52 protein-coding genes and 2 tRNA genes (2 of these 54 cut by a window edge) are annotated in these 57,671 nt (G+C 63.0%); 25 read left to right on the top strand and 29 right to left on the bottom strand.

Annotated elements, in window-relative coordinates; translation table 11 throughout:
• From DLM46_RS03305 to hslU, 5 genes are all read left to right on the top strand, one after another.
• On the top strand, positions 1-625 hold the 3' portion of the coding sequence (locus tag DLM46_RS03305; protein WP_115099363.1) for a class I SAM-dependent rRNA methyltransferase. The gene continues 578 nt to the left of window position 1, outside the view; 625 of the gene's 1,203 nt are visible here — the last part of the coding sequence; the start codon falls outside the window, past its left edge; the stop codon is at positions 623-625.
• Positions 626-839: 214 nt separating this feature from the next.
• Complete coding sequence (locus DLM46_RS03300) at positions 840-1,928, top strand: CobW family GTP-binding protein (RefSeq protein WP_115099362.1); 1,089 nt, start codon at positions 840-842, stop codon at positions 1,926-1,928.
• Between the two features lie 652 nt (positions 1,929-2,580).
• Positions 2,581-3,000, top strand: a complete 420-nt coding sequence (gene dksA, locus DLM46_RS03295) for an RNA polymerase-binding protein DksA (protein ID WP_006050516.1) — start codon at positions 2,581-2,583, stop codon at positions 2,998-3,000.
• 395 nt (positions 3,001-3,395) lie between these two features.
• Complete coding sequence (gene hslV / locus DLM46_RS03290) at positions 3,396-3,932, top strand: ATP-dependent protease subunit HslV (RefSeq protein ID WP_006050517.1); 537 nt, start codon at positions 3,396-3,398, stop codon at positions 3,930-3,932.
• 9 nt (positions 3,933-3,941) lie between these two features.
• Entirely contained in the window at positions 3,942-5,288 is a 1,347-nt protein-coding gene (gene hslU, locus DLM46_RS03285; protein ID WP_115099361.1) for an ATP-dependent protease ATPase subunit HslU, read from the top strand.
• Positions 5,289-5,411: 123 nt separating this feature from the next.
• On the opposite strand, the gene DLM46_RS03280 is transcribed toward hslU, so the two are convergent.
• The 3 genes from DLM46_RS03280 to DLM46_RS03270 form a co-directional block, all read right to left on the bottom strand.
• On the bottom strand, positions 5,412-5,954 hold the full coding sequence (locus tag DLM46_RS03280; RefSeq protein ID WP_115099360.1) for a response regulator transcription factor: 543 nt from the start codon (positions 5,952-5,954) through the stop codon (positions 5,412-5,414).
• Positions 5,951-7,261 carry an ATP-binding protein gene (locus tag DLM46_RS03275; RefSeq protein WP_115099359.1) on the bottom strand — a complete coding sequence of 437 codons (1,311 nt, stop codon included), beginning with the start codon at positions 7,259-7,261 and terminating at the stop codon, positions 5,951-5,953. Before DLM46_RS03275 ends, DLM46_RS03280 begins: the two co-directional genes overlap by 4 nt.
• A 181-nt stretch (positions 7,262-7,442) precedes the next feature.
• Positions 7,443-7,667 (bottom strand): cysteine-rich CWC family protein, encoded by a 225-nt coding sequence (locus tag DLM46_RS03270; protein ID WP_115099358.1) that lies wholly within the window; start codon positions 7,665-7,667, stop codon positions 7,443-7,445.
• A 265-nt stretch (positions 7,668-7,932) separates the two neighbouring features.
• Between DLM46_RS03270 and argB the strand changes: the two genes are divergently transcribed.
• The 7 genes from argB to DLM46_RS03235 all read left to right on the top strand — a co-directional run bounded on the left by argB (position 7,933) and on the right by DLM46_RS03235 (position 15,236).
• Complete coding sequence (gene argB, locus DLM46_RS03265) at positions 7,933-8,832, top strand: acetylglutamate kinase (protein ID WP_007179687.1); 900 nt, start codon at positions 7,933-7,935, stop codon at positions 8,830-8,832.
• Between the two features lie 215 nt (positions 8,833-9,047).
• A complete protein-coding gene (locus DLM46_RS03260; protein WP_115099357.1) occupies positions 9,048-9,839 on the top strand; it encodes a pyrimidine 5'-nucleotidase in 792 nt (263 codons plus the stop codon).
• Positions 9,806-10,510, top strand: coding sequence for a nucleoid occlusion factor SlmA (gene slmA, locus DLM46_RS03255; RefSeq protein WP_115099356.1), 705 nt, complete (start codon positions 9,806-9,808; stop codon positions 10,508-10,510). Before DLM46_RS03260 ends, slmA begins: the two co-directional genes overlap by 34 nt.
• A gap of 295 nt (positions 10,511-10,805) precedes the next feature.
• Positions 10,806-11,951, top strand: coding sequence for a homoserine O-succinyltransferase MetX (metX, locus tag DLM46_RS03250; RefSeq protein ID WP_115099355.1), 1,146 nt, complete (start codon positions 10,806-10,808; stop codon positions 11,949-11,951).
• Positions 11,948-12,556, top strand: coding sequence for a methionine biosynthesis protein MetW (metW, locus tag DLM46_RS03245; protein ID WP_115099354.1), 609 nt, complete (start codon positions 11,948-11,950; stop codon positions 12,554-12,556). The genes metX and metW overlap by 4 nt, the downstream gene beginning before the upstream one ends.
• Before the next feature lie 14 nt (positions 12,557-12,570).
• Positions 12,571-13,965: an AmpG family muropeptide MFS transporter gene (locus tag DLM46_RS03240; RefSeq protein WP_115099353.1), complete on the top strand. Its 1,395-nt coding sequence runs from the start codon at positions 12,571-12,573 to the stop codon at positions 13,963-13,965.
• Complete coding sequence (locus DLM46_RS03235; RefSeq protein ID WP_244305807.1) at positions 13,947-15,236, top strand: M48 family metallopeptidase; 1,290 nt, start codon at positions 13,947-13,949, stop codon at positions 15,234-15,236. Before DLM46_RS03240 ends, DLM46_RS03235 begins: the two co-directional genes overlap by 19 nt.
• Before the next feature lie 104 nt (positions 15,237-15,340).
• On the opposite strand, the gene DLM46_RS03230 is transcribed toward DLM46_RS03235, so the two are convergent.
• From DLM46_RS03230 to gatC, 5 genes are all read right to left on the bottom strand, one after another.
• Complete coding sequence (locus DLM46_RS03230; RefSeq protein ID WP_115099352.1) at positions 15,341-16,120, bottom strand: exodeoxyribonuclease III; 780 nt, start codon at positions 16,118-16,120, stop codon at positions 15,341-15,343.
• Between the two features lie 62 nt (positions 16,121-16,182).
• Positions 16,183-17,022, bottom strand: a complete 840-nt coding sequence (locus DLM46_RS03225) for a PPK2 family polyphosphate kinase (RefSeq protein ID WP_115099351.1) — start codon at positions 17,020-17,022, stop codon at positions 16,183-16,185.
• 133 nt (positions 17,023-17,155) lie between these two features.
• On the bottom strand, positions 17,156-18,646 hold the full coding sequence (gene gatB / locus DLM46_RS03220) for an Asp-tRNA(Asn)/Glu-tRNA(Gln) amidotransferase subunit GatB (RefSeq protein WP_115099624.1): 1,491 nt from the start codon (positions 18,644-18,646) through the stop codon (positions 17,156-17,158).
• A 5-nt stretch (positions 18,647-18,651) separates the two neighbouring features.
• On the bottom strand, positions 18,652-20,139 hold the full coding sequence (gatA, locus tag DLM46_RS03215; protein WP_115099350.1) for an Asp-tRNA(Asn)/Glu-tRNA(Gln) amidotransferase subunit GatA: 1,488 nt from the start codon (positions 20,137-20,139) through the stop codon (positions 18,652-18,654).
• Positions 20,140-20,308: 169 nt separating this feature from the next.
• Positions 20,309-20,608, bottom strand: coding sequence for an Asp-tRNA(Asn)/Glu-tRNA(Gln) amidotransferase subunit GatC (gene gatC, locus DLM46_RS03210; protein WP_115099349.1), 300 nt, complete (start codon positions 20,606-20,608; stop codon positions 20,309-20,311).
• A gap of 378 nt (positions 20,609-20,986) precedes the next feature.
• Between gatC and DLM46_RS03205 the strand changes: the two genes are divergently transcribed.
• The 5 genes from DLM46_RS03205 (at position 20,987) to rodA (ending at position 27,448) form a co-directional block, all read left to right on the top strand.
• The gene (locus DLM46_RS03205) at positions 20,987-22,030 is read left to right on the top strand and encodes a rod shape-determining protein (protein WP_004189550.1); all 1,044 of its coding nucleotides are present in this window, start codon (positions 20,987-20,989) and stop codon (positions 22,028-22,030) included.
• 153 nt (positions 22,031-22,183) lie between these two features.
• A complete protein-coding gene (mreC, locus tag DLM46_RS03200) occupies positions 22,184-23,257 on the top strand; it encodes a rod shape-determining protein MreC (protein WP_115099348.1) in 1,074 nt (357 codons plus the stop codon).
• Positions 23,254-23,766 carry a rod shape-determining protein MreD gene (mreD, locus tag DLM46_RS03195; protein ID WP_115099347.1) on the top strand — a complete coding sequence of 171 codons (513 nt, stop codon included), beginning with the start codon at positions 23,254-23,256 and terminating at the stop codon, positions 23,764-23,766. Before mreC ends, mreD begins: the two co-directional genes overlap by 4 nt.
• Positions 23,767-23,907: 141 nt before the next feature.
• A complete protein-coding gene (gene mrdA / locus DLM46_RS03190) occupies positions 23,908-26,289 on the top strand; it encodes a penicillin-binding protein 2 (protein ID WP_115099346.1) in 2,382 nt (793 codons plus the stop codon).
• A 10-nt stretch (positions 26,290-26,299) separates the two neighbouring features.
• On the top strand, positions 26,300-27,448 hold the full coding sequence (gene rodA / locus DLM46_RS03185; RefSeq protein WP_115099345.1) for a rod shape-determining protein RodA: 1,149 nt from the start codon (positions 26,300-26,302) through the stop codon (positions 27,446-27,448).
• Between the two features lie 159 nt (positions 27,449-27,607).
• Here rodA and DLM46_RS03180 read toward each other — a convergent pair whose 3' ends face one another.
• From DLM46_RS03180 to def, 14 genes are all read right to left on the bottom strand, one after another.
• The gene (locus DLM46_RS03180) at positions 27,608-28,309 is read right to left on the bottom strand and encodes a tetratricopeptide repeat protein (protein WP_115099344.1); all 702 of its coding nucleotides are present in this window, start codon (positions 28,307-28,309) and stop codon (positions 27,608-27,610) included.
• The gene (locus tag DLM46_RS03175; protein ID WP_115099343.1) at positions 28,306-29,088 is read right to left on the bottom strand and encodes an HpcH/HpaI aldolase family protein; all 783 of its coding nucleotides are present in this window, start codon (positions 29,086-29,088) and stop codon (positions 28,306-28,308) included. The genes DLM46_RS03180 and DLM46_RS03175 overlap by 4 nt, the downstream gene beginning before the upstream one ends.
• 229 nt (positions 29,089-29,317) lie before the next feature.
• Complete coding sequence (gene queD / locus DLM46_RS03170) at positions 29,318-29,761, bottom strand: 6-carboxytetrahydropterin synthase QueD (protein WP_115099623.1); 444 nt, start codon at positions 29,759-29,761, stop codon at positions 29,318-29,320.
• Positions 29,762-29,770: 9 nt separating this feature from the next.
• Complete coding sequence (queE, locus tag DLM46_RS03165; RefSeq protein ID WP_115099342.1) at positions 29,771-30,403, bottom strand: 7-carboxy-7-deazaguanine synthase; 633 nt, start codon at positions 30,401-30,403, stop codon at positions 29,771-29,773.
• 67 nt (positions 30,404-30,470) lie between these two features.
• On the bottom strand, positions 30,471-31,202 hold the full coding sequence (queC, locus tag DLM46_RS03160; RefSeq protein WP_115099341.1) for a 7-cyano-7-deazaguanine synthase QueC: 732 nt from the start codon (positions 31,200-31,202) through the stop codon (positions 30,471-30,473).
• Positions 31,203-31,655: 453 nt separating this feature from the next.
• A tRNA-Phe gene (locus DLM46_RS03155) sits at positions 31,656-31,731 on the bottom strand.
• 96 nt (positions 31,732-31,827) lie between these two features.
• On the bottom strand, positions 31,828-32,517 hold the full coding sequence (gene esaR / locus DLM46_RS03150) for a response regulator transcription factor EsaR (RefSeq protein ID WP_115099340.1): 690 nt from the start codon (positions 32,515-32,517) through the stop codon (positions 31,828-31,830).
• Positions 32,518-34,932 (bottom strand): sensor histidine kinase, encoded by a 2,415-nt coding sequence (locus DLM46_RS03145; protein ID WP_115099339.1) that lies wholly within the window; start codon positions 34,930-34,932, stop codon positions 32,518-32,520.
• Positions 34,922-35,521 carry a DUF4390 domain-containing protein gene (locus DLM46_RS03140; RefSeq protein ID WP_115099622.1) on the bottom strand — a complete coding sequence of 200 codons (600 nt, stop codon included), beginning with the start codon at positions 35,519-35,521 and terminating at the stop codon, positions 34,922-34,924. The genes DLM46_RS03145 and DLM46_RS03140 overlap by 11 nt, the downstream gene beginning before the upstream one ends.
• Complete coding sequence (gene rsmB, locus DLM46_RS03135) at positions 35,518-36,957, bottom strand: 16S rRNA (cytosine(967)-C(5))-methyltransferase RsmB (protein ID WP_115099338.1); 1,440 nt, start codon at positions 36,955-36,957, stop codon at positions 35,518-35,520. The genes DLM46_RS03140 and rsmB overlap by 4 nt, the downstream gene beginning before the upstream one ends.
• Before the next feature lie 316 nt (positions 36,958-37,273).
• Positions 37,274-38,131: a zinc metalloprotease HtpX gene (gene htpX, locus DLM46_RS03130; RefSeq protein ID WP_115099337.1), complete on the bottom strand. Its 858-nt coding sequence runs from the start codon at positions 38,129-38,131 to the stop codon at positions 37,274-37,276.
• Between the two features lie 103 nt (positions 38,132-38,234).
• Entirely contained in the window at positions 38,235-38,876 is a 642-nt protein-coding gene (locus DLM46_RS03125) for a LysE family translocator (protein ID WP_115099336.1), read from the bottom strand.
• Positions 38,877-38,989: 113 nt separating this feature from the next.
• On the bottom strand, positions 38,990-39,979 hold the full coding sequence (fmt, locus tag DLM46_RS03120) for a methionyl-tRNA formyltransferase (RefSeq protein ID WP_115099335.1): 990 nt from the start codon (positions 39,977-39,979) through the stop codon (positions 38,990-38,992).
• Positions 39,980-40,010: 31 nt separating this feature from the next.
• Entirely contained in the window at positions 40,011-40,514 is a 504-nt protein-coding gene (gene def, locus DLM46_RS03115; protein WP_115099334.1) for a peptide deformylase, read from the bottom strand.
• Positions 40,515-40,756: 242 nt separating this feature from the next.
• Between def and dprA the strand changes: the two genes are divergently transcribed.
• The 3 genes from dprA to DLM46_RS03100 all read left to right on the top strand — a co-directional run bounded on the left by dprA (position 40,757) and on the right by DLM46_RS03100 (position 45,321).
• Complete coding sequence (gene dprA, locus DLM46_RS03110; RefSeq protein ID WP_115099333.1) at positions 40,757-41,938, top strand: DNA-processing protein DprA; 1,182 nt, start codon at positions 40,757-40,759, stop codon at positions 41,936-41,938.
• Between the two features lie 90 nt (positions 41,939-42,028).
• Positions 42,029-42,406 (top strand): thioredoxin family protein, encoded by a 378-nt coding sequence (locus DLM46_RS03105; RefSeq protein WP_115099332.1) that lies wholly within the window; start codon positions 42,029-42,031, stop codon positions 42,404-42,406.
• A gap of 251 nt (positions 42,407-42,657) precedes the next feature.
• Complete coding sequence (locus DLM46_RS03100) at positions 42,658-45,321, top strand: DNA topoisomerase III (RefSeq protein WP_115099331.1); 2,664 nt, start codon at positions 42,658-42,660, stop codon at positions 45,319-45,321.
• A gap of 174 nt (positions 45,322-45,495) precedes the next feature.
• On the opposite strand, the gene DLM46_RS03095 is transcribed toward DLM46_RS03100, so the two are convergent.
• Positions 45,496-46,596 (bottom strand): LysR family transcriptional regulator, encoded by a 1,101-nt coding sequence (locus DLM46_RS03095; RefSeq protein ID WP_115099330.1) that lies wholly within the window; start codon positions 46,594-46,596, stop codon positions 45,496-45,498.
• A gap of 341 nt (positions 46,597-46,937) precedes the next feature.
• Entirely contained in the window at positions 46,938-48,794 is a 1,857-nt protein-coding gene (locus DLM46_RS03090) for a phosphoenolpyruvate carboxykinase (GTP) (protein ID WP_115099329.1), read from the bottom strand.
• 378 nt (positions 48,795-49,172) lie between these two features.
• Between DLM46_RS03090 and DLM46_RS03085 the strand changes: the two genes are divergently transcribed.
• Positions 49,173-50,186: a D-2-hydroxyacid dehydrogenase family protein gene (locus tag DLM46_RS03085; RefSeq protein ID WP_115099621.1), complete on the top strand. Its 1,014-nt coding sequence runs from the start codon at positions 49,173-49,175 to the stop codon at positions 50,184-50,186.
• A gap of 79 nt (positions 50,187-50,265) precedes the next feature.
• Here DLM46_RS03085 and DLM46_RS03080 read toward each other — a convergent pair whose 3' ends face one another.
• Together DLM46_RS03080 and DLM46_RS03075 are read right to left on the bottom strand one after the other, a co-directional pair.
• Complete coding sequence (locus tag DLM46_RS03080) at positions 50,266-51,141, bottom strand: patatin-like phospholipase family protein (RefSeq protein WP_115099328.1); 876 nt, start codon at positions 51,139-51,141, stop codon at positions 50,266-50,268.
• A 68-nt stretch (positions 51,142-51,209) separates the two neighbouring features.
• Entirely contained in the window at positions 51,210-51,614 is a 405-nt protein-coding gene (locus DLM46_RS03075; protein WP_115099327.1) for a PaaI family thioesterase, read from the bottom strand.
• Between the two features lie 202 nt (positions 51,615-51,816).
• On the opposite strand from DLM46_RS03075, the gene DLM46_RS03070 reads away from it, so the two are divergent.
• The 4 genes from DLM46_RS03070 to DLM46_RS03055 all read left to right on the top strand — a co-directional run bounded on the left by DLM46_RS03070 (position 51,817) and on the right by DLM46_RS03055 (position 54,585).
• Positions 51,817-51,892, top strand: a tRNA-Lys gene (locus tag DLM46_RS03070).
• Between the two features lie 354 nt (positions 51,893-52,246).
• Positions 52,247-53,524 (top strand): type II toxin-antitoxin system HipA family toxin, encoded by a 1,278-nt coding sequence (locus DLM46_RS03065; protein WP_115099326.1) that lies wholly within the window; start codon positions 52,247-52,249, stop codon positions 53,522-53,524.
• 82 nt (positions 53,525-53,606) lie between these two features.
• Positions 53,607-53,825 carry a helix-turn-helix domain-containing protein gene (locus tag DLM46_RS03060; protein ID WP_244305805.1) on the top strand — a complete coding sequence of 73 codons (219 nt, stop codon included), beginning with the start codon at positions 53,607-53,609 and terminating at the stop codon, positions 53,823-53,825.
• Between the two features lie 172 nt (positions 53,826-53,997).
• Complete coding sequence (locus DLM46_RS03055; protein WP_115099324.1) at positions 53,998-54,585, top strand: LysE family translocator; 588 nt, start codon at positions 53,998-54,000, stop codon at positions 54,583-54,585.
• A gap of 45 nt (positions 54,586-54,630) precedes the next feature.
• On the opposite strand, the gene DLM46_RS03050 is transcribed toward DLM46_RS03055, so the two are convergent.
• The 3 genes from DLM46_RS03050 to DLM46_RS03040 form a co-directional block, all read right to left on the bottom strand.
• Positions 54,631-55,476 (bottom strand): AraC family transcriptional regulator, encoded by an 846-nt coding sequence (locus tag DLM46_RS03050; RefSeq protein ID WP_115099323.1) that lies wholly within the window; start codon positions 55,474-55,476, stop codon positions 54,631-54,633.
• A gap of 204 nt (positions 55,477-55,680) precedes the next feature.
• Complete coding sequence (locus DLM46_RS03045) at positions 55,681-56,475, bottom strand: ABC transporter substrate-binding protein (RefSeq protein WP_115099620.1); 795 nt, start codon at positions 56,473-56,475, stop codon at positions 55,681-55,683.
• 113 nt (positions 56,476-56,588) lie between these two features.
• Positions 56,589-57,671: the 3' portion of a pyridoxal phosphate-dependent aminotransferase gene (locus tag DLM46_RS03040; RefSeq protein ID WP_115099322.1), read on the bottom strand. The gene runs 72 nt beyond the window's last position; 1,083 of the gene's 1,155 nt are visible here — the last part of the coding sequence; its start codon lies off the right edge, out of view — the gene reads right to left on this strand; its stop codon occupies positions 56,589-56,591.

The following is a 57,671-nucleotide window of genomic DNA, read 5'->3' as shown; positions in this document are numbered from 1 at the left end:
CGTGCGTTATCACGTCGACGTGCGCAACGGCCACAAGACCGGCTTCTACGTCGATCAGCGCGACAATCGCCTGCTGGTGCAGCAGCTCGCGCAGGATCGCGACGTGCTGAACTGCTTCTGCTATACCGGCGGCTTCTCGCTGGCAGCGCTCAAGGGCGGCGCCAAACGCGTGGTGTCGATCGATTCGTCGGGCGAGGCCTTGGCGCTCGCGCAGCAGAACGTCGCGGCCAACGGTTTCGATGCCGAGCGCGCCACGTGGCTCGACGCCGACGCGTTCAAGACCCTGCGCCGCCTTTACGACGACGGCGAGCGCTTCGACCTGATCGTGCTCGACCCGCCGAAATTTGCGCCGTCGCGTGAACATGTGGACCGTGCGTCGCGCGCCTACAAGGACATTAACCTGACCGGCCTGAAGCTGCTGCGCCCGGGCGGCCTGTTGTTCACCTATTCGTGTTCCGGCGCGATCGACTCCGAACTTTTCCAGAAAATCGTCTCGAGCGCCGCGGCCGACGCGCGCGTGGATGCGCGGATTCTCAAGCGGCTCGGCGCGGGGGTCGACCATCCGTTGCTCACCGCATTCCCGGAAGGCGAATACCTGAAAGGCCTATTGTTGCAAATCGCCTGATCGCCCATAGTTTCAGGGTTATTTCCCGCGCTGGCGGCGTGGGCAAACGCAGGTTCGAACCTCACCGCCAGCGCCGGCTTGACAGATATGTTTCAATAGCCGGCTAGACCGGGCTGCGCGCCACGAGGCCGCCGCACCCGGTGTATGCACCCGGAGTAGGCGCCCGCTTAAACCCCCAATTACGCACAGATTCACGTACATACAGGCGACCCATATGATCCCCGTCACTATCCTGACCGGCTTTCTCGGCAGCGGCAAAACCACCCTGCTCAAGCGCATCCTGAACGAAAAGCACGGCATGAAGATCGCCGTGATCGAAAACGAGTTCGGCGAAGAAAACATCGACAACGAAATTCTCGTGCAGAACACGAGCGAGCAGATCATCCAGATGAGCAACGGCTGTATCTGCTGCACGATCCGCGGCGATCTCGCGCGCGTGCTGGGCGATCTGGCGGAGCAGAAACAGTCCGGCAAGCTGGATTTCGACCGCGTCGTGATCGAGACCACCGGTCTCGCGAATCCGGGTCCGGTCGCGCAAACGTTCTTCATGGATAACCAGATCGCCGACGAATTCCTGCTCGACGCGATCATCACGCTGGTCGATGCGAAGCACGCGAATCAGCAGTTGGACGAGCACGAAGTGGTGCAACGCCAGGTCGGTTTCGCCGATCGCCTGTTCATCACCAAGGGCGATCTGGTCGACGAACAGCACGTGGGCGATCTACGTCATCGCCTCCTGCACATGAATCCGAGGGCGGCGATCAAGCTCGTCAATTTCGGCGAGGCGGACATCAAGGAAATCTTCGACCTGCGCGGCTTCAACCTGAATTCGAAGCTCGAGATCGATCCGGACTTCCTCGCCGAAGACGAACACGCGCACAGCCATGCTCACGCGCATGACGAGCACGGCCATACCCACGACGATCACGCAAACTGCGATCACGACCACGGCCATTGCGATCACGAAGGCCACGATCACACGAATCATCACCACGCGCACCACGACGACAAGATCAAATCGTTCGTCTACCGCAGCGACCGCGCGTTCGACCCGAACAAGCTCGAAGACTTCCTCGGCGGCATTCTGCAGATCTATGGCGAGCGTCTGTTGCGCTACAAGGGCGTGCTGTACATGAAGGGCGTCGATCGCAAGGTCGTCTTCCAGGGGGTACATCAGATGATGGGCAGCGATCTGGCCGCGAAATGGCAGCCGATCGAGAAAAAGACCAACAAGATGGTGTTCATCGGCATCGAACTGCCGCAAGACCTGATCACCGACGGTCTGAACGCCTGTCTGGCGTAAGGTGCGGGCGGCGGCGGCACGTGCCGTGCCGCTCCATTCGGCCGCGGGGGCTTTCGACGACATGGGCGCCACGTCAATCGTCTGCCGAATGCGCCGGACACGGCCGAAAGGCTGCTGAAAAGTCGTGCGTATGAAAAGCGCGTGAAAACCCTGCTGTATTAAAGCGTGCACGACCATCGCTTTTTGGTCGTCCGCGCGTTATATTTTCGGGATATCAGCGCGCTGCAGCGGGATTTCCACCAGTTGCGGTGCAGGATTGTGATTCAGTTACAATACGTGCCCACTGGAGAATGACAACGAATTGCCCGGTCAGCGCGTATCCCGCGCCGGGCTCGAAATGGCGCCGGAAAATCTTGTCCGGAAACACGCCGACAATGCCGGCTGGCACAGCCTGAACGGGGGGTGCGCTGCCGGTGAGCACTGCCTCAGGAGCACTTGAGAATCGGTTTCCAGAGGAGTTCGGCCCCGCATTGGCGTAGCAGCGCCCAGCGCGTAGGCGCTCGGCGTATCGACGCCCGGCGCTTCGGCGTCACGACAGTCCATCGTCCGTGTTCGCCCTGCGCTCATTGAGCGTCTAGAAGCGCCTTTGCGGGCAACACGAAAGTGCGGGCACTATGTAAGAGTTTTGCCTCACATTGAAGAAGCAAGCCAGATGACGACGAAACGACTCTTGACCGAAGCCGAAATCCTGAAGATGAGCGACAAGGATTACATGAATGAGGATCAGCTCGCTTTCTTCAAGAACAAGCTCGAACAGCTGCAGGCGGAGATTCTCCGCAATGCCGGCCAGACGACCGAGAACCTGCGCGAAACGGTAATCGTGCCGGACCCGGCCGATCGCGCAACGATCGAGGAAGAGCATGCGCTGGAACTGCGCACGCGCGACCGCGAGCGCAAGCTGCTGAAGAAGGTGCAGCAATCGCTCGCGCGCATCGATTCGGGCGATTACGGCTGGTGCGAAGAAACCGGCGAACCAATCGGCATCCCGCGTCTGCTCGCACGGCCCACGGCCACCCTGTCGCTCGAAGCACAGGAACGCCGCGAACTGCGCCAGAAGCTGTTCGGCGATTGAACGCCTGCGGCGCGGCCTCGGCTCCGCGCCCTGTTACGCTGCTTCGTCGAGAGGCGCACGGTGAGCCGTGCGCCTTTTTCTTTGTGCGCGACACCTTTGTAGCGTTCGCTGGAAACACGGCGCCGATCCTCCGCCGGGCTGTGGGTCCACACCGCGCCGGACCTGCCCCCGTCTCTTCCCCCCTCCGCCGTGCACCCTCCTTGTCGCGTGTATTTTGTCTTATGCCATTTGCCGGCTCTTGATATGACCGCGCACGCCCTAAAATAAACCGGACATGCGTTGCACGAGCGCGCGCCGGCCGGTTGGGTTTTTCACGTCGCGCGCCGTCCGCTTCCCGGATTCATGCGGTAGCGCTGCGCTGCCGCGTCCTACCCGTTTTGCAAAGAGGAACGCATATGGAGCAATTTCACGGCACGACGATCGTCTCCGTGCGCCGCGGCGACAAGGTCGCGCTCGGCGGCGACGGCCAGGTGACGCTGGGCAACATCGTCATGAAGGGTGGCGCGAAGAAAGTCCGGCGCATTTATAACGGCAAGGTGCTGGTCGGCTTCGCCGGCGGTACGGCCGACGCCTTCTCGCTGCTCGACCGCTTCGAAGCGAAGCTGGAAAAACATCAGGGCAACCTGACGCGCGCGGCCGTCGAACTCGCGAAAGACTGGCGCACCGACCGCATGCTGCGCCGGCTCGAAGCCATGCTGATTGCCGCCGACGCCACCACCACCCTCGTCATCACCGGTAACGGCGACGTGCTCGACCCGGAAGGCGGCATCTGCGCAATCGGTTCAGGCGGCGCCTACGCGCAAGCCGCTGCGAAAGCGCTCGCAGACAACACCGAGTTGTCGCCACGCGAAATCGTGGAGAAGTCGCTGGAGATTGCCGGCGACATGTGCATCTATACGAACCACAACCGCGTCATCGAGACGATCGAGTAAGGACCCGCGATGAGTACCATGACCCCTGCCGAGATCGTCTCGGAACTCGACAAGCACATCATCGGCCAAGGCCGCGCGAAGAAAGCAGTGGCGGTGGCATTGCGCAACCGCTGGCGCCGTCAGCAGGTCGAGGAACCGCTGCGTCAGGAAATCACGCCGAAGAACATTCTGATGATCGGACCGACCGGCGTCGGCAAAACCGAAATCGCGCGGCGTCTGGCGAAACTGGCCGACGCGCCGTTCATCAAGATCGAGGCCACCAAGTTCACCGAAGTCGGCTATGTAGGCCGCGACGTCGACAGCATCGTGCGCGATCTGATGGAGATTTCGATCAAGCAGACGCGCGAAACGGAAATGCGCAAGGTGCGAAGCAAGGCCGAAGATCAGGCCGAGGACCGCATTCTCGACATCCTGCTACCCACCGCGCGCCCGGTCGGTTTCGGCGCGAGCTCGAGCGTCGCGGACACCGTGGATGAAAGCAGCCCCACGCGCCAGACCTTCCGCAAGCGCCTGCGCGAAGGCCTGCTCGACGACAAGGAAATCGAACTCGACGTCGAACAGCCGCAAATCGGCATGGACATCATGGGGCCGCCGGGCATGGAAGACATGACCGAGCAGATCCGCTCGATGTTCGCCAACATAGGCGGCGGCAAGAAAACGCGCCGCAAGATGAAGGTGAAGGAAGCGCTGAAAGTCCTCACCGACGAAGAAGCCGGCAAGATGCTCAACGACGAAGAGGTGAAAACCAGGGCGGTACAGAACGTCGAGCAGAACGGCATCGTGTTTCTGGATGAGATCGACAAGATCGCGTCGCGTAACGAAGCGGGCGGCGGCGAGGTGTCGCGCCAGGGCGTGCAGCGCGATCTGTTGCCGCTCGTCGAAGGCACCACGATCAGCACCAAGTACGGCATGGTGAAGACCGATCACATCCTGTTTATCGCGAGCGGCGCGTTTCATCTGGCGAAGCCGAGCGATCTGATTCCGGAGCTGCAAGGCCGTTTCCCGATTCGGGTCGAACTGGATTCGCTGTCGGTCGGCGATTTCGAAGCGATCCTGGTCGCCACCGATGCAAGCCTCGTCAAGCAATACCAGGCGCTGCTCGAAACCGAAGACGTGCACCTCGAATTCGCCGACGACAGCATCCGCCGTCTCGCGGAAATCGCATTTTCGGTGAACGAGAAAACCGAGAATATCGGCGCGCGCCGCTTGTACACGGTGATCGAAAAGCTGCTCGAAGAAGTCTCGTTCTCGGCCGGCAATCATTCGGGTACGACAGTCAAGATCGACGCGGCCTATGTCGATCGCGCGCTAAATGAAGTTGCCGAGGACGAAGACCTCTCGCGTTACGTGCTGTGATGTCGCTGATGTTGCATTAGAACCTGCGCCTCATCGCATCTTGTGTGAGGCGTAAAAAAAGCGGGCTGCCTTGCGAAAGGCAGCCCGCCTGGCGTTCTGGCTTGCTAACGAAAGACCCGGCGCTTACTGCTTGACCGGCCGCTTGGCCAACTTGCGCTGCAACGTTCGACGATGCATGTTCAGCGCACGCGCGGTCGCCGAAATATTGCCGCCGTGCTCAGCGAGCACGCGTTGAATATGCTCCCACTCGAGACGCGCGACCGACAGCGGCGTGGGATGCTCGATCGCCTCTTCAGCTTGCAATGCGCTCGCTTCGCTTTGCAGCGCCGACAAAATCGTTTCGACGTTGGCGGGTTTCGCCAGATAGTTATCCGCGCCGTCTTTCACCGCTTGCACCGCGGTGGCGATGCTCGCATAGCCGGTCAGCACCAGCATCCGCGCGTCCGGCTGCAAGTCGCGCAACGGCGCGACGAGCGTGAGGCCCGAATCGTTGCCCAGGTGCAGGTCAACCGTAATCTGGCCGAACTTCTGCAGGTTCGCGAGCTTGATCGCCTCGTCCGCGTTGTGCGCTTCGGCCACCGTGTAGCCGCGCCGAGTCAGACCGCGGGCGAGGATGCCGGAGAACACCTCGTCGTCGTCGATCACCAGAAAATTCATATCGCTCATGCCTGTTTCTCCGTGTTGGATGGCGCGGCGCCGCGACGGCCCGTGCCGGATATTTTGTGTGCCGCGAGCGGCAGCCGCAGCACCGCGCGCGTACCACGCGGCTTGATCTCACTGACGTCGGTCAGTTCGATCGAACCGCCCAGACGCGCTGCCGCAGAGAATGCCAGGTAAAGACCCACGCCGTGTCCGCCCTGTGTACTGTCGACCGGCATCGCGCCGAGCGAACCGCGCAGCGCCGGCGGAATGCCGGGGCCCGCGTCGCATACTTCGAATTCGATCTGGTCGCCCTGCATCGCGAGCCTGCATGCCAGCGTCACACGATCGCGGCTAGCACGCGCTGCGTTGTCCAGCAGAATCGTGAGAATCTGGCTGACGGCAACCGTGTCGTCAAGGCTGACCTCCGCAGGCGGCACGCCGAGCCGTTCGAATTTCACATGCGGATGGCGCAAGCGCCATTGTTCACCGAACGATTCGAGCCACTCGGCGACGCGTTGCCGATTGCTCGGCGTCGATGCGCGGCTGCGCAGCCGCGCGAGCGCCGAGGTACATAACGTCATTTGCTGTTCGAGCAGTTCGAGATCGGCGGCATAGGGCGCGAGGCCCTGATCCGTGCGCGCGGCGCCGCGCAATTCTTCCGACAGGATCGCAATGGTAGACAGCGGCGTGCCGATTTCGTGCGCGACGGTGGCAGCCTGCACGCCGAGCGCGACCGCGCGCTCGTCGTGCAGCAAGCGCTGCTGGGCCTCGCCGAGCGCTGCGTCATGTAGCCGCAGCGCTCGCGACATACGCGCCACGAACCATGCAATCAAGCCGACGCTGACCATGAAGTTCACCCACATGCCGGCGCGATAGTAATCGAACAGATTGGCGGGGTTATCGAGATTGAGCGGGACCGAATCGAAACCGAGCACTGCGTAGCAGGCCACCGCGAACGCCGCGAGCCACGCCATCAGATGCCAGGGCAACACGGCCGCGGCAATCGCGAGAGACGGCAGATACAGCGACACAAACGGATTGGTCGTGCCGCCGGACAGAAACAGCAGCGCCGACAACGCGCCCAGATCGACCCAGATCTGGCCGAACAATTCGAGGTTGGACTCGGGCCGTTGCTGCGAGACGCGCCACCAGGTGAGTCCGTTGAAGATCACTTCGAGTGAGATCACGAGCAACATCGCGGGCAACGGCAGGTGCACGCCGATGAAGGTCTGCACGAACGCGATCGTCACCAGTTGGCCGATGATGGCGAGGCTGCGCAGCCAGAACAGATGACCGAGATTGACCCGGCCGGTGTTGGTTATCCGATGCATGACGCCAGTTTACCTGTTCGGACGTGTCTGACTCACCTCGAGATGCCGCGCCGGTAGCATGGAATTTTTCCGCTAGCACCGTACAAGCGCAGGCCAACTGGCTCGAAGCCGCCGCACGCGCTCTGAGCGCGCTCGCGACCGACCGGTGTCCGCACGGCGTAATCGCCATAGCGCACCGGTTTCAAGCTCGGTCCGCGCCAGACCCGGCTTGCGCAACTCGTGCGATCTCTGCCGCCAGACATTCAGGACACAAGCAGCGGCCGCTCGGATCCAGCCTGTCGGCCGGCAATGCCGGCATGGCGCGGCACCAGCAGTCGAACGGCTGTCCGTGCATGGCGCAATCGAACGCGTTGCCGCAGCGCGGGCAACGCGCGCTGCTTGCGTGACGGGAGACAGACGGTTTCATGACGGGCCGGATGGTCTCGCTGAGGCATCGGTCAGGAAATGATGCCACGTCTGACGAGGCTCCGTCAGTCGTCCGTCCGGCCTATTCACGGGCGGGCTCGGATCGCTGTACGCTTCACCTTCGCCCGCCTGCCGGCACCGCCGATTGCGCAGTGCGCAAAGCACGCGCCGCCCGCCGCCAGCAGCGCTGTCGAAAACCCTGTTGCAGCGCGCCAGTCCTGTACAATTCGCCCTGTTTCAACTGTCCCGTGCCCGAGCCTGCCGCCATGTCCGAGCTTCCCGACCTTTCGCAGATTGCGCCCACCCTGAAGGCTGAAATCCTGGCCGAGGCGCTGCCCTACATTCGCCAGTATCACGGCAAGACCGTGGTCATCAAATACGGCGGCAACGCCATGACCGAAGAGCGCCTGAAGCAAGGCTTCGCGCGCGACGTGATTCTGCTGAAACTGGTCGGTATCAATCCGGTGATCGTGCACGGCGGCGGTCCGCAAATCGACCAGGCGCTGAAGAAAATCGGCAAACAGGGCACGTTCATCCAGGGCATGCGCGTCACCGACGAAGAGACGATGGAAGTCGTCGAATGGGTGCTCGGCGGCGAAGTGCAGCAGGATATCGTCACGCTGATCAATCATTTCGGCGGCCATGCGGTAGGCTTGACCGGCAAAGACGGCGGCCTGATCCACGCGCGCAAGATGCTGATGCCGGATCGCGACAATCCCGGCCAGTATGTCGATATCGGCCAGGTCGGCGAAGTCGAGGCGATCAATCCGGCGGTCGTGAAGGCGCTGCAGGACGACGCGTTCATTCCGGTGATCTCGCCGATCGGCTTCGGTGAAGACGGCCTGTCGTACAACATCAATGCGGATCTGGTCGCAGGCAAGCTGGCAGTCGTGCTGAACGCCGAAAAGCTCGTGATGATGACCAACATCCCAGGCGTGATGGACAAGGAAGGCAATCTGCTCACCGACCTGTCGGCGCGTGAAATCGACGGCCTGTTCGCCGACGGCACGATCTCCGGCGGCATGCTGCCGAAAATCTCGTCGGCACTGGATGCGGCGAAGAGCGGCGTGCGTTCGGTACACATCATCGACGGCCGGATCGAGCATTCCGTACTGCTGGAAATTCTCACCGAACAACCGTTCGGCACGATGATCCGTTCGCATTGATCCCCGCCTCAGGCATGGCATGCATGGCGCGCTCAACCTGCGCGCCATGCATGTCCCCTTGCCTGTGCCCATCCGTGCTCGCGACGTCGATCGGTACGCCACGCGCCGCCCAAGCGCGCGAAAATAAACATCCCTGTCCTGCCGCAGCCCGCAACGCGAACCGCTCGCGTTCGCCGCGCGGCGCGGCAGCACGCCGCTAGCCGGCTCCTCTTATCATGCGCACTCCCACTTTCCGGCGCCGTCGTCCGCACATCGCAGGCGGGCGTCCGGTCTGGCTGTTCGATCTCGACAACACGCTGCACCACGCGTCGCACGCAATCTTTCCGGCGATCAACCACGCGATGACGCAGTACATCATCGACGCGCTGCAAGTCGAGATCGACGAAGCCAACCGCCTGCGCAACGGCTACACGCAGCGCTACGGCGCGACCTTGCTTGGGCTCGCGCGGCACCATCCGCTCGATCCGAACGATTTCCTCAAGGTCGTGCACACGTTTGCCGATCTGGGTTCGATGATCCGCCATGAGCGCGGGATCGCGCGCCTCGTCGCGGCGCTGCCGGGCCGCAAGATCGTGCTGACCAACGCCCCGGAAGCCTATGCGCGCGCCGTGCTGGCCGAACTGGGCAGCGAGCGCCTGTTCGAGCAAGTGATCGCGATCGAGCACATGCGCGACCGGCGCGGCTGGCGCGCCAAACCCGACCACGCCATGCTGCGCAAGGCGATGCGCGACGCGCACGTGTCGCTCAAAGACGCGATCCTCGTCGAAGACACGCGTTCGCATCTGAAGAACTATCGGCGGCTCGGCATCCGCACCGTGTGGATCACTGGCCATCTGCCGCGCAAGCCGCATGCGGACGGCGTGCCGACGCGTCTGCCGGGCACCGGCCGGCCGCACTATGTCGACCAGTGCATTCGTTCGTTAAAATCGTTACGACTGGGCACCCGCTCGGTGCGACTGAAGGGACGACAGACATGCAGCCGATCGACAAGCCTGACGAAGCCGTAGCCGAACACGAGCCCGACCCCGCGGCAAACCCGCGCGCGCCGCGCCTGAAGCCGGGCGAGCGCCGCGTGCACATCCTCCAGACGCTCGCCGCGATGCTGGAGGCGCCGAAGAACGAAAAGATCACCACGGCGGCGCTCGCCGCCCGCCTGGGCGTCTCGGAAGCCGCGCTGTACCGGCATTTCGCCAGCAAGGCGCAAATGTTCGAAGGGCTGATCGAGTTCATCGAACAAACCATCTTCGGCCTGATCAACCAGATCGCCGACAAGGAAAGCAACGGCGTCCTGCAAGCGCGTTCGATCGCGCTGATGCTGCTCAATTTCCCCGCGAGGAATCCCGGCATGACGCGCGTGCTGACATGCGAGGCGCTGGTCGGCGAGCATGAGCGGCTCACCGAACGCGTCAATCAGATGCTGGAGCGGGTCGAAGCGTCGTTGAAGCAGTGTCTGCGGCTCGCTCAAATGGAGGCGGGTGCAACTGCCGATGCACCTGCCGGCGCGAGCGCCGGGAGCGTGAACCATGGTGTCCCGCTGCCCGCCAGCTACGATCCGGCGATCCGCGCGAGCCTGCTGCTGAGCTATATCATCGGCCGCTGGCACCGCTACGTGCGCAGCGGCTTTGCGCGCCCGCCCGCTGAACACGCCGACGCCCAGTTGCTGCTGATTCTTCAGTAGCCCGCGCGGGCATGCGCGGCTTCATGCGAGCGTCTACGATGCTGCCGCGTGAGAATTTCCGCTATACTTTGCGCCTGACTGCGGCCCCTCGATGCACTTGAGGCCGCAATGCAGAACACCTTGAACATCCGACGCGCCGATTTGCTGACTCGATTGCGGGCGCGCGAACTGCCGGGAACCATCCCGGGGTTCATTACAAATGCGGCTAAAGAGGTCGTCAGCCCCGCACACAGTCGCCTCCTCCGTGCTTTGCCGACGCCGTCTAGCCGCCCTGCTTTGTTAAATGGCGGAATGAATGGAATCGATCGGTATCGTCGCTCCCCAAAAAATGCATTTCAGCGAGCCGCTGCGCTTGCAGAACGGCAGTTCGCTCGCCGGTTACGACCTGATGGTCGAGACCTACGGCACGCTCAACGCCGCACGCAGCAATGCCGTGCTGGTGTGTCACGCGCTCAACGCTTCGCATCATGTGGCGGGCGTGTATGCCGACAATCCGAAGGACATCGGCTGGTGGGACAACATGGTCGGTCCGGGCAAGCCGCTCGACACCAACCAGTTCTTCGTGATCGGCGTGAACAACCTGGGCTCGTGCTTCGGCTCGACCGGCCCGATGAGCATCGATCCGGCCACCGGCAAGCCGTACGGCGCGACGTTTCCCGTCGTGACGGTCGAAGACTGGGTCAATGCCCAGGCGCGCGTCGCCGATGAATTCGGCATCACCCGCTTTGCCGCGGTGATGGGCGGAAGCCTCGGCGGCATGCAGGCGCTCGCGTGGAGCATGATGTATCCGGAGCGCGTCGGCCATTGCATCGTGGTCGCCTCCACGCCGAAGCTCTCCGCGCAGAACATCGCCTTCAACGAGGTGGCGCGCTCGGCGATCCTGTCCGACCCCGACTTCCACGGCGGCAACTACTACGCGCACAACGTGAAGCCGAAACGCGGCCTGCGCGTCGCGCGGATGATCGGCCACATCACCTATCTGTCGGACGACGACATGGCCGAGAAATTCGGCCGGGCGCTGCGCCGCGCGGAAGGCGCGGTGGACGAGTACAACTTCAACTTCGACGTCGAGTTCGAGGTGGAGTCGTATCTACGCTACCAGGGCGACAAATTCGCCGACTACTTCGACGCGAACACCTATCTGCTGATCACCCGCGCGCTCGATTATTTCGATCCGGCCAAAGCCTTCGACGGCGATCTGACCGCCGCCGTCGCGCACACCACCGCGAAATACCTGATCGCCAGCTTCTCGACCGACTGGCGGTTCGCGCCGGCCCGCTCGCGTGAACTGGTGAAGGCGCTGCTCGACCACAAGCGCACGGTGACCTACGCGGAGATCGACGCGCCGCACGGCCACGACGCCTTCCTGCTCGACGACGCGCGCTATCACAACCTGATGCGCGCCTATTACGAACGCATTGCGAACGAGGTGAACGCATGAACCAGCGCGCTCTCGATTATCTGGCGCTGCGCCCGGACTTCCGCGCGATCGCCCGCTGGGTCGAACCCCGTGCCACCGTGCTCGACCTGGGCTGCGGCGACGGCTCGCTGCTGTCGCTGCTGACCGAAGAACTGGACGTGCAGGGCTACGGTATCGAAATCAACGACGCCGGCGTGCTGGCGTCGACGCAAAACGGCGTCAATGTGATCCAGCAGAACCTGGAAGACGGCCTGCGTCTGTTCGAGGACGCCAGCTTCGACTTCGCGATCCTCTCGCAGACGCTGCAAACCATTCATCAGACGGCCGCGATCCTGCGCGAGACGGTGCGGGTAGGCAAGGAATGCATCGTCTCGTTTCCGAATTTCGGCTACTGGGCGCATCGGCTCTCGGTGTTGCAGGGCCGCATGCCGGTGTCGAAATCGCTACCTTATCAGTGGCACAACACGCCGAACGTGCGGGTGCTGACCATCAAGGATTTCGAGGCGCTGGCACCGGAGGTCGGCATCGAAATTCTCGACCGCGTGGTGCTGCACGACGGCCAGGCGGTGCGGTGGGGCGTGAACTGGCGTGGTAGTCTTGCGGTCTATCGCGTCAAGAAAAGCTAACGCAAGCTATCCACATGTCGAACCCGCCGCACGAGGCGCCTGCACTTACCGCTCACGAAGAACATCCCGGCTGGCGCGCGTTTCTGAATACGCGCATGCTGATTTGCGTCTTTCTCGGCTTTACGTCCGGACTGCCGCTGTTCACGCTCGTCTATCTGGTGCAGGCGTGGCTACGCTCGGAAGGCGTCAATCTGAAGGAAATCGGCCTGTTTGCGCTGATTCAGTTCCCGTACACCTGGAAATTCGTCTGGGCGCCGCTGATGGACCGCTACGTGCCGCGTCTTCCGGGCTGGCGGCCGGGCAGACGGCGCGGCTGGATGCTGGTCACGCAGATTCTGGTCGCCGGAGCGATCGCCACACTCGGCTTCGTCTCGCCCAAAGACGCGATCTGGAGCGTCGCGGCCTTGACGGCGCTGGTCGCGTTCTTCGGCGCGAGCCAGGACATTGCGATCGACGCCTACCGGCGCGAGCTGCTGAGCGACACGCAGCAGGGTCTCGGCAATGCGGTGCATGTGAACGCTTACAAAATCGCCGCGCTGGTGCCGGGTTCGCTGGCGCTGATTCTGTCCGATCACTTGCCGTGGACCACCGTTTTCATCGTCACCGGCGCGTTCATGCTGCCCGGCATGATCATGACGCTGGTGGTGCGCGAACCCGAGGTGCACGGCACGCCGCCCAAGAATCTGCGCGAAGCGATCGTGCAGCCGTTCAGCGAATTCATTCAACGCGACGGCTGGCGCGGCGCGCTGTTCGTGCTCGGTTTCATCTTCCTGTATAAGCTCGGCGATACGATGGCGACCACGCTGTCCACGTCGTTTTTCCTCGACATCGGCTTTTCGCGCACGCAGATCGGCGTGATCGCGAAGACCACCGCGTTTGGCGCGAGTCTCGCGGGCGGGATTGTCGGCGGGATCTGGCTGATGAAGATCGGCATCGGCCGCGGCCTGTGGATCTTCGGCATCCTGCAGATGGTGTCGACGCTCGGTTTTGCGTGGCTTGCGCATCTCGGGCCGGCCTCGCCCGGTCTGACGGCGATTTACGACATCGCCGTCTGGGTGAGCCAAGGCGCGACCAGGCTGCTGGCAGCAGTGGGCGTCGACTGGGCCGTGCAGCTCGAACCGCGCTCGGTCGCGCTCGCACTCGTGTACGGCTTCGAAACCTTCTCGACCGGCCTGACCATGGCGGCCTTCACCGCCTACATCGCCAGCACCACCGATCCGCGCTACACGGCCACCCAGTTCGCGCTGTTCACGAGCCTGGCTTCGGTGCCGCGCACGCTGGCTTCAGCGGCAAGCGGCTACGTGGTCGCGAAGATCGGCTGGTTCGACTACTTCATCGTGTGTACCGCGCTGGCACTGCCCGGCATGCTGCTTCTGCTGCGGATCTCCCCTTGGAGAAACCAGTCGTGACGGTGCGTGTGCCAAAGCGCGCGATGCGCACGGATGCCTCTTCGGCCGCCTTCAGCAAGGCCAGCCGCGCCGCGTTCCACGCTGCATTGGCGTTCGGCTATGCCGGCCTCATGCTCGCCACTCCGTCGAGCGCACACGCGACGGCAACGGCAACGCCGGCGGCCGCCACCAGTGCGTCGGCGCCGGCCACCGTGCCGCCGGCAAAATCGGCGCCGAGCACAGTCGCCCTCGAAAACCCGGCACCGGCGGCGCCCAGCGCGAATAGCGCCGCAACTGCCGGCAGCGCACCGGCCGCCGCCACACCGCAGGCTTCACCGCCGCCCGCGCCGCCCGCGTCTCCTCAGCCGGTAACGGCCAAGACACCCGCGCCTACCGCCATGCCGCTCACGGGCGCAAAAGCGCCCGCGGCCACGTCGGCGCCCGGCGCTTCAAACGCGCCGGTGTCCACGTCGTACGGCCCGAACTCGCAATTGCGCTACGGCGGATATGTGGTGTTCCGCAACCTGATTCCGTCGTCCATGCTCGAGGCGCAAGCCGCCGAAGAGTTCGACCAGATCGCGCGCGGCGCGGACCACGCGAACCGTCTGTACGGCGACACCGACGCGCACGTCACGCGCGTGCGTTCGATCGCCGACAAGCTGATCCCTTACTCGCTGAAATGGAACGAGCGGGCGAAGGGCTGGAAGTGGGATGTGGCGGTGGTGCGCTCGCCCGATATCCGCATGTACTGTCTGCCGGGCGGCAAGATCGTCGTGTATAGCGGACTGCTCGACCGCGTGCGGCTGAACGACAACGAACTCGGCGCGCTGATCGGCCACGAGATCGCGCACGCATTGCGCGAACATGCGCGCGAGCGGCTCGGCGAGCAACAGGCGGGACAACTGGGTTCATCGGGCGCGATTCCGCAGCTGTTCGGGCTCGCCGATCTCGGCGCAGCGCCGCTCGGCATCGGCTCGCAGTTGCTGGAAATGAAGTACGAGAGCACCGACGAAACCGAAGCCGACGTGATCGGCAGCGATATCGCGTCGCGCGCCGGCTTCGATCCGCGCGCGGCGGTCACGCTGTGGGACAAGCTGGCGACGGCAACGCGCAGCAATCGCGAGCAAGGTTTCATCTACGTGCATCCGTACACGCAGGCGCGCCGCCAGGACATCATCAAGCGCTTGCCGGACATGCTTCCGCTCTACGCGAAGGCCGCCGGCAAAACCGTGGACGCACTGCCGGACTACGCCGGCATGGGCCGCCCGCGCCGCAAGCTGGTCCGCGATTGAGTCTGGCGAACCGAGCGTTCGCGGCTCGCTCGCCGTGCTTGCGGCGCTAGTGGCGCTGGTGGCGCTAGCCGGCTCAAGCGGCTCAAGCGGCACTCACTCTGTGATTACTTCTTGAGCTTGTGGTCGTAGTCGACGGTCAGCGGCGCGTGGTCGCTGAACTTGATGTCGCGGAACACATCGGTGCGCTTCGCCTTGCCCGCGATGCCCGGTGTCGCGATCTGATAGTCGATCCGCCACCCGACGTTCTTCGCATACGCCTGCCCGCGATTGCTCCACCACGTGTACTGTTCCGGCCGCTGATCGAGCGTGCGGAACACGTCGACGTAACCGACTTCGTCGAACAGTTCGGTCAGCCACGCGCGCTCTTCCGGCAGGCAACCCGAGTTCTTCTGGTTGCCCTTCCAGTTCTTGATGTCGATCTCTTTGTGGACGATGTTGACGTCGCCGCACACGATCACTTCGCGCTCTTTGGACAGCTCCGCGAGATGCGGCATGAACTCGTCCATGAAGCGGTACTTGGCCTGCTGGCGCTCATCGCCGCTCGAACCCGACGGCACGTACACCGACACGATCGACAGTTTGCCGAAACGCAGTTCGACATAGCGCCCTTCGGTGTCGAATTCCTCGCTGCCGAAACCGATCACGACTTCGTCCGGCTCATGCCGCGTGTATACGCCAGCGCCGCTGTAGCCCTTCTTCACCGCATGCTGAAAATAGCCGGTGAAATCGTGCGGCGCCATGAATTCCGGCGTCATGTCGTCCTGCGAGCATTTGATTTCCTGCACGCACAGCACGTCGGCTTTCTGTTCGCCGAACCAGTCGAAAAAGCCCTTCTTCGCCGCTGAACGGATGCCGTTCAGGTTCGCGGTAATCACACGCAACATATCGTTCCTCTTAGGTTCAATTCGTTCAGTTCGTTCAATTCATTGCGAGACCAAAGGACAGGTCACTCGACCCTGACGCCCTTCAGCGACTCTTTGGGTGGCGGATATTCGAGTTTCAACCCTTCGAATGTGCGCAACAGCAACTCGGCGACCATCACGTTGCGATGCGTTTTCGAATCGGCCGGGATCACATACCACGGCGCGCAATCCATCGACGTGGCGGCCAATGCGTCGCAATACACCGCCTGATATTTGTCCCACTGCTTGCGCGCCTCGAGATCGGACACATCGAATTTCCAGTGCTTGCTCGGATCGTCGATCCGCGCTTGCAGACGCGCACGCTGCTCGTCTTTCGAAATGTGCAACATGCACTTGATGATGGTCGTACCGTTGTATGCCAGCATCTCTTCGAACTGACGAATGTGGCGGCAGCGTTGCTCGAATGCTTCAGCGTCCAGGTTGCCGAGCACGGTCGGCACCAGCAGATCTTCGTAGTGGCTGCGATTGAAGATCGTCAGCTCGCCGGCAGCCGGCGCTTGCGCATGGACGCGCCACAGGAAGTCGTGGGCCATTTCGACGGGCGTCGGCGCCTTGAACGGCACGATGTGCAAACCGAGCGGATCGACTTCATGAAACACTGCGCGGATCGTGCCATCCTTGCCGCTCGTATCCATGCCTTGCAGAACCAGCAACACGCGACGCTTCTGCTGGGCGTGCAAGCACTCCTGCAACGTATCGAGCTTCGCGCCAATCTCCGAGAGCCGCGCACGGTCGGCATCTTTTGAGCCGGTCGAAAAAGGCTTGGCGCTCGGGTCGAAATCGTCGAGTGAGAATTTGCTCTTCTTTTTGCCGTCGTCGAAATACGGCACGCGGTAATCGTCGAGTTCGGGTTGCTTCGCCATTCACACACTCCGTGATCTGCGTTTAAACGGGCCCGCAAAATGAAACGGGCCGTTGCCCCACTTTCGTTTCCGGCAACAGCCCGTGATGGCCGAAGCTCGCGCCTCAGCCTTGCTTCTTCAACCAAGCTTCAACTCAGGACAGCTTCTTCTTCAGCAGTTCGTTCACCTGCGCCGGATTGGCCTTACCCTTGGTCGCTTTCATCGCCTGGCCGATCAGCGCGTTGAACGCCTTTTCCTTGCCGGCGCGGAATTCCTCGACCGATTTCTGGTTCGCGGCGAGCACTTCGTCGAGAATCGCTTCCAGCGCGCCGGTGTCCGAAATCTGCTTCAAACCCTTCGCTTCGATGATGCGATCGGCCGCGGCTTCGTCGGTGGCCTTCTCTTCCCAGATCGCGAGGAAAATTTCCTTGGCGATCTTGTTCGAGATCGTGCCGTCGGCGATACGTTGCAGCAGCAAGGCGAGTTGCGCCGCCGAAACCGGGCTCCCGGCGATATCCAGGTCCTCGCGATTCAGCTGCGACGACACTTCGCCCATCAGCCAGTTGGCCGCGACCTTGGCCTGGGCCATATCGGCCTGCGCCGGGCTGACCTTCCGCACTACGGCTTCGTAGTACGCCGCCATCGCCTTGCTCGACGTCAGCACGTTGGCGTCGTACGGCGTCAGGCCGTATTGCGACACGAAGCGCTGCTGGATCGCCACCGGCAGTTCCGGCATCTCGCTCCTCACGCGCTCGACCCATGCCGAATCGATCACCAGCGGCATCAGATCGGGATCGGGGAAATAGCGGTAATCGTGCGCGTCTTCCTTGCTGCGCATCGAGCGCGTTTCGCGCTTGTCCGGATCGTACAGACGCGTTTCCTGCACCACCGTGCCGCCGTCTTCGATCAGCTCGATCTGGCGCCGCACTTCGTACTGAATGGCTTCTTCGAGGAAGCGGAACGAGTTCAGGTTCTTGATCTCGGCGCGCGTGCCGAATTCCGCCTGGCCAACCGGTCGCACCGACACATTCGCGTCGCAACGGAACGAGCCTTCCTGCATGTTGCCGTCGCAGATGCCGAGCCAGGTGACGAGCGTGTGCAGCGTCTTCGCATACGCCACCGCTTCAGCCGCGCTGCGCATTTCCGGCTCGGTGACGATCTCGAGCAACGGCGTGCCGGCGCGATTCAGATCGATGCCGGTCATGCCCGCGAAGTCTTCGTGCAGCGACTTGCCCGCGTCTTCTTCGAGGTGGGCGCGCGTCAGGTTGACGACTTTCTCGTAGGCTTCCTTGCCCGCCTTTTCGTTGGCCGGGACCTGAATCGTCACCTGGCCGCCCTGCACGACGGGAATTTCGTACTGGCTGATCTGATAGCCCTTCGGCAGATCGGGGTAGAAATAATTCTTGCGCGCGAAGATGCTGCGCGGCGCCACCGTCGCGCCGATCGCAAGGCCGAACTGGATCGCACGCTCCACCGCGCCGCGGTTCATCACCGGCAGCGTGCCCGGCAAAGCGAGATCGACGGGACACGCCTGCGTGTTGGGCGCGGCGCCGAATTGCGTGGCGGCGCCCGAGAAGATCTTCGATTCCGTCGACAGTTGCGCGTGGGTCTCCAGACCGATCACGACTTCCCATTGCTTGGTCATGGTGTTCACACTCCTGCCGGTGCTTTGCGGTGCCAGTCGGTCGCGCGCTGGAACGCGTCGGCCACTTGCAGCATCCGGGCTTCATTGAAATAGTTGCCGATGATCTGCAGACCCACCGGACGCTGCGCATTCGCGCCCGCGCCGAAACCGCACGGCACGCTCATGCCCGGCAAACCGGCGAGACTCACCGACAGCGTGTAGATGTCAGCGAGATACATCTGCACGGGATCGTCGCCCTTCGCGCCGATGTCCCACGCCACGGAAGGCGCCACCGGCCCCATGATCACGTCGCACTGCCTGAATGCTTCCTGGAAATCCTGCGCGATGATGCGGCGGATCTTCTGCGCCTGCAGGTAGTACGCGTCGTAATAGCCGTGCGAGAGCACATAGGCGCCGACCAGAATGCGGCGCTTCACTTCCGGGCCGAAACCTTCGGCACGCGACTTCTTGTACATGTCGAGCAGATCGCGATATTGCGCGGCGCGATGGCCGAAGCGCACGCCGTCGAAACGCGACAGGTTCGACGAAGCTTCGGCCGGCGCGATCACGTAGTACACCGGGATCGACAGTTCGGTTTTCGGCAGCGAGACTTCGACCAGCGTTGCGCCGAGCGCTTCGTATTGCTTCAGTGCGGCGTCGATCGAGGCACGCACGTCGTCGGCGAGACCCGCGCCGAAATACTCTTTCGGCAGGCCGATGCGCAAACCGGCGAGCGGCTTGTCCGCGCCATCCGCTTGCCACGTCTTGCCGAGGTAGCGCGTGAAGTCTTCGTCAGCGCGCGTGAGGCTCGTCGAATCGCGTTCGTCGAAACCGGCCATGGCATTGAGCAGCGTCGCGCAATCCGCGGCGGTTTGCGCCATCGGGCCGCCCTGGTCCAGCGACGACGCGAATGCGATCATCCCGTAACGCGACACGCGGCCGTAGGTCGGCTTGATACCGGTGATGCCGGAAAACGAGGCCGGCTGACGAATCGAGCCGCCGGTATCCGTGCCGGTTGCCGCGGGCGCGAGTCGCGCCGCCACGGCCGCCGCCGATCCACCGGACGAACCGCCCGGCACGGCCTGACGATCCCACGGATTCTGCACCGGGCCAAAGTAGGAATTCTCGTTGGACGAGCCCATCGCGAACTCGTCCATATTGGTCTTGCCCACACACACCATGCCGGCATTCTGCAAGCGCGCGACCACCGTCGCGTCGAACGGGCTTTCGTAGTTCGCGAGCATCTTCGAGCCGGCGGTGGAGCGCCAGCCCTTCGTCACGAACACATCTTTGTGGGCGACCGGCAGGCCGACCAGCGGGCCGGCGTGGCCGGTGTGGAGCAGCGCGTCGGCGGCTTTCGCCTGCGCGAGCGTCAGATCGGCGTCGACCTGAATAAACGCGTTCAGGCTGTTGGCCGCATCGATCCGCTTCAGATACAGCTGCGCCAGTTCGACTGCGGAGCATTCCTTGGCGGCGAGTGCGGCACGCAGTTCGGTCAAGCTTTTTTCATGCATTGCGTTTCATCCTGAAGAGCGCGGCAGCGTGGGCAACGCCGCCGTGGGGGCATTCGGCTGCCCGCCGGCAAGCCGAGCCGAGAAGGCCGGATTCAGTGGACGGTGCGCGCGCGAACCGGTTGGGCGGCAGTCCGCTGGGCGGCATTCCGCTCGCACACCGCGCCGGGCTTTATTCGATCACCTTCGGCACGAGGTACAGGCCATCCTGGACAGCCGGCGCCGGGCGCTGGAAAGCTTCGCGTTGAACGACTTCGGTTACGGCATCGTCACGCAGACGCAGCGCGACGTCTTCGATCTGTTCGATCGGATGGGCAAGCGGCGCGATGCCAGTGGTATCGACTGCCTGCATCTGCTCGACGAGGCCGAAGAAATCATTGAGCTGGGCGAGCGTGTGCTCAGCGTCGGCGTCGGCCAGTTCGAGCCGCGCAAGATGCGCGATACGTTTAACATCGGTCAGGGTCAGAGCCATGCAGTCACCGGAAAATGTGGTGGACCGCCGCAGCGCGGAAAAACAATGCTGCGACAGCGGGTTACGACACTGGAGGAACGCCTCGAAAAAGGGGCCAGCGGCAGCAAAAAGTGCCGTCCGTTTCCTTCAAAACAACCAAAATTATAAGGTATCATTACGCGTTCGACCCAAACCCGGACCGACTTACCAAAGCCTTTCTGGACAATTCCCACGGATAGTACGGATTCGCCAACTTGGCTTTGCTCCGGCCTCCGGTAGACTCCCCCGCAGCTTCAAGTTCCTGTGGCGCCGCTTCCGCCCGGTTGAAGCTGTTATTTTTTCCGCTGCCGCCCTGCGCATACGTTGCGAGGCCCGGCGCCAAGCGAGACAGGATTTTGAATGTTCGGTTTTTTGCGCAGCTACTTCTCCAACGATCTGGCGATTGACCTTGGCACTGCCAACACGCTCATCTACATGCGTGGCAAAGGTATCGTTCTCGATGAACCGTCGGTGGTCTCGATCCGCCAGGAAGGCGGCCCCAACGGTAAGAAAACCATTCAGGCAGTCGGCAAGGAAGCCAAGCAGATGCTCGGCAAGGTGCCGGGCAATATCGAGGCGATCCGCCCGATGAAAGACGGCGTGATCGCCGACTTCACCGTCACTGAGCAGATGATCAAGCAGTTCATCAAAACGGCTCACGAATCGCGCATGTTCTCGCCGTCGCCGCGCATCATCATCTGCGTGCCGTGCGGTTCGACCCAGGTCGAGCGTCGTGCGATTAAAGAAGCGGCGCACGGCGCCGGCGCATCGCAGGTCTATCTGATCGAAGAACCCATGGCCGCCGCCATCGGCGCCGGCCTGCCGGTCTCGGAAGCCACCGGCTCGATGGTCGTCGATATCGGCGGCGGCACGACCGAAGTGGGCGTGATCTCGCTCGGCGGCATCGTCTACAAGGGCTCGGTGCGCGTGGGCGGCGACAAGTTCGACGAAGCCATCGTCAACTACATCCGCCGCAACTACGGCATGCTGATCGGCGAACAAACCGCTGAAGCCATCAAGAAGGAAATCGGTTCCGCGTTCCCGGGTTCCGAAGTCAAGGAAATGGAAGTGAAGGGCCGCAATCTGTCGGAAGGCATCCCGCGCAGCTTCACGATCTCCAGCAATGAAATCCTCGAAGCCCTCACCGATCCGCTGAACCAGATCGTGTCGTCGGTGAAGATCGCGCTCGAACAGACCCCGCCGGAACTCGGCGCGGACATCGCCGAGCGCGGCATGATGCTCACGGGCGGTGGCGCATTGCTGCGCGATCTGGACCGCCTGCTCGCGGAAGAAACCGGCCTGCCGGTGCTCGTCGCCGAAGACCCGCTGACGTGCGTGGTGCGCGGCTCGGGCATGGCGCTCGAACGCATGGACAAGCTGGGTAGCATCTTCTCGTACGAGTAAGCGAGCCCGTCTCCATGCCAGTAGCGCGGATCAGGCAAACGGCCCCTTGTGGGCCGGTTTGCCGTTGGCTGGGCCTACCAGCCGCCGCGCACTGAACGCGCGTCCCTCGCGCGCCGCCGTCTCACCCATCCGCTCACGCCCCCGGCGCCGACCATGGAATACAGTCCGCCGCCCCTGTTCAAGCAAGGCCCGTCCGCGCTCGCGCGGCTGGTGTTTTTTGTCGTGCTGGCGCTCGCCCTGCTGATCTCCGACGCACGCTTCAGAACGCTCGAAATCGTTCGCGGCGTGCTCGGCGCGGGTCTTTATCCGTTGCAACGCGCCGCCCTCGTGCCGCGCGACGTTTTCATGGGCGCGGCCGACCTGGCCGTAACCAGCGCCACCTTGCGCCACGAAAACGAAAAGCTGCGCACCAAAGATCTCCAGCTGTCGCAACAAGCCAATACGGCGGCCGAACTGGCCGCCGAAAATACGCATTTGCGCGCGCTGCTGCAGCTGTCGCAGCGCGCGACCACGCAATCGCTGCCCGCCGAAATCCAGTACGACACGCGCGATCCGTTCACGCAGAAGGTGGTGATCGGCCGCGGCGCGCAGCAAGGCATCCAGAACGGCTCGCCGATCGTCAACGAAGACGGCGTGATCGGCCAGGTGACGCGCGTGTTCCCGCTGCAAGCCGAAGTCACGCTGCTGACCGACAAGGATCAGGCAGTGCCCGTGCAGATCGTGCGCACCGGTTTGCGCAGCGTGATTTACGGCACGCCGAAGGGCGATACGCTCGATCTGCGCTTCGTGCCGATCAGCGCCGACGTGCAAGCCGGCGACGAGCTCGTCACGAGTGGGCTCGACGGCGTGTATCCGCCGGGTCTGCCGGTGGCAAAGGTGGTACGCGTCGATAAACAGGCCGATACGGCGTTTGCGCGCGTGATCTGCCTGCCGGTCGCGCCAGTGCGCGGCGCGCGTCAGGTGCTGGTGCTGCACTACCTGAACAATGTGCCGCCGCGTCCGGCGGAAGAGCCCGATGCGGCCGCCGCCGCAAAAGACGCGAAGAAGAAAGGCGCCAAGGCCGCGGAAAGCAAAGCCGCCGCGGACAAGAACGCCGCGAAGCCCGCTGACAAGCCGGCCGCCAAGGGCGCCGACAAAACCCCGCCCGCCAAACCCGCCGCCGCGGAGAAGAAACCGGCCGCCGACAAGAGCGCCAAGCCGCAAGCCACGCCGGGGGCCAAGCCATGAACCGTCCGCAATACATTCTGCAGCCGGTCAATCCGTACTTCATCGCCTTCAGCCTCGCCGCGGCGTTCTTGCTGAACCTGATGCCGTGGGGACGCCTCGCCGGCGTACCCGACTTCGTCGCGCTGGTGCTGCTGTTCTGGAACGTGCACCAGCCACGCAAGGTCGGCATGGGCATCGCGTTTTTCCTCGGTTTGCTGATGGACGTGCACAACGCCAGCCTGCTCGGCGAACATGCGCTGGCTTATACGCTGCTGTCGTATGGGGCGATTACGATCCATCGCCGCGTGCTGTGGATGTCGCTCGGCGTGCAAACCTTCGCGGTGATGCCGCTGCTGGTGATCGCGCAACTGGTGCCATTCGTGATCCGTCTGCTGACGGGCGCGGCGTTTCCGGGCTGGGGTTACCTGATCGACGGCTTCGTCGAGGCCGTGCTGTGGCCGATCGCCAGCACGCTGCTGCTGATGCCGCAGCGCCGCCCCGCCGATCCGGACGATACGCGGCCGATTTGACCGCGCATCGAGCGAACCGGCCGTTCTGATGGAACCTACGCTGCCGGCCCGCTCGACGCGCATCGCTGTTCTTGCCTTCCGGTTCCGGCCGGATTGGGCGCACACTCATCATGGCCGTCACACGGCCCTTTGCAGAATCGCATGACCGAATTCAAGGACACTCAGCAACAGCTCTCGAAGTTCCGCCTGCGCGTCGCGGCGGCGGGCCTGTTCGTGTTCGTGTGCTTCGGGCTGATCGGCTTGCGCTTCCTGTTCCTGCAGGTCTGGCACTACAGCAAGTACTCGCTCCAGGCGGACGAAAACCGCATCTCGGTCGCGCCGATCGTGCCGAACCGCGGCATCATCACCGACCGCAACGGCGTGGTGCTGGCCAAGAACTACTCGGCGTACACGCTCGAAATCACGCCGTCCAAGCTGAACGATTCGCTCGAAAACGTGATCGACAATCTGTCGAGCGTGGTTTCGATCGACGCACGCGACCGCCGCCGCTTCAAGAAGCTGCAGGAAGACTCGAAGAACTTCGAGAGCCTGCCGATCCGCACCCGCCTCACGGACGACGAAGTCGCACGCTTCACCGCGCAGCGCTTCCGCTTTCCGGGCGTCGAAGTGCGCGCGCGCCTCTTCCGCCAATATCCGCTCGGGCCGACCGCGGCGCACGTGATTGGCTACATCGGGCGGATTTCGCAGCGCGACCAGGAGCGCATCGACGACGCCAGCGATCAGAACGACAGCGATCCGGATCACTACGATCCGCGTCTGGACGCGAACAACTACAAGGGCACCGACTACATCGGCAAGATCGGCGTCGAGCAGAACTACGAAACGGAACTGCACGGCCAGACCGGCTTCGAGGAAGTCGAAGTGACCGCCGGCGGCCGGCCGGTGCGCACGCTGTCGCGCACCCAGGCGACACCCGGCAACAACCTCGTGCTGTCGCTCGATATCGGCTTGCAGCAAGTCGCCGAGCAAGCCTTCGCGGGGCGCCGCGGCGCGCTGGTGGCGATCGAACCGTCGACGGGCGACGTCCTCGCCTTTGTGTCGGCGCCGAGCTTCGATCCGAATTCCTTCGTCGACGGCATCGATCAGCAGACCTGGGACGAACTGAACAACTCGCCGGACCACCCGCTGCTGAACCGTCCACTGCACGGCACCTATCCGCCGGGCTCGACCTACAAGCCGTTCATGGCGCTCGCCGCGCTGACGCTGCACAAGCGCACGCCGGGCTGGGGCTTCCAGGATCCGGGCTCGTACACGTTCGGCGGCCACACGTTCCGCAACGACATACGCTCGGGCCAGGGCTGGGTCGACATGAACCGCGCGATCGTCGTGTCGAACGACACGTATTTCTACATGCTCGCACACGATCTCGGCGTCAACGCGATCGCCAGCTTCATGAAACCGTGGGGCTTCGGCCAGATCACCGGCATCGATATTTCGGGCGAAGCGCGCGGCATCCTGCCGTCGACGGAATGGAAGCGCAAGGCGTATCGCAAGCCCGAGCAGCAGCGCTGGTACGAGGGCGAAACGATCAGCCTGGGCATCGGCCAGGGCTACAACTCGTTCACCATTCTGCAGCTCGCGCACGCCACGGCGACGCTCGCGAACAATGGCGTCGTGATGAAGCCGCACCTCGTGCGCGACATCGAAAATCCGATTACGAAGGAAACCCGCGCGGTCGTGCGCGATCCGAGCGACAAGATCGCCGTGAAGCAAGCGGACATCGACGTCATCAAGCGTGCGATGGAAGGCGTCGTGACGAACGGCACAGCGTCGAAACTGTTCATCGGCGCGCCGTATCAGGCGGCCGGCAAAACCGGCACCGCCCAGGTGTATTCGCTGCAAGGCGCGAACTACAAGGGCCACGCGATCGCCGAACATCTGCGCGACCACGCGCTGTTCATCGCATTCGCACCCGCCGAGCAGCCGAAGATCGCGCTCGCGCTGATCGTCGAGAACGGCGGCTGGGGCGCGGAGGCGGCCGGTCCGGTCGCACGGCGCGTGCTCGACTATTACCTGGTCGGCCGGATGAAGCCGGGCGCTGAAGCGGCGGCCGTAGAGGCGGCAGCCTCGGCGACGCAGGATGCCTCCGCGCCGGAAGTGGGTGGCGCACCGGCGCCGCAAGAAGCGGTGCAGCCGGTCAAGGTTGCGGCGGGCTTCACCGCGCTGCCGATACCCGGTGCCGCTTCGGCGGCCGCGGCGGCCTCAGCGGCCTCGGCTGCGGCTGCCGCGTCGGCTGCAGCGGCGACATCGGCACCTGCTGCCACGGCTGCTGCAGCGGGCGTATCGGCTCCCCGTGCATCGGCCCCCGCTGCATCAACGGCCGTTGCTGCGTCTGCGGCCACTGCCGCAAAGAATCCGCCGCCGCGCAAGTCCGCCAGCCCGCGCAAGCCCCGTCCGAGCAGCGAAGCGGCGCCGAGCGCCGCCGCACGCCCCGGAGGAAGTCCCCTTGGGGGACCGTCGCCGGATGACGGCATTCAGTCCACGTCGCCACGCCAGCCGGTTTCCGGCGGCATCGACGAGTAAGGAGAAAGGCATGCAATTCGACAAGCGCGCCTGGCTCGACCGCATCAAGCGAATGTTCGCGGGCTTCGATCGCCCGCTCGCGCTGATCGTGTTTCTGCTGTTGTGCGTCGGCATCGTCACGCTGTACAGCGCGAGCCTGGACGTCCCCGGCCGCGTGGAAGACCAGTTGCGCAACATCATGCTGACGTTCGTGCTGATGTGGGCGCTCGCCAATGTGCCGCCCACCACGCTGATGCGCTTCGCGGTACCGCTCTATACGTTCGGTATCGCGTTACTGGTCGCAGTGGCCCTGTTCGGTTTGACGCGCAAGGGCGCGAAGCGCTGGATCAACGTCGGCGTCGTGATCCAGCCGTCCGAGATTCTGAAGATCGCCACGCCATTGATGCTCGCCTGGTACTATCAGCGCCGCGAAGGTGTGATGCGCTGGTACGACTATCTGGTCGGCCTGCTTATCCTCGCCGTGCCGGTCGGATTGATTGCCAAGCAGCCCGACCTGGGCACCGCCGTACTGGTGTTCGCCGCCGGTCTCTTCGTGATCTACTTCGCCGGGCTGAGTTTCAAGCTGATCGTGCCGGTGCTGATTGCCGGCGTGATCGCGGTCGGTTCGATCGCCGCGTTCCAGGACAAGATCTGTCAGCCCGAAGTGCAGTGGCCGCTGATGCACGACTATCAGAAGCACCGCATCTGCACGCTGCTCGATCCGACCTCCGATCCGCTCGGCAAGGGCTTCCACACGATCCAGGCGGTGATTGCGATCGGCTCGGGCGGCCCGCTCGGCAAAGGCTGGCTGAAGGGCACACAGGCGCATCTGGAGTTCATCCCGGAGAAACACACCGACTTCATCTTTGCGGTGTTTTCCGAGGAGTTCGGGCTGGCGGGCGGCGTCGTGCTGCTGACGCTGTACATGCTGCTGATCGCACGCGGTCTGTACATCGCAGCCAATGGCGCGACGCTGTTTGGACGCCTGCTGGCCGGTTCGCTGACGATGGCGTTCTTCACCTATGCGTTCGTCAACATCGGGATGGTGAGCGGAATCTTGCCGGTGGTCGGCGTGCCGTTGCCGTTCATGAGTTACGGCGGCACTGCGCTGACTACGCTGGGGGTCGCGATCGGCCTGATCATGAGCGTCGCGCGGCAGAAGCGGTTGATGCAGAGTTAAAACGGCCGGGTTAGAAAGGCAGAGCTGAAGCGACAGGGTCAAAGCCGGCCATGAACGGCTCAAGAAACAGGAGGGGCGCACCGCCGTGAACTGCACCCCAAAAGTTGGACACCGATTCAACCTTTGGGGTGCAGTTCACAGGGAGCGCCCCTTTTTCATTCACTGCGGTTTCACTTCCTTCTGATCCCGCAATTGCGCGCTCAGTTGCTGATACTTCAGACGCGCCGCCGGATCGCCCTGCGCCGCCGCTGCCGCGTAGTACGCGCGCGCCACGTTCAGATTCTTGTCCACGCCGTCGCCGCCGCGCTCGTAGAACGAGCCGGTCACGTATTGCGCGGTCATGTCGCCGCCTTGCGCCGCCTTCTTGTACCAGACGAAGGCCTGCTTGTTGTCGCGCTCGGTGCCGCGGCCGTCGAGGAACTGGTTGGCGAGCGCCAGTTCCGCCTGCACGTGCCCCTGCTGCGCGGCCTTCAAAAACCACCGATGCGCCTCGACCGGATCGCGGCCGACGAATTCGCCATCGTCGTACATCTTGCCGTACACGTACTGCGCGTGAGACATGTTCGCGTCGGCGGCCTTGCGCAGCCACTTCTTGCCTTCGTCGACATTCGCGGTGGTGCCTTCGCCGTTGAGCAGCATCATCGCGTAGTTGAACTCGGCGAGCCGGCTGCCGTGCTCCGCGGCTTGACGGAACTCGGCAAGCGCGGCCTTCAGATTACCCGCGTTGTAATCGGCGACCGCGGTTTGCGTCTCGGGATCGGCCGACTTCGCGATCTTGTCCTGCGCATGCGCCATCACGCTCGCCATCAACGCCGCTGTCACCGCCAGACGCACGACGACGCACTGCACCATCCCCATCATGTCCTCACCTCCTGCAACGCCTGGCGAGTCGCGCGCAACATCCACATGACGTCCGCGGCCAGCGCGATAAAACGGAAACCGGCGTCGCGATACTGCTTCGCGCTGGCGACATCCATGGCAAAAATTCCGGCTGCGATGCCGGACCTGTCGGCGGCGCTGACAATGCGCGCGGTCGCCGCCTGCACGTCGGCATGCTTCGAATCGCCGAGATGACCGAGGCTCGCGGCCAGATCGGCCGGTCCGACGAACAGGCAATCGACGCCCGGCGTCGCTGCAATCCTGTCCACTTCCTGCAAGCCGCGCGCCGACTCGACCTGCACGATGGTCGCGATCTGCGCGTTGGCCGTCTGCACGTAGTCGCGCCGCATGCCGTACGACGCAGCACGCACCGCGCCCGCCACACCGCGCAAACCGTCGGGCGCCTCGGTGGTCGGATATTGCGTGAGACGCACGGCGCGTGCCGCCTCCTCGGCGGACTCGATATTCGGGAACATCAGCGTGCGCGCGCCGGCGTCCAGCACGCGCTTGACGAGCCACGCCTCGCTCGCGGGCAACCGCACGACAGGCTCGCTCGGCAGATGCGCAGCGGCGATCGCGCGCAATTGCGAGGTGACGTCGGCGCTATCGTTGGGGGAGTGCTCCATGTCGATCAGCAGCCAGTCGAAACCGGCATGCGCGAGCGCCTCGGCCGCCGATTCGCTACCGAGCGACAGCCACAGGCCGAACAGCGGATCGGTTTCCGCCAGACGCTGCTTGAGGGGATTGGTGAAGGTGCTCATCGCCGCGCTCCCCGGCGCTGGAACACATCGCCTGAAACTCGGGAAAGGACGTCGATGTGGCGAACCTGATGGCCGCCAAGGCCGTGGCGGCCGGCGTGCCTGTTGCGACGCAATGCGGTGACCGGCATGTCTCGCTCCGTGTGGTTATCGGAACGATCATACCGTGACAATAACGCGGGGGTGGGTCGTGCTGCGAGTCGTACTGCGGGTCGTGCTACTGACCGCAGCTTCAGTCGCGGACCACGTCGGCCCAGCAGTTCGGCGTCTCGTACAGACGCACCTTGTGCAAGCGCAGATTCACGCCGTAATGCGCGTCGTAGACGTTCGCGAGGATCTCGAACGCAACCGCGGCCAGGTTTTCGACCGTCGGAATGCGGTCGAGCACGACGGTCTTATGCCCCGCCATGGTTTCCAGAAAGCCGCGCACCTGCGTATCGCCTTCGTAGACGAGGAACGCGTGATCCCACTTGTCGACCAGATGCTCGACGGCGAGCGACTTCACGTCGGCGAAGTCCATCACCATGCCGCGATCCGGCGCGCCCTCGGTGTCGACCAGGTCGCCTTGCAGCGTGATTTCGAGCACATAGCGATGCCCGTGCAGGTTACGGCACTGGCTGCGGTGGTCAGGGATGCGGTGACCCGCGTCGAATTCGAGTTTTCGTGTAATCGTCAGCACGGCAAATCAGGGAATGTTCAGATACTTGTGGGTCTGCATCGACAGGCGCCATTGCGGATGGCGTTTGCACCAGTCGATCGCGAGCCTGGTGTTGAGCTCGCGCGACGGGCCGTCCATCGGCTGGACGAGAAAATACTCGAAGTCGAGCTTCGCGTACTCGGACAGGCGCTGGTTGTCCTGCGGAATCACCACCTTCAGTTCGTTGCCTTTGGTGACGACGAGCGGCGCGTCAGCCTTCGGGCTCACGCAGACCCAGTCGATCGTCTCGAGCACCGGCAGCGAGCCGTTGGTTTCGATGGCGATTTCGAACCTGGCGGCATGCAGCGCGTCGACGAACGGCTGATCGATCTGCAGCATCGGTTCACCGCCCGTGCACACTACGAAGCGTTCGCCCTCGCCTTCCGGCCACAGCGACACGATCATCTGCACCAGTTCTTCGGCGGTGCGGTACTTGCCGCCGTTCTCGCCGTCAGTGCCGACGAAGTCCGTATCACAGAAGCGGCACACGGCTTCGGCGCGATCTTCTTCGCGGCCCGACCACAGATTGCAACCGGCGAACCGGCAAAACACGGCCGGGCGCCCGGCATTCGCGCCCTCGCCCTGCAATGTGTAGAAGATTTCCTTGACCGCGTACGTCATGCTGCTTTCTGCCTGTGTTCCTGAATGTGATTGCGTATGCCGCGCGCGTCCGGGCGGTACTGCTGCATCAAACCGGCTCCGTGACCTTTTCGCCTGACAGATACGCTTCGTACCCACGCTTGCGCAAGCGGCACGCCGGGCACTCGCCGCAGCCGAAGCCCCAGGCATGCAATTCGGCACGTTCGCCGACGTAGCACGTATGCGTTTCGACGCGCACCAGTTCGACCAGTTCGTCGCCGCCCAGCTCGTGTGCGAGACGCCATGTGTCGGCCTTGTCGAGCCACATCAACGGCGTTTCGAGCAGGAAGCGCTTGTCCATGCCGAGGTTCAGCGTGACCTGCAATGCCTTCATCGTATCGTCGCGGCAATCGGGGTAACCCGAGAAATCCGTCTCGCACATCCCGCCGACCAGCACCTGCAAACCGCGCCGATACGCGATAGCCGCGGCGATCGTCATGAACATCAGATTGCGGCCCGGCACGAACGTATTCGGCAAACCGTTCGCCGTGGCTTCGATCTCGATCTCGCGCGTCATCGCGGTTTCGCTGATCGAACCGAGCACCGACAGATCGATCATGTGATCGTCGCCGAGACGGTCGGCCCACGCCGGAAAAGCGCGCACCACGGCGTTACGAAAACCTTCGCGGCATTCGAGTTCGACCCGGTGCCGCTGACCATAATCGAAGCCGAGCGTTTCGACCGTTTCATAACGTTCGAGCGCCCAAGCAAGGCACGTGGCGGAATCCTGGCCGCCGGAAAACAGCACCAGAGCGCTACGTTTAGCGTCTTTGCGGATCACCGTGAAACTCCGTGAATGATGAGTGCCGCGTCGCGCTGCGCGAGGTGCGCCATGCAAGCAACGCGGCGCGACGCATGCCGGCACTGCTGCCGGCCCAAACCAGTATAGGCCGCGCCTTCCGCATGCAGAGTCGCTGGGCGCTTATACCGTTAATCGGCGGGCGATGGGTTCGGCGTCTGTTGCGGGCCCCGGCCTTTGCGACTGGGAAGCCGCGGAAGGCCCGCTCCAGCAAGGCGAAAGGACTTGCCTGACGCGGCGGTACCCGGTTGGCACCCAGTCGGCATTCAGGCGACGCGCTCACGTGCAAGTCCTTGAACTGTCGCGATTTTATCACGCGACGCCGAACGTCGCCTGGCACACCGCGCCCGCGTGATGCGCCCAAGCCGGAAGCAATGAAAGCCCGTCAGAAAAGGAAAAGCCCCAGGAATCTTGCGATTTCCTGGGGCTGAATCCTGGTGGCCTGGGACGGAATCGAACCATCGACACGCGGATTTTCAATCCGCTGCTCTACCAACTGAGCTACCGGGCCAACGAAGAACGAAATGATATCAAAGGGTCAGCAGCACGGCAAGCCCCCTCTCGAAAAAATCTGCCGGGGCAGAATCGGCGCGCATTACGTGGACCTTCACTCCCCTTTGTTCTTGCCGAGATCCACACCGAGTTGCTTGAGCTTGCGATACAGGTGCGTGCGCTCCAGGCCCGTCTTCTCAGCCACGCGCGTCATGCTGCCGTTCTCGCGCGCGAGGTGATATTCGAAGTACGCGCGCTCGAACGCGTCGCGTGCGTCGCGCAGCGGAATATCGAACGAGATCGACGCTGTTTGCGCCGCCAATGCGCCGCTGCTCATGCCGTCGGCCGACAGCATCGGCAACGCCGCCGACGACGCCACTGCCGACGTATTCGTCGGCAAGGCCGGCTTGATTGCCGCGCCGCCTGGCGCACTCGCCGCATTGCCACGCGCCAGCCCTTGCTCGACGGCCTTCAACAGCTTCTGCAACGCAATCGGCTTCTCGAGAAAATTGAGCGCGCCAATCTTGGTCGCTTCGACCGCCGTATCGATCGTCGCGTGGCCGGACATCATGATCACCGGCATTGTCAGTTGCCCTTGCGCGGCCCACTCCTTGAGCAACGTCACGCCGTCGGTATCGGGCATCCAGATGTCGAGCAACACCAGATCGGGCGCCTGGCGCAAACGGAAGTCGCGCGCTTCCTGCGCGTTTTCCGCGGCCTCTACGACATGCCCCTCGTCGCTCAGGATCTCCGAGAGCAATTCCCGGATGCCCATTTCATCATCTACCACCAGGATGGTTGCCATTTACGCTGCCCTTGTCTGCACTGTTGCTTTTGTCGTTCCCTGCGACGCACCACCGTGCGCCGCCCGCGGCCCCGCTTCAGGCGCCGCGACATCATCTGCCAGTTGAAGGAAGAGGATCGAAATCTGCGCGCCTTCGATCACATCGCCCGCTTTCATGCGGTTGCGAATGTCGATTCGCGCGCCGTGTTCGTCGACGATCTTCTTGACCATCGCGAGACCGAGGCCCGTACCTTTGGCCTTGGTCGTCACGTAAGGCTCGAATGCACGTGTGAGGATACGCGCGGGGAAGCCCGGCCCGTTATCCGACACGGTCAGACGCACCGCGACGTGCACCTTGCCTTCCGCGTCGGGGTCTCCGTATTCTACTGTCCTCGTCTCGAGCAACACACGTGGTTGCTCGAGCTCGGCCACTGCATCCTGCGCGTTCTGCAGCAGGTTGTGAATCACCTGACGCAATTGCGTCGCGTCGCCGCGGATCACCGGCAACTCCGCGAGCTCCACCTCGATCGCGCTCTTGCCTTCCTCGATACCGTACAGCGTGAGTACTTCGCTGACCAGATCGTTCAGCTGCAGATGCGCGAGCACCGCCGGCGGCGTACGCGCATAGTCGCGGAAATTGTCGACCATCTGCTTCATCGCCGCGACCTGGTTGACGATCGTGGTCGCGCCGCGCTTGAGCACATCGGCATCCGATGGCGAGAGCTTGTCGGCGAGCTTCATCTGCAAGCGCTCGGCCGAAAGCTGGATCGGCGTGAGCGGATTCTTGATCTCATGCGCGAGGCGCCGCGCGACCTCACCCCACGCGATCGAACGCTGTGCGGAGATCACGTCGGAGATGTCGTCGAACACGACGACGTAGCCGGAGGTCTGCATGTCTTCGGCGTCGCGCTCGGTGGCGGACACAAGGCGCGCGCCGCGCACGAGCAAGGTGAGCGGTTCCGTTTCGCCCGGCACCTGCACGGAGAACTGCTGCTGCCAGTGGCCGCGGTCGTCGTGACCGTCGCCGCTCGCGGCCTCGCGATCGGCAAAGGCCTTGCGCACCATGCCGCCGAATTCGCTCAACACGCCGATCTGCTCGAGCGCCAAACCCAACACCTCCTGGAACTGCTGGCGGAAGATCCGTTCGGCGCCGCGGTTCGCGGTGGTGAGGCGGAACTGCCGGTCGAACACGAACACGCCCGCCGTCAGGTTCGCGAGAATGCTCTCCAGATAGGCCTTCGAATGCTCGAGCGCGATACGGTTGTTCTCGACCGCCGCGCGCGCTTCGGACAACTGCCGCGTCATCGCGTTGAACGACTGCGTGAGGAAGCCCAGTTCGTCACGCGACTTGATTTCACGCTTCGGCGTGTAGTCGCCTTCGGTCACTTCCTTGGTGCCCTGCGCGAGCAGGAACAACGGCCGCGCAAGCTGATTGCCGAGCGCGAGCGCCAGCATCATCGCGATGAAGGTGGCGAGGAACAGCGCGAGCGTCAGCGTGCCGATGTACATCTTGCGCAAGCCGGTGCGGCCTAGCGCCTTCTCCTGATACTCGCGATACGCGCGCTGCACGGCATCGGCATTGTGCGCGAGCGACGGCGACACCGGCTGCGTGAGTTGCAGGAAACGTTCGGTGGGTTGCAGCAGCGCCGCGTTCGAATCCGGAATGCGCTGCACGACGCGCAGCCGCAACGCGCCCTTGCTGCCGTGCGCGTGCGGATCGCCGTCGACCTCGCCCTCGATCGCGGCGAAACCGCGGCCGCGCGCCTGATCGATCATCAACGGCGTGGGCAAGTCGTTCGGCACGAGCGTCGCGAAATTGCCGGACGCCTGTGCGACCACGTGCATGTCCGGCGTCGCGCCCGACATGCTGCGGGTGGGTTCGACGATCGTCGCGTCCTGCACGCCGAACTGATCGCGCAAGCGCAGGAGCGTGAGCGTCGTGCCGGCCGCGTCCGCGCTCGCCAGTTGCTCGGCCATCAAACGGCCCTTGGTCTGCAGATCGGACAGCGACGCGTCGAGCATGCCGCGGCCGAGATTCAGGCCCGAGGTCAGCGCGGTTTCGACGTTCACGTCGAACCACGACTCGATACTGCGCGACACGAACTGATACGACACGACGTAAATGATCCCGCCCGGCACCACGCCGACCAGCGCCATGAAAAACGCTAGCTTCGCTAACAGCCTGGTGCCGAACTTACCCTTCCGTAGCCGCGCGATGATGATGATGACGAGCGTGGCCACCACCAGCAGGAAGATCATCGCGACCACGAGGTTGGCCGCATACAGCCACTGGTAATAGCGGTCGAAGAATTCGGTATTCGCGCTCGCCGCCGCCAGCAGGACGAGCAGCAACACGGCCGTCACGGCGACCGTCGACACCAGCACGCGCACGACGATGCTGCTGACACTGGTGGCTCGGCGCACTCTATTTAGCACGTTCGGTCACCGTGAAGGTAAAGCGCTTCCACTCCGAAGAGAGATTCCAGTCGCGGTTGTTCACCGCGTCGATCTGGAACGGCTTGGGCATCAGCGCGATGTCGAGTTGCATGCGCACGGAGGCGTTGTAAGTCTCGCCGGCATGCACCTGATTGCGGTCGATCACATGCCACGAGGTAACGTGCTTGATCACCGCGAGCGCGTCCTTGAGCGTCGTGAAGCCGAGCTGCAAACCGCCCGACGACACGCTCGACACGCGGTACTCGCGCGTGAGCGGCTGGAACGACAGCCGAATGCTCTGCGACACGCTCACCGGTTGCTCGTCGAACCAGTACCAACGCGGCCGGCTCAACTCGAAATCGGTCGTGAAATAAAGCGGAATGCCTTTATTGACCGCGTCTTCGAGATTGCTGTTCAGATCGAAGTCGAAGCGCGCGTCCAGGTTCCATCCGGTATTGTCCGCCTGCAGCGACGCACGCGGCACCGCGATCGAGTCAGCGTGCGCCGCGCCCGGTGCGGCAAGCCATACGGCCAGCGCGATCCAGAGCACGGCTGCGAGCCGAAGCGGGAAGAAGCGTTTGATGGTCACCGTTTCTGAAAGCGCGCGTAGAAAAATCCGTCGTGGTCTGAGTTCGAGCCGGCGCCATCTTCAGCGGCGTGTCCGGCATGGGAAGCGGCCGATGTGTCGGCGGGCGCGCGGGCAACTGCGGGTAAAAGTTGCCCCGGCGCGTCCAATCGTACCGCATCCTGGTATTTGTCTCCAAACCACTGCGCCTGCAACTCGCCTTCTTCGGGGAAGATCGAGCATGTAACGTAGAGCAACTCGCCGCCGGGCTTCACGAGCGGCCACAGCGCGTCGAGAATGCGGCGCTGTTCGGCGACCAGCGCGGGAATATCCGACGCACGGCGCAGCCAGCGAATATCCGGATGACGCCGCACGATGCCCGATGCCGAGCACGGCACGTCGGCGAGAATGCGATCGAACGGCTGGTCGATGTCGTCATGCCATTTTGACGGCTGGCCCGCGTCGCCGATGCGCACTTCCGCGTCGAGCTTGAGCCGCTGCAAATTTTCACCGATGCGGCGTGCGCGCGACGCGTCGCTTTCAAGCGCGACGAGTTGGAGGTTGGCCAGCTCCAGCAAATGACCGGTCTTGCCGCCAGGCGCCGCGCACGCATCGAGCACGCGCATGCCGTCGCGCACGCCGAGCAGTTGCGCCGCGAGTTGCGCACCGGCGTCCTGCACCGATACGACGCCGTCGTTGAAGCCGGGGATACGGTCGACCGGCATCGGCGTGGCCAGCCGGACAGCGTAGTCGCCGGCTCGGCTCGCGGCGATGTGATGATCCTGCAGCACTTGCAGATAGGCATCGACTGTCGAGCGCCGTGCGTTCACGCGCAACGTCAGCGGACCTTGCGTGTTGCCGGAGGCGAGCACCGCTTGCCACGCGTCGGGCCATGCGCGCTTGACTGCGTCGATCCACCACGCAGGGTAATTCCAGCGCGCCACTTCGTCGGCCTGCAATGCGCTGAGCAGCGTCTCACGCTCGCGTAGGAAATGACGCAACACGGCGTTGACGAGTCCTTTCGCAAACGCGAATTCACGACGCGCGCCGATTGCGCTGACAGCCTGATCGACGACCGTGAACGGCGCGTAAGCAGCACTCGCTTCATCGTCGACGAGCAAGGCGAGCGCACAGGCCAGCACGTGGCCGACGTGTGGAGGCGGCGCCTTCTTTACCAGCTTCGCGATCAGCCATTCGGCGGTGGCCAGGCGTCGCATCGTGCGATACGCGATGTCCTGCACCGCGCCGCGCGCAGCGGCAGCGCTGCCTTCAGGCGCGGACACGAACACGGATTGCAGGGCGGCCGGCAACGCCGCGCCGAGGCGCACGGCGCCAACGGCCTGGCCTGCGCAGTCGAGCGCAAAACCGAGCGATTCGGGTGCGAGATGCAGCACCGAAAGACGTGATTCGCGCGGACGCGCCGGTTGGGAAGCAGAACGCGAAGAAGGCTTTGGGATCATGAAAGAGGCAAAGGCAGGCCGCGCGGAGCGCGCGACGCAAACAACACATTGTAGCGTGGTGCAGCGCGGGGGCTTCTGCGGCAGGAGGGCCTGGCCGCGGCGACCGGCGCGTATGACCCGAACCTGCCGCCGGCGTGACAGGCTTTCACATCGGTTGTATCCGGCGGCGGCGGCGGCGGCGCCGCTCGCGCGTGCAATATTCTCCGCCTCATAAAAAAGGCGAGCCCGCGGACTCGCCTTTCATCACACGCCTTTCATCACACACCGTTCGCACCTCGCCGTTCGCGCCTCGCCATCGGCGCCCCGCCGTTATCCGTTATTCAAAGCGCCCGGTGCGCGCCATTTCCATCAACCGCGCGATGCGTTCCTCAGTGGCCGGGTGCGTCGAGAACAGATTCGCGATGCCGCCGCCCGACAGCGGATTCATGATCATCATCTGCGCGGTGGCCGGATGCTGTTCGGCCGCGGGAAACGGAATGCCGCTCGCGTAACGATGAATCTTGTCGAGCGCGGAAGCGAGCGCTTGCGGGTCGCCGGAAATCTGCGCGCCGCCGCGGTCCGCTTCGAATTCACGTGCACGCGAAATCGCCATCTGGATCAGCGCGCCGGCGATCGGCGCGAGCAATGCGACGGCAATGCTCGCGACCGGATTCGTGGGACGGCCGTTTTCGTCACGTCCACCGAAGAACATCGCGAAGTTCGCCAGCGCGGAGATGGCGCCCGCCATCGTGGCCGAGATGGTGGAGATCAGGATGTCGCGGTGCTTCACGTGCGCCAGTTCGTGCGCCATCACGCCGCGCATCTCGCGCTCGGACAGCACGCGCAGGATACCTGTGGTGGCGGCGACCGCTGCGTGCTCCGGATTGCGGCCGGTGGCGAACGCGTTCGGCGCGTCTTCGTTGATCAAGTAGACGCGCGGCATCGGCAAGCCGGCGCGGGTGGCGAGATCGCGCACCATCCGGTAAAACTGCGGCGCGCTCGTCTCGTCCACTTCCTGCGCGTTATACATGCGCAGGACCATCTTGTCCGAGAACCAGTACGAAAAGAAATTCATTCCGAGGGCGATCACCAGTGCGATCGTCATACCGCGCGACCCGCCGATCATCCCGCCGATCACGATGAAAAGGGCCGTGATCGCGGCCATCAACATCGCGGTTTTGACCCAATTGAACATGTCTGCAACTCCTTGCCCTAACGCGGGTTCATATCTGCGCCGCGTCATCGCGGCGCCTGATTGTAAGCGAACTGTTAGATATGGGCGCGCGAGGAAAATTCAATTATCGTGATGCGGTGGCGAGCTTGATGCCCAATCCGACGAATGCACTGCCGACGCCGCGATCCAGCCACTTCTTCACTGATGGTTTGCCGGAGAAACGCTGCGTGACGCTTCCCGCGATCCACGCAACGAAACTGTTCCAGATCATGCTCATCACCACGAACACAACGCCGAGCGTGAGGAACGCGAGCGCCTTGTGGTCGCTACCGGTCGTCACGAACTGGGGAAAGAAAGAGACGAAGAACAGCACCACCTTCGGGTTCAGCACGTTGGTCCAGAAGCCTTGCAGGAACAACTGACGCAGCGACTTCGGCGCGCCCGCCGCACGCGCTTCGCCCGCCGCCTCGTCTACCGCGGGCTTCGCGAAAATCAGCCGCACGCCCAGATAAATCAGATAAATCGCGCCGACAAACTTGATCACGGTGAAAGCGGTGGCCGAAGCAGCCAGCAACGCCGTCAGGCCGAACGCGCAGGCAAGCGAATGGACACAGCATCCGGCGGAAATACCGAGCGCCGACATCAGACCCGCCCCGCGCCCCTGCGCGACACTGCGCCCGACGATATAGGCCGTATCGGGGCCGGGCGTCACGTTCAACAAAAAAACGGCGACGACGAAAAACGCGAAATGGGTGATGCCGAACATGGAAATCCTCGAAAACTGGGCTGTTGCATGGAGGATTCTAACGCGCCGCAAGCATGCGGCGGGGGCGCCGAACATCGGCCGAACGGACGATGTTCAGGACACGCGCACCGCTGTTATTGTGCGTCGGGAAGCTGGAAATGCTGCCCCGCGGCCAGCGTCGCGCCGGCCAGAAATTCGCGTACCGGCAAGCGCTTGCCGCCGGGTTTCTGCAGTTGCGTGAGACACAGCGCGCCTTCCCCGCAGGCCACCACAACGCCTTCGGGCGACACATCGGTGATCGTGCCAGGAATGCCGCCATGGCCTTGCGTTTGTGCCGGCACGGCTGCCCAGATCTTGACCGACACGCCGTCTTCCAGCGTGGCCACGCCGCCGGGGAACGGGTCAAATGCACGGACCTGCCGCGCAAGAACGGCGGCCGGCCGTCGCCAGTCGAGCGCGGCTTCGTGCTTGCCGATCTTTTCCGCGTAAGTCGTGCCGTCCGCAGGTTGTGGCGTCGCCGGCAGCTTGCCGTTGCGCTCGAGTTCGCCCAGCGCCTCGACAATCAGCTTCGCGCCGTCCCGCGCAAGCCGGTCGTGCAGGGTAGCCGTGGTGTCGTCGTCGGAAATCGGTGTGCGCGCTTCGGAAATCATGGCGCCGGTGTCGAGGCCGACATCCATCTGCATCAGCGTGATGCCGGTTTGCGCGTCGCCCGCTTCAATTGCCCGGTGGATCGGCGCGGCGCCGCGCCAGCGCGGCAACAGCGATGCGTGAATGTTGATGCAGCCATGCGGCGGGATATCCAGCACTTCCTGCGGCAGGATCAGGCCGTACGCGGCCACCACCATCACGTCGTGCGGCGTGGCGCACAGCAGCTCGATCGCGGCTGCGGCTTCGGCTGGGTACTTGCCGGCGCGGCGCAGCGACGGCGGCTGCGCGACGGCAAGGCCATGCTCCTGCCCATAGCGCTTTACCGGGCTCGCCTGCAATTTCATTCCGCGTCCGGCGGGCCGGTCGGGTTGGGTCAGCACGAGCGGTACTGGAAAACCGACGCTGTGGATCGCGGCCAGTGCGGCCGCGGCGAACTCCGGCGTACCGGCAAAGACGACGCGCAACGAATGACTCATGAACGGGAGCAGTAGGCGAAATGGACGCGAATTACATCGCGTGGGCGAGCTTCTTCATCTTGCTCTTGATACGCGTCTGCTTCAGCGACGAAAGGTACTCGACAAACACGCGGCCCATCAGGTGATCCATTTCGTGCTGGATGCAGACCGCGAGCAGCCCTTCGCAGTCCATCTCGAAGGTTTCGCCCTTCTCGTTCAGCGCCCGCACCCGCACTTTCTCGGCGCGCTCCACGTTGTCGTAGATGCCCGGCACCGACAAGCAGCCTTCTTCCGAAAGCTTCCGCTCGTCGCTCGACCAGATGAGTTCCGGGTTGATGAAGACGAGCAATTCGTCGTGCGCGTCCGACACGTCGATCACGACCACGCGCTCATGCACGTCCACTTGGGTCGCGGCAAGGCCGACACCGGGCGCGGCGTACATCGTTTCGGCCATGTCCGCGACGAGGCGGCGGATGCGGTCGTTGACCGCTTCGACCGGCTTCGCGATCTTGTGCAGCCGTTTGTCCGGGTAATTGAGGATATTCAGTAAAGCCATGATCTTGAAGTTGATTTCAGGCGCCGCGCACCGGTGGAAGGTTCGCGTTGGCCATTCGGCCAGGTTGTGAGCTGGTCGCGTAACGCACAGGATAGACGGTGTCGAACCGGTTCGATTCAACGCGCCACTTGCGCTAGACGACGAGCCCGCGCGGGTGGGCGCGGCGCTGCGGTTATTTCGGATGATGAAAATTTTAGCATGGCGCCCGCCTGCCCGCTGGCCCTGTAGGAGGATCGACCGCAATGCGCACGTTGCCCGCAACCAATATTGAACTCGCCGCCTGGCTGCGGCTTTCGCTCGCGCCGGGGCTGAAACCGGCCGCGCTACGTTTGCTGCTGAGCGCTTTTGGACTTCCCGAAGCGATCTTTGATCAATCGCCAGAGGCGCTCGCCAGCATCGCCGGCGAGGCTGCCGCGCGCGCCGTGCTGACCCCGGCCAGTCCCGACTTCGAGGCCCAGCTTGCCGCAGTGGTTGCGTGGCGCGAGCAGCCCGGCAATCAGCTGGTAACGCTCGATGATCCCGCCTACCCGCCCGCGCTGCTGACCATGCCCGATCCACCGCCGCTGCTATATATAAAGGGCCAGCTCGATCTGCTCCATACGCGGGCAATTGCGGTGGTGGGCAGCCGCAGCGCGACACCGCAAGGTGTGGAGGACGCGGAACGTTTTGCGCGTGAGCTTTCAGTGGCGGGAGTGACCGTTGTGTCGGGCCTGGCGCTCGGCATCGACGGCGCCGCGCATCGCGGCGGTCTGGAAGGTCCCGGCGGCACGGTAGCGGTCATCGGCACCGGGGCGGACCTCGTGTATCCGTCGGCGCATCACGCGCTGGCCCGGCAGATCGCGGTGCGAGGCGCGATCGTCTCGGAATGGCCGCTCGGCACGCCCGCGCGCGCGGCCAATTTTCCGCAGCGCAACCGGTTGATCGCCGGCCTGGTCAGCGGCGTGTTGATCGTGGAGGCAGCGATGCGCTCAGGCTCGCTGATCACCGCGCGGCTCGCCAACGAAATGGGGCGCGATATCTTTGCACTGCCTGGCTCGGTCCACGCGCCGCTATCGCGCGGCTGTCATCGGATGATCAAGCAAGGCGCCAAGCTGATCGAAACGCCCGATGAGGTGCTCGAGGAGCTCGGCTTCGCCAGAGCGGCGAAGACCGCGCCCGTTGGCGCGCCGCCCATGCAGCGGGATGACAGGATCCAGGAGGATGCCGCACAGGCTGCGGCATCGGCAGTCGTCCGGTCGGCAATCACCGCGGAAGGTGAGCGGCTGCTGGCCGCGCTCGGCCATGCGCCCACCACCCTTGAAATTCTTGCCACCCGTACCGAGATGGAAGGCGCAGTATTACAAAACACACTGCTGCAACTCGAACTCGCCGGCCAACTGACCGTCCTGCCTGGCGGCCGCTTCATGCGGGCAAGCCACGGCTGACCCTGCATCGACCATGGCTTGACCGCGGCTCGCGACCGGCCATGCTACATTCCCGCCAAAGCACCTGACAAAAGTACGCAAGGAACCATCATGCCCGCGCTGAATCTCGACACCGACCAAGACCGGATCGCCGAGCGCGTCAACGAACCCGACACGCTGTTCGTTGCCTGCCTGTGCGCGGAGTGGTGCGGAACCTGCCGTGACTATCGTGAAGCCTTCAACCAGCTGGCCGATAAGCACCCGGACATCTGCTTCGCATGGATCGACATCGAAACCCATGCCGATCGTTTCGATGACCTGGACGTCGAGAATTTCCCGACCATCCTGATCGAAGACTCGGTCACGACACGTTTTTTTGGCACGGTTTTGCCCCAGGCGGCGATTGTCGAGCGGATGCTGGTCGACCTGACAGCCGTGCCCGGCATCAGCGGAGCGCCCAAATTGCGGCCCGCACTGGCCGCCGCCTGAAGCGCGGCAACCGGCCGCAAAGCCTTGCGGCAATGCCGCTGCAGGCGGTCCTGACCGCGCACGTCACGGCTTGCTCAACCGCGGGGCACGAAATTATGATGGCACGCATTTTATGGCACTTGACACGCCGCTCTCGCGCCGTGTGCTATAAAGCGGTCGTTATTGGGTCGCAAAGGTCGCAAACGAGGGTCGCGCGCTAATTTCGCGCACTCAAGGCCATCAACCCGGATCTACCAACCTCACATCGAGTCATGTCCAAAGCACTGATCATCGCCGAAAAGCCTTCCGTCGCGAACGACATCGCGCGCGCTTTGGGCGGTTTTACCAAGCATGACGAATACTACGAAAGCGACGACTACGTCCTTTCCTCGGCAGTCGGCCATCTGCTGGAAATCGCCGCGCCCGAAGATTACGAAGTCAAGCGCGGCAAGTGGAGTTTCGCCAATCTACCCGTCATTCCGCCGCATTTCGACCTCAACCCGATCGCAAAAAGCGAGTCGCGCCTGAAGGTGCTGACCAAGCTGCTCAAGCGTAAAGACGTCGATCGCCTGATCAACGCGTGTGACGCGGGGCGCGAAGGCGAGCTGATTTTCCGACTGATCGCGCAGCACGCGAAAGCCAGGCAGCCGGTGCAACGCCTGTGGCTGCAATCCATGACGCAGGCCGCGATCCGCGAAGGATTTGCCCGCCTGCGCAGCGACGAAGAAATGCAGCCGCTCGCCGACGCGGCGCGCTGCCGTTCGGAAGCGGACTGGCTGGTCGGCATCAACGGCACGCGGGCCATGACCGCGTTCAACAGCAAGGGTGGCGGCTTCTTCCTGACCACCGTCGGGCGGGTGCAGACGCCGACGCTATCGATCGTCGTGGAGCGCGAAGAGAAAATTCGCCGCTTCGTGCCGCGCGACTACTGGGAAGTGAAGGCGGAGTTCGTCTGCGCGGCCGGCTTCTATGAAGGCCGGTGGTTCGATCCCAAGTTCAAGCGTGACGAGTTCGATCCGGAAAAGCGCGATTCGCGTCTGTGGGCGCTGCCCGCCGCCGAGACAATCGTCGCCGCCTGCCGTGGCCAGATCGGCACGGTGACGGAAGAGTCGAAGCCATCCACGCAATTGTCGCCGGCGCTCTTCGACCTGACCAGCTTGCAGCGCGAGGCCAATGGCCGCTTCGGCTTCTCGGCGAAGAACACGCTCGGCCTGGCTCAGGCGCTGTACGAAAAGCACAAAGTCCTGACCTATCCCCGGACCGACGCGCGCGCGCTGCCGGAAGACTATATGGAGACGGTCAAGCAGACACTCGGCATGCTCAAGGAGAGCAACAACTATCTGCCGTTCGCCAAGCAGGTGCTCGACAAGGGCTGGGTAAAGCCGAACAAGCGCATCTTCGATAACTCGAAGATCAGCGACCACTTCGCAATCATCCCGACGCTGCAAGCGCCGAAGAACCTGTCCGAACCGGAACAGAAGTTGTACGACCTGGTCGTGAAGCGCTTCCTGTCGGTGTTCTTCCCGGCCGCCGAGTACCGTGTCACGACGCGCATCACCGAAGTGGTCGGCCATCACTTCAAGACCGAAGGCAAGGTGCTGGTCGAACCGGGCTGGTTGCAGATCTACGGCCGTGAAATTAGCGGCGAAGACGCGAACCTCGTGCCGGTGCAGAAAGACGAGAAGGTCAAGACCGACAAGATCGCCGCACAGCAACTGGTGACCAAACCGCCCGCACGCTACAACGAAGCGACCTTGCTGTCGGCAATGGAAGGCGCGGGCAAGCTGGTCGAAGACGACGAACTGCGCGAAGCGATGGCGGCCAAGGGTCTCGGCACGCCGGCCACGCGTGCTGCGATCATCGAAGGCTTGCTCGGCGAAAAGTATCTGATCCGCGAAGGCCGCGATCTGATTCCGACCGCCAAGGCATTCCAGCTGATGACTCTGCTGCGCGGCCTCGGTGTCAAGGAATTGACCGCGCCCGAGCTGACCGGCGAGTGGGAATACAAGCTCTCGCAAATGGAGCGTGGCAACCTGCCGCGCGACGCGTTCATGCAGGAAATCGCCCGCATGACGCAAACTATCGTCAAGCGCGCGAAAGAATACGATTCCGACACGATACCGGGCGATTACGCGACGTTGCAGACGCCGTGTCCGAATTGCGGCGGTCAGGTGAAGGAAAACTACCGGCGCTTTGCGTGCTCCAAGTGCGAGTTCTCCATTTCGAAGATTCCGGGCGGACGCCAGTTCGAAATCGAGGAAGTCGAGGAGTTGTTGAAGAACAAAACGATCGGACCGCTGTCGGGTTTCCGCAGCAAGATGGGCCGGCCGTTCTCGGCAATCCTGAAGCTTTCGCTGGACGACGAGATCAAGAACTACAAACTCGAATTCGACTTCGGCCAGGATTCAGGCGGCGAAGACGGCGAACCGCCTGATTTCTCCGACCAGCAGCCGGTCGGCGCATGCCCGAAGTGCAAAGGACACGTGTTCGAGCACGGCATGAGTTATGTCTGCGAGAACTCGGTTGCGAATCCGAAGACGTGCGACTTCCGCTCGGGCAAGGTGATCTTGCAGCAGGAAATCGCCCGCGAGCAAATGGCAAAACTGCTGGAAGAAGGACGCACCGATCTGCTGACCAACTTCAAGTCGTCGCGCACCGGCCGCAATTTCAAGGCGTTCCTCGTCAAGCAGAACGACGGCAAGATCGGCTTCGAGTTCGAGAAGAAGGAGCCGTCGGCGAAAACCGCTGCAAAGACTGCGGCGGCGAAATCAGCTGCCAGGACGGCGCCGGAATCGGATGACGAAGAGGGGGCAGTTGCAGTTAAGGCGGCGCCTGCGGCCAAAAAAGCGGCTGCGAAGAAAGCGCCCGCTGCCAAGACCGCGGCGGCCAAGAAGGCGCCCGCCAAGAAAGCGGTGGCGCGCAAGACCGGCTCGTAATCGAAGCCTGTCGGCAGCCTCTGGGAATAATCGGCAGGAATCTGCGACCGGCTTTTAGTTCGTGTCCAGCCGGCTTCGAGCTGGCTATAAAAAAGGCGCAGTCACTTGAAGTGACTGCGCCTTTTATTTACCGGCAGACTGCGCTTATCGCCGCGCTTCCCGTCCTGGGCGAGCTCACAACGGCGACAAAGCCGTCGGTCGTGGGCGATTCGACGTCTTCGCCAAGGTCTTCGGCACTGGCGACAATTCGCTGTCGAGGAGCCGTGACAGCGGCTCGGCGCCGTCGAAGGCTTCCGGTGGCGCCATCTCCGTGGAGTCCACTGCGGCCGCCGTGGCAGGACGCACCAAGCCGTCCTTGATCCACTGCTCGCCGAGCAGACTGTTCGGCGTCTGGCTGAAATGATCCACCAGGTGATCGATGAACGTGCGCACCTTGGCCGGCAAGTGACGGCGGCTCGGATACGCAATGTTGATCTCCACCTGCGGCAATCGGTAATCGCCGAGCAGGCGCACGAGCCTGCCGCGCGTCATGTCGCGGCCAATCAGATAGCTCGGCAGAATCGCGATGCCCATGCCGAGCAGCGAAAACTGCCGCAGCATTTCCGTGTTGTTCGCCACGATCACGTTCGACGGACGCACCCGCACCTCTCCTTCCGGCCCCGTGAACACGCGCTCGTCGCCCCAATACTCGGACGGCAAGCTCAGGCACGGATGCTCGAGCAGATGCTCAGGACGCGTGGGCATGCCATGCTTTTCCAGGTATGCGGGAGTCGCGCACACCGTCATGCAACCGGTGGTCAAACGCCGCGTGACGATGCTCGCGCTGCGCATCTGCCGCGCGATCACCACACCGACGTCGAAGCCTTCTTCGACCAGATCGACCTGGCGGTCCACCAGCGTGACATCGGGAATGACTTTCGGATAGCGCTCCGCATACGTCTGGAGCACCGGCGCCAGGTTGTGCAACCCGAACACAACAGGCGCAACTATTCGCAAGGTGCCGACGGGTTCATGATTTCGCGCAACCACCATCTGCTCGACGTCTTCCAGTTCGTCGAGAATCTGGCGCGCACGCTCCAGATAAACCTGACCTGATTCCGTCAGCGACAAGCTGCGGGTTGTGCGATTGAGCAGCCGCGTACCAAGACGGCCTTCGAGATCGGCAACGTGGCGCGTCGCGACTGCGTTGGAAATATCCATCGCGCTTGCAGCGCGGGCAAAACTGCCGAGATCCGCCACTTTGACGAAAACTCGCATCGACTGCAAATGATCCATAGGACAACTCCTGCCGTGCTACAGCTTCCTGACAATTGGTGAAAACCAGTGAAGCGAACTTGGAATTCTCCTACGACTCGCAAAATCGTGCAGAAGTTGCCCGTCAAAGCGGAAATTTTGTCGATATTTGTGTCACTGTGCTCCCTAGTGTGGGACATGGACGTTCATTGTTCCCGAGAAAGCAACAATCTGCTGCACCGCAGCTTGCACTGTCTTTTTTGTTCGAACAGACGCAAAGGTCGATCGGGCTTTGCTGAATCAGAAAAAATACCTTGGGGGTCGAATCAAAAAACAAAAGCCGCCCGAAGGCGGCCTTTGATACGAAGTGAATACTCACGTGATCAGACCACGAGTTTTCGCTCCAAGGCTGCTTTAGTCTGAGTCAAAGCCGGTGGCAACCCCTGTTGCAGTGTGTCAAACAACTCGGCATGCAGAGCGAGTTCATCGCGCCAGGCGGCGGCGTCGACTGAGATCACCTGCTGGAATTGCTCTCGGCTGAAATCGAGCCCGCTCCAGTCGATGTCGTCATAGTGCGGCGAAATGCCAAATGCGTGTTCCTCGCCTTGCGCCGAGCCTTCGATGCGGCCGACCATCCAGCTCAGCACCCGCATGTTCTCGCCAAAGCCCGGCCAGACGAACTTGCCTTCCGCGCCCTTGCGGAACCAGTTCACGCAGAAGATCTTCGGCAACTTCGCATTCAATTTTTCGAGGCGTTCACCGGTTTTGAGCCAGTGACCGAAGTAGTCGCTCATGTTGTAACCGCAGAACGGCAGCATCGCGAACGGGTCGCGGCGCACGACGCCCTGCTGACCTGCGGCAGCCGCGGTCGTTTCGGAACCCATAGTCGCCGCCATGTAGACGCCTTCGACCCAGTTGCGCGCCTCGGTAACGAGCGGCACGGTGGTCGAGCGGCGGCCACCGAAGATAAACGCGTCGATCGCGACGCCCGCCGGGTTCTCCCATTCGGTATCGATCGACGGGCATTGCGAGGCCGGCGCCGTGAAGCGCGCGTTCGGGTGCGCCGCCTTGCGGCCGCTTTCCTTCGCGATCGCCGGCGTCCAGTCCTTGCGCTGCCAGTCGATCAGGTGCGCGGGCGGCTCGGCCGTCATGCCTTCCCACCAGACGTCGCCGTCGTCGGTCAGCGCAACGTTCGTGAAGATGACGTTTTCCTTCAGCGTGGCCATGGCGTTGAAGTTGGTCTTCTCGCTGGTGCCCGGTGCGACGCCGAAATAGCCCGCTTCCGGATTGATCGCGTACAGGCGGCCGTCCTTGCCCGGCTTGATCCACGCAATATCGTCGCCGATCGTGGAGATTTTCCAGCCGTTCAGGCCTTCCGGCGGAATCAGCATCGCGAAGTTGGTCTTGCCGCAAGCCGACGGAAACGCGGCGGCGACATGGTACTTGCGCCCTTCCGGCGAGGTCACACCGAGAATCAGCATGTGTTCGGCGAGCCAGCCTTCGTCGCGGCCCATGGTCGACGCGATGCGCAGCGCGAAACACTTCTTGCCGAGCAGCGCATTGCCGCCGTAGCCCGAGCCGTAGCTCCAGATTTCACGCGATTCGGGGAAATGGACGATGTATTTGGTGCTATTGCACGGCCACGGCACGTCTTTAGCGCCCGCAGCGAGCGGCGCGCCGACCGAATGCACGCACGGCACGAACTCGCCGTCTTCGCCCAGCACGTCATACACCTTGCGGCCCATGCGCGTCATGATGCGCATGTTGGTCACCACGTACGGGCTGTCGCTCAACTCGACACCAATGTGCGCGATCGGCGAACCGAGCGGCCCCATCGAGAACGGCACCACGTACATCGTGCGGCCGCGCATGGCGCCGTCGAACAGGCCGTCGAGCGTCGAGCGCATTTCGGCCGGGGCAATCCAGTTGTTGGTCGGGCCGGCGTCTTCACGGCGCTGCGAGCAGATAAAGGTACGGTCCTCGACGCGCGCCACGTCGGACGGATCGGACCACGCGAGATAGGAATTGGGACGTTTGGCGGGATTGAGCCTCTTGAGGGTGCCGGCTTCGACCATCTGCGCGCATAGGCGGTCGTACTCCTCCTGCGAGCCGTCGCACCAGACCACCTGATCGGGCTTGGTCAGCGCCGCGACGCGCCCGACCCACTCGATCAGCTTGCGGTGTTTGACCCAGACGGGCGCCTCGATGGTGGTTTGTCCTTCGAATGAGGGATGATTCATCGACCTGTCTCCGTTTTGATAGCAATAGAAAAACGGTACAAGCCCAGCGACGCTGCGCGCGAGAGGCGGTCAATTCGTCACACCGGCGTTCTTACAACGCGGCGCGCAATTGTTCAGGTCATCGTGGGCCATACACAGCCCGTTGCGCGGAAGCTTTTGCCGACTGGCTTCTGAAACCGTCTGTAAAGCGGCTTGCCTCAACACGCAACAAACTGTTAAAAACGATCTCAATCGGCCTTGCCGTGGTGCTGCCGTTCTTCGCGGAAGCTACTACGGTACGGCATCCATCCAAACCACCGTGTGACCTGGGTCACATGGTGGGACAGTCAGCATAACACTCCGTTCCGCACCGTCATGGTGCGCCGCAAGACACATACCATGAAGATTGCCATCCTCGACGATTACCAGGACGCCGTTCGCAAGCTCGATTGCTTTCAATTGCTGGCCGACCATGAGGTCAAGGTTTTCAACAACACAGTCCGTGGTTTGGGCCAGCTGGCGAGCCGTCTTTCCGAAGTCGACGCATTGGTCCTGATTCGCGAACGTACTCGCATCAACTCGCAACTACTCGATAAGTTGCCTCGTTTGCGCATGATCAGCCAAACCGGCAAGGTGTCGAGCCACATCGATCTGCAGGCTTGTACCGAGCGCGGCATCGCCGTGCTGGAAGGCAGCGGCTCGCCAATCGCGCCCGCCGAACTGACGTGGGCACTCATCATGGCCGCTCAACGGCGGATTCCGCAATACGTGGCAAACCTTAAGCAAGGAGCCTGGCAACAGTCGGGATTGAAGACGTCGGCATTGCCGCCGAACTTCGGTTTGGGCCAGGTGTTGCGCGGCCAGACACTGGGGATTTGGGGTTACGGCAAGATCGGGCGGCTGGTTGCCGGATACGGCAAGGCGTTCGGCATGAACGTGCTGATCTGGGGCCGCGAGCATTCGCGCGAAGCGGCAAGCGCCGACGGCTTCGGCGTCGCGGAAAGCCGCGAAGCGCTGTTCGAGCAGAGCGATGTGCTGTCGCTGCACCTGCGTTTGCATGACGACACGCGCGGCATCGTCAAGCAGGAGGACCTGATGCGGATGAAGCCGACCGCGTTGCTCGTGAACACGAGCCGGGCCGAGCTGCTCGACGAAAATGCGCTGGTCAATGCGCTGTCGCGCAACCGCCCGGGGATGGTCGCGATCGATGTCTACGAAAGCGAGCCGATTCTGCAGGGCTACAGCCTGCTGCGGATGGAAAACGTGATCTGCACACCGCACATCGGCTATGTCGAGCGCGAAAGCTACGAGTTGTATTTCGGCGCGGCGTTCAAGAACATTCTGGCTTTCGACGCCGGCGATACGGCAAGCGTGGCGAATCCGGAAGCGTTGCAGGGCGGCCGGCGGCGTTAAGCGCGGCCGCAGGCTCGGGCCCGGTGCGCGGCGGCGCTCAGCGAGAAGAAACGGCGCAACGAAACCGCGCCGTCGCCGCTCAGCGCGCTTCGTGCGCGGCGGCTTCGCGCAGATCGGGCATGCGTTCGAGGAAGGTCTCGCCGTCGGTGCGGCCGAGGTTGTATGCGTGGACCATCTGCGAGGGGCTTGTGTAATCCCAGCTCGAAATCGGCACCTTGCGCGACGGTTGCACGTAGAGCCGTTGCTGGACGCCATGCGGCACGACGAACATCTGCGGACGCGGATAAAGACGCGTGACCATCACCAACACGTTGCCCGGCGCATCGGCATCGAGCGCGCCGACCGGCACGTTGTCGACCATCCCGCCATCCAGCACCGGCCTGCCGTTGCGCCGCAGAACCGGCGTGAACGGCGGCGTACTCGACGATTGCAGGATCAGATCCGCGAGGTCCTCGACCGTCGCGCAATCCTGCGCGCGCACGAATTCCGGATGGAAACCGAGCGTCTGACCAAGCGTCGGATGCAGCGTCTTACGCAGGTACTTTTCGATGTTGTACGCGACCAGCCCTGCGGCGACCGCGCTGCGTGCACCGAGCCAGCGGGGCAGATGCGACACACCGATGCGGATTTCCGGCGCCTGCGCGAGCGTCGAAAATTTATCGCCATAGATGTCGAGCAGAGCCTGCCGGTAGATGCGGTAATGCGGAAACACCGATTCGCCGCGCAGCAGGTTGCCCCAGTAGACGTTGCGGGTGTTGTGGCGCAGCGCCTCTTCGTAATAGCGCATCACCCAGTCGGAATCGCGCGTGTAAAGCATGCACGCGGTGGCGGCGCCGGCCGAAATGCCGGTGATGACGCGCGGACGGATACGCAGTTCCGGCTGCACGACGTCCCAGAATCCCGCCTGCCACCAGCAACGATTGCCGCCACCGGCGAATACGACCTGATCGAACATCTTGGCTTTTCCCTCTAATACGGTGTGCGGCGCGTCGGTTTAGGTCGAATTGAGTTGTTTTAGTCGTTTTAGTCGAGCAGCGCGTAGGTGGTCGTGGCGTGGACGGCCATGTTGCCGGCTTCATCGAACAACTCGATTTCACCGAACACCAGATTACGGCCCATGCGCAATACGCGCGCGGTAATCAGCACGTCGCCCTTACGGACCGCGCGCATGAAGCTGATGTTGAGCGACACCGTGGTCATCGGCTTGAAGCCGCCGAGCGCGGCCGCAATCGCGACGATCATCGCCGTATCGGCGGCTGCCATGAAGACCTGACCGCAGATCACGCCGCCCGAGTGGCGCAGTTCGCCGGAAAACGGCAGGCGCAGCGTCGCGCTCTCTTCGTCGACCTTGACCGGTGTGAGCGTGAGCGTGCGCACCCACGGCGCGAGGACGCGGTCGAGCAACGCGAGAATCTCTTTATCATTCATGTTTGTCCCCGGTCGAGAGCCGCGCGACGCTTCGCGCGGCCTAGTGTCCGCGACATGATACCGGGACGTTGGGCACAGCGCGTTGTCAGCGACAGCGCGTCTGCCAGGCACATGTTCGAGCGCCCGGCGCAGATTTTTTTAAGAAATCTGCTAAAGGGACTTGGCAATCTCGGAAAGTTACTGCATAATTTCGCTTCTGTTGGGGGCGTTAGCTCAGTTGGTAGAGCAGCGGACTCTTAATCCGTAGGTCGAGTGTTCGAGTCACTCACGCCCCACCAAAGAATTCAAAGGGTTACAAGCGATTGCTTGTAACCCTTTTTTGTTTTGTGTCACCGAATTGTCGACGCACTTTCGCAACCGTAGAGAGCCAGAGTAGGGGCGACTGACACCACTGTTATGCGACTGAGCAGCTACCGTAGCGACGACGATCTGTTCCGTCGCAAGCCAGCTCGCGATCGCCGACAAAGCTTTCGGCTTCAAGCTGCGTTCGAAAGAAGGTCCCATTGATGGGCGTAAGCCAGTGCCGCACCAAACTATCCAGCTCCTAGTTCGGCCAAAAAACTCTTATAAGAAGCGTATAAGCAATTCACGGCCTTATCATGCTACATTTATGAGGCATAAGGAGTTGCCTCATGGATTGCACCCTGCAGATATTCCTCGACGATAGCTGGGTCGACTGCGCGCAGATCGAACTCAACGGTGGTCTTTGCCAGTGGAATCACCTGGTCGAGTACGCCATCGAATACCCGAACGCCCCAGTGTCACTGGCTGAGCCTGTAGATCTGCAGATCCGCGCGCCCCGGACCCTGCCCGCGTTCCTCTATGACCTCGTCCCGCAGGGGGCCGGTCGTCGCTTCCTGCTGGGCGAGCTGGAACTACAGGATGGCCCTGACGCGGATTTTCCCCTGATCTGCGCGGGCGCCTTCAATCCGATCGGCCGCATCCGCGTTGCCGAGGCCGTCAACTACTTTGAGGCGCACGTCGGGCGGCACCCGGACGCGCGTGGTCTGCCCGGCCTGACGATCGACGAAGTCGTCGTGCGCAGCTCGGATTTCGCGGAAAGAATTTTCCTGCACGGGATGCTGGGCACCGGCACCACCGGGGTTCAAGGCGCGGCGCCGAAATACCTGCTAACCCGGGACCGCGCGGGCCTACTCCATGGTGATGCCATCCTGCCTGATGCCGATGCCAAGCAGCACCTGATCGCCAAACTGCCGCGCGGTAGTACCGCGGCCGATGAAAAGGTCCTGCGCAATGAAGCGGCGTACATGCGGGTGGCCGCCGCGCTCGATATCCGCACGCATCCGGATTTGCCAACCCTCCACGGCGACGTACTGCTGATTCCGCGCTTTGACCGGATCGCGCGCGACGGGAAAGTCGGACGCCTCCATCAGGAAAGCGTGGCATCCATTCTGGGGCTGGCAGGCTTTGACCCGCGACCGAGCCTCTTCGAGGTCGTAGCCGGAATCCGCAAGGTTGTGAGCGATCCAGCAGCCGAAACGCTCGAATTCATCAAGCGGGACGTGCTCAATCTGGCGATGCGCAATACAGACAATCACGCACGCAATACGGCCGTGCAACTGGTCGAAGGCAGAGTCCAACTCACGCCCCTGTTTGACTTCGCGCCGATGTACCTGGATCCCGAGTTGATTCCACGCGCACTGCGGTGGTATCAGCTTGATACCCGGGCTGAGCTGATGGACTGGGCCGACGTGCTCGCGGCGTTGCCTGTACCCGATCACGAACGCCGGATGCTCGCCGGGGAATTGAGCCGGTTTGCCGTACAGATCGAACGCCTGCCCGACACCATGGCAGCGCAGGGGGTCGATCACGACATCATCGAGTTCGTGACGCAGTACATCGATACGCAGGTCCGACAACTGAAAGCCCTTCAACCCTCAGAGGCCTAGCATGCCCCGTCGGAACCGACCTACCCGTGATGAGCAGAACGCCCTGCGCCGTGCTTTCTACGAAAGGATGGGCCGGGGCGACATGACCATTCCTGAGGCCATGAAAGCGATGCGCGAGATGACGGGCCTGACTCAGGCTGAATTCGCCGCGCACCGAGGCGTTAGCCGCCGGGTCATTCAGGACATCGAGCGCGGGACCGGAAATCCGACCGTCGACTCGCTCAACAGCGTTGCGAAGCTCTTCGGCCTGCAGGTCGGATTCGTCCCAATCAGACGGAACGAACCATCTTCGCCGACCTGAATAGAACCGATTGTCGTTGTGTGACTTTTCGCTTCGATCCAGGCGGTGTCGCTGCCGACCCAGCGCGCGAGCGGGTCGATCGCCCAAAGCAATTTCCTTCAATACACCCCGCCCCACCGCCCGATACCGTTGGCCGTCGCAAATCCTGCGCACCCACGTATCGAGGCATCAGATGACCGTCTTACTTTCCATGGCCGCCTTTGCGTTGGCCTCGTCAATCTCTCCCGGACCGGTGAATGTCGTTGCGCTGAGCGCCGGCGCGCAACACGGACTCGCCGCGAGCATGCGGCACGTCACCGGCGCAACCGTCGGCTTCACGCTGCTGCTTCTGCTCATCGGTCTCGGCCTGCACGAGTTGCTCGCCCACTGCCCCAATCTGATCACCGTAGTCCAGTGGGCCGGGGTCGGGTTTCTGCTTTACATGGCCTGCAAACTGGCCACCGATGACGGCCAACTCGGCGCCGACAAGCCCGCCCGAGGTCCATCCTTCGCATACGGCGCCGCCATGCAATGGCTGAATCCGAAGGCATGGCTCGCGTCTCTCGCCGGCATGGGCGCCTACGCATCCGACGGCGACGGCAGGCTCGTCTGGCAATTCACCGTCGTGTACTTCGTGATTTGCTATCTATCGATCGCGAGTTGGGCGTATGCGGGCACGTTTCTGCGCCGGTATTTGCGGGAACCGAAACGCGTGCGGCTATTCAATCGTGTGATGGCGGGTTTGCTGGCCACTAGCGCCCTCTACCTTGTCATCTCGTGACACACGCTTCACCACGGCACGCGCGTCGCCACCCATGCGCTCACTTCATCTGCGGTACTGCCCAGGCGTCGCCGCAACCAGCCGCTTGAAGGTCCGCTGCAAATGGGCCTGGTCGGCGAAACCGGCATCGAGCGCGACCTCGGCGATCAGACGGCCGCGCCTGAGCTGCGCGCGGCTGTACTGAATGCGCCGATTGATCAGATACGCGTGCGGCGTCATGCCGTAGCGCTGTTTGAACGCGCGGATCAGATGCGACGCGGAAAGGTCGGCTGCCTTGCAGACCTCGTCCAGCTTTAGCGCACGCGTGCAGTTTTCGGCGATGAATTCAGCGGCACGCGTAAGTTGGCGGCTGGCGTCGTGACCCGGCAAGGGTGCCGGATTGAGGTTCTGCTGTACTTCGGAAAAGAATGTGACCGCAGCGCTTTCCTTGCACATGGGATCGGCGTTGTCGTCGACGAGAATCGCGTACAAGCGGTTCAACCCGTCAAACAAAGCTGGCGCAGTCGACATGGTTTGCGAGAAAGCGCGGAACGTGTGGTTGTCGCTGAAACCCAGGTCGTGTTGCAGACCGGTGAGCCACGCAACATCGACATGCAGCATCCGATACGACCAGCGTTCGTCGGCAACCGGATTACATGCATGCACGTCGTCCGGGTTCATCATGACGACGGCGCCGGCCCCGACCCACTCCTGCACGCTGCGGTTCACGTAGACGCTGCGCCCACCGGTCACGGCGCCAATCGAAAACGTCTCGTGCGAGTGTTTGGCGTAGCAAAGCTCGCGGCCATCTTCAATCGAGCGGGCTTCGAGAAACGGCAACGTCTCGTCGCGCCAGAACCGAGGCTGCGTGCCGCTTCGCGCGAAAACCGCTTGCTGCTTCGCCTCACTCATTGCGCGTCTCCCGATTATTCACGTGACACAGGCCTCGGCTGCGGCACTGAATGTACTGACTGGCCACGGCCGCAGCCTTGTCACGAGAGAATAGCCGGGAATCTCCTTCGTCGCCTGCCGAAAAGAATGGCTGCGGCTCGCCGGCGAGTTCGGCGAGACGCGCGACGTAAAGGGGCTTGGTTCCGTGAACCACGCCCCTTTGCACTACTTCGGCGTCACATCGATATTCCCCAGATACTTCGCCGCCAGGGTCTTCACCGTGCCGTCGGCCTGCACCTTCGCGATCGCCGCGTTCAGCTGATCGCGCAGCGCAGTATCGCCTTTGCGAATGCCATACGCGATGCCGCTGCCGAGAATCCTGTCGTCACGCACCGGCTGACCGACGAACGCGAAGTCCTTGCCGTTCGGCTGCGACAGAAAACCCGACTGCCCCGCCGGCGCCAGAACGAGCGTCGCATCGAGACGGCCAGCGACGAGATCCGTATAGACCTGGTTCTGGTCCTGATACGGCACGACGGCGACGCCCGCTGCTTCCCAATGCGTCTTCGCGAAGGTTTCCTGAATCGACGCCTGCAACACGCCGACGCGTTTGCCCTTCAACGATTCAGGGGTCGGCAGCAGACCGCTGTCGCGTTTCGCGATCAGTTGCGTCGGCACGCGATACACGACAGTGGTGAAATCGATCGTCTGACGGCGCTGCTCGGTCGCGTTCATCGCCGAATTGATGGCGTCGAACTTGCGGCCCTGCAATGCGGGGATCAAACCGTCGAACGACGTTTCGACCCATTTGCACGTCAAATGCGCAGCGGCGCAGACTGCCTTGCCGACATCGATGTCGAGGCCTTGCAGTTCACCGTTCGGCCCTTTCGATTCGAACGGCGGATACTGTGCTTCGAGTCCGAAACGCAGCGTCGACGCATCGGCAGCGATGGCGGCCGGCGACAACGCAACCGCGGCAAATGCGCAAGCTAGCGCCAGTAGAGGTTTGAGCAACTTCATAGCAGGTCCCTTTCCCTTCGATTTTGTTGTGACGCGAGCGCTCGTCGCGCTCGTATGCCAAGGCGCGACGATCACACGGCGGCCAATAAGGCCGCCGGCGCGTGCCGCGTTCATCAGATTTCGCACAAACGCCGCGCACCTTCGATCAGCGTCGCGTCGTCCTTCGAGAAGCTCAGACGGATCAAACCGGAGTCCGTGCCGTCGGTATAAAACGCCGACAACGGAATCGTCGCGACACGCGCGTCGCGAATCAGGCGCAGCACGAAGTCGCTGTCGCTTTCATCGGAAAAGCCGCGAAAACGCGCGAGCATGAAGAAGCTGCCCTCACTCGGCAGCAACTCGAAGCGGGACTCGCGCAGCGCGTGCGCCAGCAGATCGCGCTTCTTCTGATAGAACGCGGACAGGCCGAGGTAGCTCTCGCGATTGGCCAAAGCATCGACGAACGCGTATTGCATCGGCGTATCGGCGGAAAACACCATGAACTGATGGACCTTGCGGATCTCGTCCATCAGCGCGGCGGGCGCGAGGCAATAGCCGACACGCCAACCAGTCACGTGATACGACTTGCCGAACGACGACACGATCACGCTGCGTTCGGCCAGTTCGGCGTCGCAAGCCATGCTTTGATGTTTGGCGCCGTCGAACACCACATGTTCGTAGACTTCGTCGGCGAGGATCACGATATCAGTGTTGCGCGTGATGGCCTTCAGCCGGGCGACGTCCGCCTCGCTGAATACTGTCGCGGTCGGATTGTGCGGCGTGTTGATGATGATCATGCGCGTCTTCGGCGTGATCGCGGCTACGACCTCGTCCCAGTCCACGCGGAAATCCTCGAGCGATAGTTTGATTGCGATCGGCCGCGCGCCTTGCAGGCGCACGATCGGTCCGTAGCTGTCGAACGAGGGCTCGAAGTAAATCACTTCGTCGCCGGGATGCACTAGCGCGCTGATCGTCGAGTACAGGCCTTCGCTGGCGCTGGCGATCACGGTCACTTCGCTGGCCGGGTCGTAACGCACGCCGTACAGCGCCTCGACCTTGCCGGCGAGCGCTTCGCGCAGCGCGCCGATGCCGGCCATCGGGGCATACTGGTTGTGGCCGGCGCGCATCGCTTGCGCGACACCGTCGACCAGCTTCGCGTCCGGCGCAAAATTCGGCGCGCCTTGCGACAGGTTCAATGCTTCGTATTGCGCGGCCAA

Source organism: Paraburkholderia lacunae, from assembly GCF_003353175.1.
Classification (GTDB): Bacteria; Pseudomonadota; Gammaproteobacteria; order Burkholderiales; family Burkholderiaceae; genus Paraburkholderia; species Paraburkholderia lacunae.
The sequence above is the reverse complement of the archived record's forward strand: the minus strand, read 5'-3'. Positions and strand labels throughout refer to the sequence as shown.

Coding starts and splice junctions, on each gene's coding strand:
- gatC (WP_115099349.1), bottom strand. CDS start 20,608: ATGGCTCTGACCCTGACCGATGTTAAACGTATCGCGCATCTTGCGCGG.
- slmA (WP_115099356.1), top strand. CDS start 9,806: ATGCAGCCGATCGACAAGCCTGACGAAGCCGTAGCCGAACACGAGCCC.
- DLM46_RS03275 (WP_115099359.1), bottom strand. CDS start 7,261: ATGCATCGGATAACCAACACCGGCCGGGTCAATCTCGGTCATCTGTTC.
- gatA (WP_115099350.1), bottom strand. CDS start 20,139: ATGCATGAAAAAAGCTTGACCGAACTGCGTGCCGCACTCGCCGCCAAG.
- def (WP_115099334.1), bottom strand. CDS start 40,514: ATGGCTTTACTGAATATCCTCAATTACCCGGACAAACGGCTGCACAAG.
- htpX (WP_115099337.1), bottom strand. CDS start 38,131: ATGTTCAATTGGGTCAAAACCGCGATGTTGATGGCCGCGATCACGGCC.
- gatB (WP_115099624.1), bottom strand. CDS start 18,646: ATGACCAAGCAATGGGAAGTCGTGATCGGTCTGGAGACCCACGCGCAA.
- DLM46_RS03205 (WP_004189550.1), top strand. CDS start 20,987: ATGTTCGGTTTTTTGCGCAGCTACTTCTCCAACGATCTGGCGATTGAC.
- queE (WP_115099342.1), bottom strand. CDS start 30,403: ATGACGTACGCGGTCAAGGAAATCTTCTACACATTGCAGGGCGAGGGC.
- DLM46_RS03075 (WP_115099327.1), bottom strand. CDS start 51,614: ATGAATGATAAAGAGATTCTCGCGTTGCTCGACCGCGTCCTCGCGCCG.
- mrdA (WP_115099346.1), top strand. CDS start 23,908: ATGACCGAATTCAAGGACACTCAGCAACAGCTCTCGAAGTTCCGCCTG.
- argB (WP_007179687.1), top strand. CDS start 7,933: ATGTCCGAGCTTCCCGACCTTTCGCAGATTGCGCCCACCCTGAAGGCT.
- DLM46_RS03180 (WP_115099344.1), bottom strand. CDS start 28,309: ATGATGGGGATGGTGCAGTGCGTCGTCGTGCGTCTGGCGGTGACAGCG.
- metX (WP_115099355.1), top strand. CDS start 10,806: ATGGAATCGATCGGTATCGTCGCTCCCCAAAAAATGCATTTCAGCGAG.
- mreC (WP_115099348.1), top strand. CDS start 22,184: ATGGAATACAGTCCGCCGCCCCTGTTCAAGCAAGGCCCGTCCGCGCTC.
- rsmB (WP_115099338.1), bottom strand. CDS start 36,957: ATGATCCCAAAGCCTTCTTCGCGTTCTGCTTCCCAACCGGCGCGTCCG.
- esaR (WP_115099340.1), bottom strand. CDS start 32,517: ATGGCAACCATCCTGGTGGTAGATGATGAAATGGGCATCCGGGAATTG.
- mreD (WP_115099347.1), top strand. CDS start 23,254: ATGAACCGTCCGCAATACATTCTGCAGCCGGTCAATCCGTACTTCATC.
- hslU (WP_115099361.1), top strand. CDS start 3,942: ATGAGTACCATGACCCCTGCCGAGATCGTCTCGGAACTCGACAAGCAC.
- DLM46_RS03080 (WP_115099328.1), bottom strand. CDS start 51,141: ATGTTCGATCAGGTCGTATTCGCCGGTGGCGGCAATCGTTGCTGGTGG.
- DLM46_RS03175 (WP_115099343.1), bottom strand. CDS start 29,088: ATGAGCACCTTCACCAATCCCCTCAAGCAGCGTCTGGCGGAAACCGAT.
- fmt (WP_115099335.1), bottom strand. CDS start 39,979: ATGAGTCATTCGTTGCGCGTCGTCTTTGCCGGTACGCCGGAGTTCGCC.
- DLM46_RS03225 (WP_115099351.1), bottom strand. CDS start 17,022: ATGGCGAAGCAACCCGAACTCGACGATTACCGCGTGCCGTATTTCGAC.
- DLM46_RS03230 (WP_115099352.1), bottom strand. CDS start 16,120: ATGTTGCGTGTGATTACCGCGAACCTGAACGGCATCCGTTCAGCGGCG.
- DLM46_RS03050 (WP_115099323.1), bottom strand. CDS start 55,476: ATGAGTGAGGCGAAGCAGCAAGCGGTTTTCGCGCGAAGCGGCACGCAG.
- metW (WP_115099354.1), top strand. CDS start 11,948: ATGAACCAGCGCGCTCTCGATTATCTGGCGCTGCGCCCGGACTTCCGC.
- DLM46_RS03260 (WP_115099357.1), top strand. CDS start 9,048: ATGCGCACTCCCACTTTCCGGCGCCGTCGTCCGCACATCGCAGGCGGG.
- hslV (WP_006050517.1), top strand. CDS start 3,396: ATGGAGCAATTTCACGGCACGACGATCGTCTCCGTGCGCCGCGGCGAC.
- DLM46_RS03095 (WP_115099330.1), bottom strand. CDS start 46,596: ATGGATCATTTGCAGTCGATGCGAGTTTTCGTCAAAGTGGCGGATCTC.
- DLM46_RS03105 (WP_115099332.1), top strand. CDS start 42,029: ATGCCCGCGCTGAATCTCGACACCGACCAAGACCGGATCGCCGAGCGC.
- DLM46_RS03060 (WP_244305805.1), top strand. CDS start 53,607: ATGACCATTCCTGAGGCCATGAAAGCGATGCGCGAGATGACGGGCCTG.
- DLM46_RS03300 (WP_115099362.1), top strand. CDS start 840: ATGATCCCCGTCACTATCCTGACCGGCTTTCTCGGCAGCGGCAAAACC.
- DLM46_RS03280 (WP_115099360.1), bottom strand. CDS start 5,954: ATGAGCGATATGAATTTTCTGGTGATCGACGACGACGAGGTGTTCTCC.
- dprA (WP_115099333.1), top strand. CDS start 40,757: ATGCGCACGTTGCCCGCAACCAATATTGAACTCGCCGCCTGGCTGCGG.
- DLM46_RS03090 (WP_115099329.1), bottom strand. CDS start 48,794: ATGAATCATCCCTCATTCGAAGGACAAACCACCATCGAGGCGCCCGTC.
- dksA (WP_006050516.1), top strand. CDS start 2,581: ATGACGACGAAACGACTCTTGACCGAAGCCGAAATCCTGAAGATGAGC.
- DLM46_RS03085 (WP_115099621.1), top strand. CDS start 49,173: ATGAAGATTGCCATCCTCGACGATTACCAGGACGCCGTTCGCAAGCTC.
- DLM46_RS03125 (WP_115099336.1), bottom strand. CDS start 38,876: ATGTTCGGCATCACCCATTTCGCGTTTTTCGTCGTCGCCGTTTTTTTG.
- DLM46_RS03100 (WP_115099331.1), top strand. CDS start 42,658: ATGTCCAAAGCACTGATCATCGCCGAAAAGCCTTCCGTCGCGAACGAC.
- DLM46_RS03270 (WP_115099358.1), bottom strand. CDS start 7,667: ATGAAACCGTCTGTCTCCCGTCACGCAAGCAGCGCGCGTTGCCCGCGC.
- DLM46_RS03240 (WP_115099353.1), top strand. CDS start 12,571: ATGTCGAACCCGCCGCACGAGGCGCCTGCACTTACCGCTCACGAAGAA.
- DLM46_RS03065 (WP_115099326.1), top strand. CDS start 52,247: ATGGATTGCACCCTGCAGATATTCCTCGACGATAGCTGGGTCGACTGC.
- DLM46_RS03045 (WP_115099620.1), bottom strand. CDS start 56,475: ATGAAGTTGCTCAAACCTCTACTGGCGCTAGCTTGCGCATTTGCCGCG.
- rodA (WP_115099345.1), top strand. CDS start 26,300: ATGCAATTCGACAAGCGCGCCTGGCTCGACCGCATCAAGCGAATGTTC.
- DLM46_RS03055 (WP_115099324.1), top strand. CDS start 53,998: ATGACCGTCTTACTTTCCATGGCCGCCTTTGCGTTGGCCTCGTCAATC.